The organism is Streptomyces sp. MAI_2237 (assembly GCF_054189285.1).
This window is the reverse complement of sequence record NZ_JAJPGQ010000003.1, coordinates 1-57375: the sequence shown is the minus strand read 5'-3', so window position 1 is coordinate 57375 and position 57375 is coordinate 1. Positions and strand designations below refer to the sequence as shown.

At 72.2% G+C, this 57375-nt stretch carries 51 protein-coding genes and 2 pseudogenes; 29 read left to right on the top strand and 24 right to left on the bottom strand.

Annotated elements, in window-relative coordinates; translation table 11 throughout:
* Positions 1-213: 213 nt before the first annotated feature.
* Positions 214-1257, bottom strand: a complete 1044-nt coding sequence (locus tag LN251_RS10510; RefSeq protein ID WP_458244198.1) for an SGNH/GDSL hydrolase family protein — start codon at positions 1255-1257, stop codon at positions 214-216.
* A 160-nt stretch (positions 1258-1417) separates the two neighbouring features.
* Here LN251_RS10510 and LN251_RS10505 point away from each other — a divergent pair, with 160 nt between their 5' ends.
* Entirely contained in the window at positions 1418-2806 is a 1389-nt protein-coding gene (locus tag LN251_RS10505) for a cystathionine beta-synthase (RefSeq protein ID WP_458244197.1), read from the top strand.
* Positions 2807-3133: 327 nt separating this feature from the next.
* Here the strand turns inward: LN251_RS10505 and LN251_RS10500 are convergent, their stop codons facing one another.
* A complete protein-coding gene (locus LN251_RS10500) occupies positions 3134-3958 on the bottom strand; it encodes a helix-turn-helix transcriptional regulator (protein ID WP_458244196.1) in 825 nt (274 codons plus the stop codon).
* A gap of 146 nt (positions 3959-4104) precedes the next feature.
* Here LN251_RS10500 and LN251_RS10495 point away from each other — a divergent pair, with 146 nt between their 5' ends.
* Entirely contained in the window at positions 4105-4866 is a 762-nt protein-coding gene (locus tag LN251_RS10495) for an SDR family oxidoreductase (protein WP_458244195.1), read from the top strand.
* Positions 4867-4868: 2 nt separating this feature from the next.
* On the opposite strand, the gene LN251_RS10490 is transcribed toward LN251_RS10495, so the two are convergent.
* Positions 4869-5297, bottom strand: a complete 429-nt coding sequence (locus tag LN251_RS10490) for a hypothetical protein (RefSeq protein WP_458246691.1) — start codon at positions 5295-5297, stop codon at positions 4869-4871.
* Positions 5298-5517: 220 nt separating this feature from the next.
* Between LN251_RS10490 and LN251_RS10485 the strand changes: the two genes are divergently transcribed.
* The 3 genes from LN251_RS10485 (at position 5518) to LN251_RS10475 (ending at position 8582) form a co-directional block, all read left to right on the top strand.
* The gene (locus LN251_RS10485; RefSeq protein WP_458244194.1) at positions 5518-7008 is read left to right on the top strand and encodes an aromatic amino acid ammonia-lyase; all 1491 of its coding nucleotides are present in this window, start codon (positions 5518-5520) and stop codon (positions 7006-7008) included.
* A complete protein-coding gene (locus tag LN251_RS10480; RefSeq protein WP_458244193.1) occupies positions 7005-7865 on the top strand; it encodes a MurR/RpiR family transcriptional regulator in 861 nt (286 codons plus the stop codon). Before LN251_RS10485 ends, LN251_RS10480 begins: the two co-directional genes overlap by 4 nt.
* Positions 7866-7988: 123 nt before the next feature.
* Positions 7989-8582, top strand: coding sequence for a hypothetical protein (locus tag LN251_RS10475; protein ID WP_458244192.1), 594 nt, complete (start codon positions 7989-7991; stop codon positions 8580-8582).
* A 12-nt stretch (positions 8583-8594) separates the two neighbouring features.
* On the opposite strand, the gene LN251_RS10470 is transcribed toward LN251_RS10475, so the two are convergent.
* From LN251_RS10470 to LN251_RS10450, 5 genes are all read right to left on the bottom strand, one after another.
* Positions 8595-8969 carry a hypothetical protein gene (locus tag LN251_RS10470; RefSeq protein ID WP_458244191.1) on the bottom strand — a complete coding sequence of 125 codons (375 nt, stop codon included), beginning with the start codon at positions 8967-8969 and terminating at the stop codon, positions 8595-8597.
* A gap of 22 nt (positions 8970-8991) precedes the next feature.
* Positions 8992-9501, bottom strand: a complete 510-nt coding sequence (locus tag LN251_RS10465; RefSeq protein WP_458244190.1) for a roadblock/LC7 domain-containing protein — start codon at positions 9499-9501, stop codon at positions 8992-8994.
* Positions 9502-9523: 22 nt separating this feature from the next.
* Positions 9524-10540, bottom strand: a complete 1017-nt coding sequence (locus tag LN251_RS10460) for a hypothetical protein (protein WP_458244189.1) — start codon at positions 10538-10540, stop codon at positions 9524-9526.
* Entirely contained in the window at positions 10537-10944 is a 408-nt protein-coding gene (locus tag LN251_RS10455; protein ID WP_058924913.1) for a hypothetical protein, read from the bottom strand. Before LN251_RS10455 ends, LN251_RS10460 begins: the two co-directional genes overlap by 4 nt.
* 170 nt (positions 10945-11114) lie before the next feature.
* Positions 11115-12518, bottom strand: coding sequence for a diaminopimelate decarboxylase (locus LN251_RS10450; protein ID WP_458244188.1), 1404 nt, complete (start codon positions 12516-12518; stop codon positions 11115-11117).
* Positions 12519-12648: 130 nt separating this feature from the next.
* Between LN251_RS10450 and hutU the strand changes: the two genes are divergently transcribed.
* From hutU to hutI, 4 genes are all read left to right on the top strand, one after another.
* Positions 12649-14313 (top strand): urocanate hydratase, encoded by a 1665-nt coding sequence (hutU, locus tag LN251_RS10445; RefSeq protein WP_458244187.1) that lies wholly within the window; start codon positions 12649-12651, stop codon positions 14311-14313.
* Positions 14314-14390: 77 nt separating this feature from the next.
* Positions 14391-15593, top strand: a complete 1203-nt coding sequence (locus LN251_RS10440; protein ID WP_458246690.1) for an allantoate amidohydrolase — start codon at positions 14391-14393, stop codon at positions 15591-15593.
* Entirely contained in the window at positions 15584-16927 is a 1344-nt protein-coding gene (locus tag LN251_RS10435; RefSeq protein WP_458246689.1) for a formimidoylglutamate deiminase, read from the top strand. The genes LN251_RS10440 and LN251_RS10435 overlap by 10 nt, the downstream gene beginning before the upstream one ends.
* Before the next feature lie 20 nt (positions 16928-16947).
* Positions 16948-18123, top strand: coding sequence for an imidazolonepropionase (gene hutI / locus LN251_RS10430; protein WP_458244186.1), 1176 nt, complete (start codon positions 16948-16950; stop codon positions 18121-18123).
* A 7-nt stretch (positions 18124-18130) separates the two neighbouring features.
* Here hutI and LN251_RS10425 read toward each other — a convergent pair whose 3' ends face one another.
* Both LN251_RS10425 and LN251_RS10420 read right to left on the bottom strand, forming a co-directional pair.
* Positions 18131-19726, bottom strand: a complete 1596-nt coding sequence (locus tag LN251_RS10425) for a ricin-type beta-trefoil lectin domain protein (protein WP_458246688.1) — start codon at positions 19724-19726, stop codon at positions 18131-18133.
* 199 nt (positions 19727-19925) lie between these two features.
* Entirely contained in the window at positions 19926-20864 is a 939-nt protein-coding gene (locus LN251_RS10420) for an RNA polymerase sigma factor SigF (protein ID WP_458244185.1), read from the bottom strand.
* A gap of 239 nt (positions 20865-21103) precedes the next feature.
* On the opposite strand from LN251_RS10420, the gene LN251_RS10415 reads away from it, so the two are divergent.
* From LN251_RS10415 to LN251_RS10385, 7 genes are all read left to right on the top strand, one after another.
* Positions 21104-21481 (top strand): STAS domain-containing protein, encoded by a 378-nt coding sequence (locus LN251_RS10415; protein ID WP_058924921.1) that lies wholly within the window; start codon positions 21104-21106, stop codon positions 21479-21481.
* Between the two features lie 266 nt (positions 21482-21747).
* Positions 21748-22302 (top strand): ATP-binding protein, encoded by a 555-nt coding sequence (locus LN251_RS10410; RefSeq protein WP_458244184.1) that lies wholly within the window; start codon positions 21748-21750, stop codon positions 22300-22302.
* 176 nt (positions 22303-22478) lie between these two features.
* Entirely contained in the window at positions 22479-23180 is a 702-nt protein-coding gene (locus LN251_RS10405; protein WP_458244183.1) for an LPXTG cell wall anchor domain-containing protein, read from the top strand.
* A 130-nt stretch (positions 23181-23310) separates the two neighbouring features.
* Positions 23311-24150 (top strand): hypothetical protein, encoded by an 840-nt coding sequence (locus LN251_RS10400; RefSeq protein ID WP_458244182.1) that lies wholly within the window; start codon positions 23311-23313, stop codon positions 24148-24150.
* Positions 24147-25235 carry a hypothetical protein gene (locus LN251_RS10395; protein WP_458244181.1) on the top strand — a complete coding sequence of 363 codons (1089 nt, stop codon included), beginning with the start codon at positions 24147-24149 and terminating at the stop codon, positions 25233-25235. The genes LN251_RS10400 and LN251_RS10395 overlap by 4 nt, the downstream gene beginning before the upstream one ends.
* A 62-nt stretch (positions 25236-25297) precedes the next feature.
* Positions 25298-26548 (top strand): hypothetical protein, encoded by a 1251-nt coding sequence (locus LN251_RS10390; protein WP_458246687.1) that lies wholly within the window; start codon positions 25298-25300, stop codon positions 26546-26548.
* Between the two features lie 177 nt (positions 26549-26725).
* Positions 26726-27085, top strand: coding sequence for a hypothetical protein (locus tag LN251_RS10385; RefSeq protein ID WP_458244180.1), 360 nt, complete (start codon positions 26726-26728; stop codon positions 27083-27085).
* A 75-nt stretch (positions 27086-27160) separates the two neighbouring features.
* Here LN251_RS10385 and LN251_RS10380 read toward each other — a convergent pair whose 3' ends face one another.
* Positions 27161-28699, bottom strand: a complete 1539-nt coding sequence (locus LN251_RS10380) for a peptide MFS transporter (RefSeq protein ID WP_458244179.1) — start codon at positions 28697-28699, stop codon at positions 27161-27163.
* Positions 28700-28995: 296 nt separating this feature from the next.
* Here LN251_RS10380 and LN251_RS10375 point away from each other — a divergent pair, with 296 nt between their 5' ends.
* Positions 28996-29673 (top strand): response regulator transcription factor, encoded by a 678-nt coding sequence (locus LN251_RS10375; RefSeq protein WP_058928367.1) that lies wholly within the window; start codon positions 28996-28998, stop codon positions 29671-29673.
* A 136-nt stretch (positions 29674-29809) separates the two neighbouring features.
* Positions 29810-31084, top strand: coding sequence for an ATP-binding protein (locus tag LN251_RS10370; RefSeq protein ID WP_458244178.1), 1275 nt, complete (start codon positions 29810-29812; stop codon positions 31082-31084).
* 40 nt (positions 31085-31124) lie between these two features.
* On the opposite strand, the gene LN251_RS10365 is transcribed toward LN251_RS10370, so the two are convergent.
* On the bottom strand, positions 31125-31640 hold the full coding sequence (locus LN251_RS10365; RefSeq protein ID WP_458244177.1) for a GtrA family protein: 516 nt from the start codon (positions 31638-31640) through the stop codon (positions 31125-31127).
* Between the two features lie 238 nt (positions 31641-31878).
* On the opposite strand from LN251_RS10365, the gene LN251_RS10360 reads away from it, so the two are divergent.
* The 4 genes from LN251_RS10360 (at position 31879) to LN251_RS10345 (ending at position 35979) form a co-directional block, all read left to right on the top strand.
* On the top strand, positions 31879-33018 hold the full coding sequence (locus LN251_RS10360; RefSeq protein ID WP_458244176.1) for a 5-(carboxyamino)imidazole ribonucleotide synthase: 1140 nt from the start codon (positions 31879-31881) through the stop codon (positions 33016-33018).
* Entirely contained in the window at positions 33015-33539 is a 525-nt protein-coding gene (gene purE / locus LN251_RS10355) for a 5-(carboxyamino)imidazole ribonucleotide mutase (RefSeq protein ID WP_249839475.1), read from the top strand. Before LN251_RS10360 ends, purE begins: the two co-directional genes overlap by 4 nt.
* A 5-nt stretch (positions 33540-33544) precedes the next feature.
* Positions 33545-34723, top strand: coding sequence for a dipeptidase (locus LN251_RS10350; RefSeq protein WP_458244175.1), 1179 nt, complete (start codon positions 33545-33547; stop codon positions 34721-34723).
* 137 nt (positions 34724-34860) lie between these two features.
* Positions 34861-35979 (top strand): dipeptidase, encoded by a 1119-nt coding sequence (locus LN251_RS10345; protein ID WP_458244174.1) that lies wholly within the window; start codon positions 34861-34863, stop codon positions 35977-35979.
* A 12-nt stretch (positions 35980-35991) separates the two neighbouring features.
* Here the strand turns inward: LN251_RS10345 and LN251_RS10340 are convergent, their stop codons facing one another.
* Positions 35992-36381 (bottom strand): VOC family protein, encoded by a 390-nt coding sequence (locus LN251_RS10340; RefSeq protein ID WP_458244173.1) that lies wholly within the window; start codon positions 36379-36381, stop codon positions 35992-35994.
* A 13-nt stretch (positions 36382-36394) separates the two neighbouring features.
* Positions 36395-36754 (bottom strand): VOC family protein, encoded by a 360-nt coding sequence (locus LN251_RS10335; protein ID WP_458244172.1) that lies wholly within the window; start codon positions 36752-36754, stop codon positions 36395-36397.
* A 107-nt stretch (positions 36755-36861) separates the two neighbouring features.
* On the opposite strand from LN251_RS10335, the gene LN251_RS10330 reads away from it, so the two are divergent.
* On the top strand, positions 36862-37362 hold the full coding sequence (locus LN251_RS10330; RefSeq protein WP_458244171.1) for a CGNR zinc finger domain-containing protein: 501 nt from the start codon (positions 36862-36864) through the stop codon (positions 37360-37362).
* A 96-nt stretch (positions 37363-37458) separates the two neighbouring features.
* On the opposite strand, the gene LN251_RS10325 is transcribed toward LN251_RS10330, so the two are convergent.
* Entirely contained in the window at positions 37459-38802 is a 1344-nt protein-coding gene (locus LN251_RS10325) for a UDP-glucose dehydrogenase family protein (RefSeq protein WP_458244170.1), read from the bottom strand.
* A gap of 179 nt (positions 38803-38981) precedes the next feature.
* Here LN251_RS10325 and LN251_RS10320 point away from each other — a divergent pair, with 179 nt between their 5' ends.
* Both LN251_RS10320 and LN251_RS10315 read left to right on the top strand, forming a co-directional pair.
* On the top strand, positions 38982-40139 hold the full coding sequence (locus tag LN251_RS10320) for an acyl-CoA dehydrogenase (RefSeq protein ID WP_458244169.1): 1158 nt from the start codon (positions 38982-38984) through the stop codon (positions 40137-40139).
* 195 nt (positions 40140-40334) lie between these two features.
* Positions 40335-40697: a four-helix bundle copper-binding protein gene (locus tag LN251_RS10315; RefSeq protein WP_142152360.1), complete on the top strand. Its 363-nt coding sequence runs from the start codon at positions 40335-40337 to the stop codon at positions 40695-40697.
* A gap of 50 nt (positions 40698-40747) precedes the next feature.
* Here the strand turns inward: LN251_RS10315 and LN251_RS10310 are convergent, their stop codons facing one another.
* Both LN251_RS10310 and LN251_RS10305 read right to left on the bottom strand, forming a co-directional pair.
* Positions 40748-41386 (bottom strand): HAD family hydrolase, encoded by a 639-nt coding sequence (locus LN251_RS10310; RefSeq protein WP_458244168.1) that lies wholly within the window; start codon positions 41384-41386, stop codon positions 40748-40750.
* Positions 41379-42671, bottom strand: coding sequence for an LCP family protein (locus LN251_RS10305; RefSeq protein ID WP_458244167.1), 1293 nt, complete (start codon positions 42669-42671; stop codon positions 41379-41381). Before LN251_RS10305 ends, LN251_RS10310 begins: the two co-directional genes overlap by 8 nt.
* Before the next feature lie 119 nt (positions 42672-42790).
* Here LN251_RS10305 and LN251_RS10300 point away from each other — a divergent pair, with 119 nt between their 5' ends.
* Entirely contained in the window at positions 42791-43348 is a 558-nt protein-coding gene (locus LN251_RS10300; protein WP_458244166.1) for an acyl-CoA thioesterase, read from the top strand.
* A gap of 45 nt (positions 43349-43393) precedes the next feature.
* On the opposite strand, the gene LN251_RS10295 is transcribed toward LN251_RS10300, so the two are convergent.
* Positions 43394-44872 (bottom strand): LCP family protein, encoded by a 1479-nt coding sequence (locus LN251_RS10295; RefSeq protein ID WP_458244165.1) that lies wholly within the window; start codon positions 44870-44872, stop codon positions 43394-43396.
* Between the two features lie 127 nt (positions 44873-44999).
* Between LN251_RS10295 and LN251_RS10290 the strand changes: the two genes are divergently transcribed.
* Positions 45000-46028, top strand: coding sequence for a glycosyltransferase family 2 protein (locus LN251_RS10290; protein ID WP_458244164.1), 1029 nt, complete (start codon positions 45000-45002; stop codon positions 46026-46028).
* A gap of 28 nt (positions 46029-46056) precedes the next feature.
* Here LN251_RS10290 and LN251_RS10285 read toward each other — a convergent pair whose 3' ends face one another.
* The 5 genes from LN251_RS10285 to LN251_RS10265 form a co-directional block, all read right to left on the bottom strand.
* A complete protein-coding gene (locus tag LN251_RS10285) occupies positions 46057-47670 on the bottom strand; it encodes an LCP family protein (RefSeq protein ID WP_458244163.1) in 1614 nt (537 codons plus the stop codon).
* Positions 47671-47886: 216 nt separating this feature from the next.
* Positions 47887-49536 carry an LCP family protein gene (locus LN251_RS10280; protein WP_458244126.1) on the bottom strand — a complete coding sequence of 550 codons (1650 nt, stop codon included), beginning with the start codon at positions 49534-49536 and terminating at the stop codon, positions 47887-47889.
* A 76-nt stretch (positions 49537-49612) separates the two neighbouring features.
* Positions 49613-51337, bottom strand: coding sequence for an LCP family protein (locus LN251_RS10275; RefSeq protein WP_458244125.1), 1725 nt, complete (start codon positions 51335-51337; stop codon positions 49613-49615).
* Between the two features lie 226 nt (positions 51338-51563).
* Positions 51564-52853 carry an LCP family protein gene (locus tag LN251_RS10270; RefSeq protein WP_458244124.1) on the bottom strand — a complete coding sequence of 430 codons (1290 nt, stop codon included), beginning with the start codon at positions 52851-52853 and terminating at the stop codon, positions 51564-51566.
* Positions 52854-53087: 234 nt separating this feature from the next.
* Positions 53088-53855 (bottom strand): TIGR03089 family protein, encoded by a 768-nt coding sequence (locus LN251_RS10265; RefSeq protein WP_458244123.1) that lies wholly within the window; start codon positions 53853-53855, stop codon positions 53088-53090.
* 129 nt (positions 53856-53984) lie between these two features.
* Between LN251_RS10265 and LN251_RS10260 the strand changes: the two genes are divergently transcribed.
* Together LN251_RS10260 and manB are read left to right on the top strand one after the other, a co-directional pair.
* Positions 53985-55448, top strand: coding sequence for a peptidoglycan recognition protein family protein (locus LN251_RS10260; RefSeq protein ID WP_458244122.1), 1464 nt, complete (start codon positions 53985-53987; stop codon positions 55446-55448).
* Positions 55449-55610: 162 nt separating this feature from the next.
* Positions 55611-56694, top strand: a pseudogene (manB, locus tag LN251_RS10255) (mannose-1-phosphate guanylyltransferase).
* A gap of 174 nt (positions 56695-56868) precedes the next feature.
* Here manB and LN251_RS10250 read toward each other — a convergent pair.
* Positions 56869-57375: pseudogene (locus LN251_RS10250) on the bottom strand (DNA-3-methyladenine glycosylase family protein); the annotation flags it as partial.

Below are 57375 nucleotides of genomic sequence, written 5' to 3'. Positions count from 1 at the left end.
TCCATTGGCGTACGTACGTGCGTGGGCAGGGCTGGTTGGGAAGTTACCCGTACGTATGACCAGGGTCACGGGTGTGGCGGTGTGACCCTGGCCGCAATTTTCTAAGCGCTTGCTTGGGCCTCCGGCGGTGGGCCGGGTGACGGTGCGGGTGGGTGGGGGTGCGGGGTCTGGGGGCTGCGCCCCCAGACCCCCCTGTCGGCCCGGGCCTCGTCCTCAAACGCCGGACGGGCTGGAGGGGGCCGGTGCGGGTTCGGAGGGTGTCGGCTCTGCCACCCTGCGCCTGCGCCTGCGCTTGAGCAAGGCCCAGGGGCCGCGCGGGCCCGTCGGCATCGCCGCCGCGACCTCCGTGCCGGGCTCGGAGGCGGCCTCCGCGGCCGCCCGTGCCACCGGCAGGAAGCCCTCGCGTCGTGCCGCGTCCGGGCGCTCCTCGTCGGCCGGCCACAGGGCCAGGGCCGCGCAGACCGTCGGGAGGACGGCCATGGCCGCCGTGGCGTAGCCCTCCGCCGAGGGGTGGTAGTTGTCGGGGCCGAACAGCTCGCGCGGGTTGGCCTCGAACTCCGGGCCCAGCAGGTCGCCCAGCGACACCGTGCGGCCGCCCTGCTCCACCACGCCGATCGTCTGGGCCGCCGCCAGCTGACGGGAGGCCCGGCGGGCCAGCCACCGCAGCGGCTGCTGGACCGGTTCGATCGTGCCGAGGTCGGGGCAGGTGCCGACCACCACCTCCGCGCCCGCCGTGCGCAGCCGGCGGACCGCCGCCGCCAGGTACCGGACGGAGCGGGTCGGCGGCATCCGGTGGGTGACGTCGTTCGCGCCGATCATGATCACGCAGACGTCCGGCAACCGGGCGGGGTTGGCGAGAACCAGGGCCACCTGCCGCTCCAGGTCGTCGGACGTGGCCCCCGGGAGGGCCACGTTGTGCAGTTCCACCGGGCGTTCCGCCACCGCCGACAGACCGGAGGCCAGCAGCGCGCCCGGCGTCTGGCCCGCCCGGTGCACGCCCTGGCCGGCGGCCGTGGAGTCACCGAGGATCGTCAGGCGCAGGGGAGGTTCGTCGGGGACGGTGTACGCCGTGCCGTACAGGCCGTCCGCCACCGGTACCCGGCCGCTGCCGCCGTTGCCCACATGGCGCTTGGCCAGCTGCACCTCCGCCAGCAGCAGACCGACCGTGGCCGCACCGGCCAGCCCGATGCCACCGCCGCCGTATGCGGCGCCGGCCGCGATCCGCCGGGCCACCCGTGCTCTCGACATGCTCGTCATGCGTCGCCGTCACCTCCTCTTAGCCGTACATCCACTCCTTGCCCCGTACAGACGGTGCGCCAATCTCAACGGGGAGTGAACGACCGTCGTGGACGGTCCACAGGTCATAGGCTGGCCGAACCACCAGGACCACTTCTTTTGCAAGCGACCGGAGACAACGGTGCGATTCCACGACTCGATGATCAGCCTCGTCGGCAACACCCCGCTCGTGAGGCTCAACAGCGTGACCAAGGGCATCAGGGCCACCGTCCTGGCCAAGGTCGAGTACTTCAACCCCGGCGGCTCGGTGAAGGACCGCATCGCCCTGCGCATGATCGAGGCGGCGGAGCAGAGCGGCGAGCTCGAGCCGGGCGGCACGATCGTGGAACCCACCAGCGGCAACACCGGCGTGGGACTGGCCATCGTGGCGCAGCAGAAGGGGTACAAGTGCATCTTCGTCTGCCCCGACAAGGTGAGCACTGACAAGATCAACGTGCTGCGTGCGTACGGCGCCGAGGTCGTCGTCTGCCCGACCGCCGTGGACCCCGAGCACCCGGACTCGTACTACAACGTCTCCGACCGCCTGGTGCGCGAGACGCCCGGCGCGTGGAAGCCCGACCAGTACTCCAACCCCAACAACCCCCTCTCCCACTACCACTCCACCGGCCCCGAGCTGTGGGAGCAGACGGAGGGGAAGATCACCCACTTCGTCGCCGGCGTCGGCACCGGCGGCACCATCTCCGGGACCGGCCGCTACCTGAAGGACGTCAGCGACGGCAAGGTGAAGGTCATCGGCGCCGACCCCGAGGGGTCCGTGTACTCCGGCGGCTCCGGGCGGCCGTACCTGGTGGAGGGCGTGGGCGAGGACTTCTGGCCCACGGCCTACGACCGGACCGTGGCCGACGAGATCGTGGCCGTCTCCGACAAGGACTCCTTCCAGATGACCCGCCGCCTGGCCAAGGAGGAGGGCCTGCTGGTCGGGGGCTCCTGCGGCATGGCGGTCGTGGCCGCGCTGCGGGTCGCCGAGCGGCTCACCGAGGACGACGTGGTGGTCGTCCTGCTGCCGGACAGCGGCCGCGGCTACCTCAGCAAGATCTTCAACGACGAGTGGATGGCCGACTACGGCTTCCTGGAAGACGAGGGCCCCAGCGCCCGCGTCGGCGACGTCCTCAACGACAAGGAGCACGGCGCCATCCCGTCCCTCGTCCACATGCACCCCGACGAGACCGTCGGCCAGGCCATCGAGGTGCTGCGCGAGTACGGTGTCTCGCAGATGCCGATCGTGAAGCCGGGCGCCGGCCACCCGGACGTGATGGCCGCCGAGGTCGTCGGCTCGGTCGTCGAGCGGGAGCTGCTGGACGCCCTGTTCACCCAGCGGGCCTCGTTGGAGGACCCGCTGGAGAAGCACATGTCCGCCCCGTTGCCCCAGGTCGGCTCCGGTGAGCCGGTCGCCGACCTGATGTCCGTGCTCGGCGCCGCGGACGCGGCGATCGTCCTCGTCGAGGGCAAGCCGACCGGTGTGGTCAGCCGGCAGGACCTGCTGGCGTTCCTCGCCAAGGGCGGGAAGTGACGGCGAACGTCCGGTGAACGGCCCGTGCCGCCGTGGGTCCTGCGGTGATCGCCCGCGTTCGCGGACTTCGCGGAAGTGGTACGAGCGTGTCACGTCCACGCAGCACACGCTTAACACGGGTCCGGCACATTGGTGGGTGTCGGCAGGGCGGGAGCGGCTCCCCGCCCCGGCCGGCACCGAACGTCCAAGGACCTCCGGAGCGGCTCCCGGACCTCCATGGACGCCGGACGCGAGGCCCGGCCCTGACCCGGTCAGCGTCCTTCGCGGGGACCGCCGTCGTCCCGCCCCCCGGCAACGGGGGTGCGGCGGTCCCCGCGCATCACTTTTCTACGCGCGTGCGCCCGCCCAGCTGCCCAGCAGAGCGAGCCTCTCCGCGGTCTCCGAACCCGGCTCGGGCGTGTAGACGACCAGCGTCTGGTCCGGGTCGGTGGGAATCGTCAGGGTCTCGTACGGCAGGGTCAGCAGGCCGGCCACCGGGTGCCGCATCCGCTTCACGCCGTACGCGCACTCCTTGACCTGGTGGTCGGCCCACAGGCGGCGGAAGTCCTCGCTCTTGACGGAGAGTTCCCCGACCAGCGCGCACAGCTCGGGGTCCTCGGGGTGCCGGCCCGCGCAGATCCGCAGGTTGGCGACGGTCTGGGCGGCCACCGCGGACCACTCCGGGTACAGCTCCCGGCTCGCCGGGTCCAGGAACACCTGCCGGGGCATGCTGCGGCCCGCCGCCGTCATGCCGCCGAAGCCGCTCAGCGCGTCGGCGAGCGCGTTCCAGGCCAGCACGTCCATGGCGGGTCCGAGGACGAACGCCGGGGTGTGCCCCATCCCGTCGAGCAGCGCCCGGATGCCGGGCCGGACCCGGGACGCGGCCCGCCGCTCGCGGTTCTTCCGCGGCCGGGCCACCGCGTACAGGTACGCGTGCTCCTCCTCGTCCAGCCGCAGTACGCGCGCGATGGCGTCCAGCACCGCGTCCGAGACGCTCGGTCCGCGTCCCTGCTCCAGCCGGATGTAGTAGTCCACGCTCACTCCGGCGAGCTGCGCCACCTCCTCGCGGCGCAGGCCCGGAACACGGCGCCGGCCGTACGAGGCCAGCCCCACCTCCTCGGGCCGGATGCGGGCACGGCGCGAGCGCAGGAAGTCTCCGAGGTCCCCGTTCATGGGTTCGAGCCTAGGGGAGGGGCGGGGCTCCAGCCTGGTTCTGCCAGACCCAGGAAAAGCGCATCCCTGGGTAGGAGCGGCCCGGCGGCGCACGGTGGTGGTCGCCGCCGGGCACGCCGGCGGCCCGACGAATCGGGGAGTGCTTCATGTCGTACGAGAACCTGGCCGGCCGTACCGCCGTCGTCACCGGGGCCGCGAGCGGGATCGGCGAGGCAGTCGCCGCGCTGCTGGCCACGCAGGGCGCGAGGGTGGCACTGCTGGCGCGGCGCCGGGAGCGGCTGGACGCCGTCGTGGAGAAGATCCGGGCGGATGGCGGGCAGGCCCTCGCCGTCGCCGCCGACGTGACCGAGGGCGCCTCGGTGGACGCGGCCGTGGAGCGGATCCATGCGGAGTACGGAGCCGTCGACCTGGTCGTGAACTCGGCGGGCGTGATGCTGCCGCACCCCGTGGACGACGGGCGCATCGACGAGTGGCAGCGGATGATCGACACGAACGTCACCGGGGTGCTGCGGATGATCCGCGCCTTCACCGGGGACCTGCTCGCCGCCGCCGGTGCCGGACGCACCGCGGACCTGGTGAACATCTCCTCGGTCGGCGCGCACCTCACCTTCCCCTCCTACGCGGTGTACGGGGCGACGAAGGCCGCGCTGACCCACCTCTCCGCCACCCTGCGCACCGAGTTGGGGCCGCGCGCCGTCCGGGTCACCAACATCGAGCCGGGACTGACGCGCACGGAGCTCGCCTCGCACATCGAGAGCGACACGCTGCGGGAGTTCGTCGACGGGATGGCGGACACGATGGGCAGCCTGTCCTCGGAGGAGGTCGCCGACGTCGTGGCCTACGTCAGCAGCCGTCCCCGGCACGTCAACCTGCGGCAGATCATGGTGCTGCCGACCCGGCAGGCGTGAGGTCAGTCCTCCCAGCGGTCGCCGTCCTTGCCCCGCCGGCGCCGCGCGCCGAACAGGGCCGGGTTGGCGCGCGCCGCCTGGAAGGCGTTGACGCCGACGATGCCCGCCCAGGTGACGAACAGTCCGGGCAGGTGGGCGATGCCGCCGCCGATCGCGGACAGCGGGATCGCCAGGACCATCGAGACCATGCCGAAGCCGAAGCGCTCGCCCCAGGAGTCCGTCGGCCTCGGCGCGCGGGCGCCCCGGGCCACGACCATCTGCTGCTCGGCCATCTGCCGGCGCACCCGCCGCTCGACCGCCCCGTCGATGCGCTGGTCGACCTTCTCCAGGAACGAGTCGACCAGCGCGGACTCGTACTCCTCGCCCAGTTCCCGGCGCGCCTGCAGGGTGGCGTTGAGTTCCTTCTTGAGCTCCGCGTCCCGCGCGTCCATCGCCGTCTCCGTCCCCATGCCTGTCATGGGAACCCACGGTAGGCAGCCACGGCGCCCACCGCACTGGGGTTAGCCCCCCTGTCCGGACGGGGGTCCGCCGGGCGGGAGGGCGCCGCCGATCTTGCGAGGTGCCCGCCTGATCGGGAACGCTGTGCCTGCATAGGGTCATGCAGGGTTCCTAGAATCTGAATATGGCGGTCCGGGTGAGGGGAGTGGGGGCGTGGCGCACACCGGTCTGGTCGTCCTCGACGGGATCGGGCTCGGCGTCGAGGACGTCGTCCGCCTCGCCGACGGCTCGGCGCGTCCCGTCGCGGGGACCGACGCCATGAAGCGGGTCACCGAGTCCTGGGACGCGGCCCGCCGGATCGCGGCGACGGGACGGGTCTACGGCCGCTCCACCGGCGTCGGCGCCAACCGCAACGAGCCCGTTCCCACCGAGGCGGCCGCCGGGCACGGGCTGCGGCTGCTGCGCAGCCACGCGGGCGCCATCGGGGACGAGCTGCCCGCCCGGCAGGTCCGGGCCATGCTCGCGGTACGCGCCAACCAGCTGCTGGCCGGCGGTGCGGGTCTGCGGCCGACGGTGGTGACGGCCCTGTGCGAGGCGCTGACGAACGGCGCGCATCCGGTCGTCAACGAGTTCGGGTCGGTCGGCACGGGGGACATCGCCGCCCTGGCCCAGGTGGGGCTCGCGCTGGCGGGGGAGCATCCGTGGCGGACGGCCGGGGAGGGCTCCGGCGCCCCCGCGGCCCAGCCCCTCGACAACAACGACGCCCTGGCCTTCATCAGCAGCAACGCCCTCACCCTCGGCCAGTCGGCGCTCGCCCTGCACGAACTGCGCGCCCTGGTGGAGGCCACCCAGGTGGTCGCCGCGCTGTCCCTGCTGGCCGTGGACGGCTCGCACGAGGCCTACGCCGCCCCCGTGCACGCCGCCCGCCCGCACCGCGGCAGCGCCGAGGTGGCCCGGCGCATGCGGTGGCTGATCGGCGCCGCCGACCGGCCCACCCCGCCGCTCGGCCGTATCCAGGACCCGTACGGCTTCCGCTGCCTGCCCCAGATCCACGGCCCGGCGCACGACGCCGCCGACGCGCTGGAGAAGGTGCTGGACGTCGAGATCAACGCGGCCGCCGAGAACCCGCTGATCTCGCCCGAGGACATGGCCGCCTACCACCACGGCGGCTTCTACCAGGCCCAGCTCGCCCTCGCCCTGGACCACTTCCGCCTCTCGCTGATGCAGGTGGCGCGGCTGTCGACCTCCCGCCTGTCCACCCTCAACGAGCCCGCTTTCACCCGCCTGCGGCCCTTCCTCGCCGACCACGAGCCGGCCGCCTCCGGCGTGATGATCCTGGAGTACGCCGCCGGCGCCGCCCTCGGCGACCTGCGTGCCTTCTGCGCCCCCGCCTCCCTCGGCCACGCTGTACTCTCCCGGGGCGTCGAGGAACAGGCCAGTTTCGCCTCGCTCGCCGCACGCCAGACACTCCGCGCCTGCCGCGCGTACCGTCTCGTCGTCGGCTGCGAACTCGTCGCCGCCGTACGGGCGTTGCGTCAGCGCGACCTGAGACCCGACCCGGAACTTCCGGTGGGACACGCGCTTCGGCTCGCCGAATCCGTACTGGCACAGGACCAGGCCGACCGGCCGCTCACGGACGACGTGACGGCGGCGGCCGCAACTCTGGACCGGTTCCCCGGTATCCGGAGGTCGAGCAAGTCATGAGCCTGGAAGGGGACATGAGCGTGATGGACAGTCCTGCGGGGCGCCTGCAGGCGCTCTTCGAGGGGCACCGGCTGACGCCGACCCAGCGGCGCATCGCGCACAGCATGGTGCGCCGGGCCGCCGACGTGCCCTTCCTGTCCAGCGTGGAGCTGGCCGAGCTGGCCGGGGTCAGCCAGCCGTCCGTGACCCGCTTCGCCGTGGCCCTCGGCTTCGACGGCTACCCGGCGCTGCGCCGGCACCTGCGCGAGGTCGCGCCCGCCGAGCAGACCCCCGAGGCCGCCGCGCACAACGCCTACCAGCAGGCCGTCGAGGCGGAGATCGAGAACCTGCGCCACCTGGCCGAACTGCTCGCCGACCCGCGCCCGGTGCGCCGGGCCGGACGCCTGCTCGCCGCCTCCCGCCCGCTGCCGGTCCTCGGGCTGCGCGCCGCCGCCTCCCAGGCCTACGGCTTCGCCTACTTCGCCGCCAAGGTCCATCCGGACGTACGGCTGCTGCACGAGGGCGGCACGATGATCCAGGACCGCATCGAGGCCGCCGTGCGCGCCGGGGCGAGCGCCCTGCTGTGTTTCGCGCTGCCCCGACACCCGCGCGAGGTCGTGGACACGCTGGCCTTCGCCCAGGAGGCCGGGCTGAGCGTCGTCACCGTCGCCGACTCGGCCTTCGCGCCCGTCGCCAGGGTGTCGGACCTGCTGCTGCCCGCCGCCGTCGGCACCGGCCTCGCCTTCGACACCGCCTGCGCGCCCATGCTGCTGGGCCGGGTGCTGCTGGAGGCGATGTGCGACGACCTGCCGGACGCGCAGGCCCGGCTGGAGGAGTTCGACGCGCGGGCGGCGGCCCGCGGGTTGTTCGTCGAATAGGTCGGCCGAGGGGCGCGTTTCGGACTCCCGCGGAGGGCGGGCGCGTTTTTCAGATTCGTCTCACCTTCACTCGTTACCCTCCCGGCCCACAGGACTGTGCCAGGACGACGAGGAGGCGGAACAGTGGCACGCGCGGATCGCAGAGCGCAGGGTCTGGCCCGGGTGGCCGTCGTCGTACGCGCCGGGGCCGCCCCGCTGTGGTGGGCCGGGGTGTTCGCGGCGGGTGTCGGGGTGCTGGTGCCCGGGATCACCGGGCGTCGGATCGGGGTGACGGCGGGGGCCGCGCTGTTCCTCGTCGCCGCGGCCGTGGTGTCGTACGGCCGCCGCGGGCGCTACACGGCCCTCGCCCGTTCGGCCGTCCGCGCGGGCCGGCACGACGTACTCCAGGACCGTGCCGTGAGCGTGCGCACCTGGCGGCGAGGGCACCGCTGGTGGGTGCTGCTCGCCTTCGTCGTCGCGCTGTGCGCCTCCCTGGCCGTGCCGGCCGCGGGCGGGATGCTCCTCGCCGGTGCCGGCACGGGCCTCAGGCTCAAGGCCGCCTGGCTGGGGCGGCGCGAACGGGCCGAGGACGCCCTGCTGTGGGTCCGGGTCGACTGGCTCTCCGCGCGCGGCGGCCGCCCGGCCGGCAAGGCGGTCAAGGCCTACCGCAGCACGGGTATCGCGGCGGGCGACGCGGCCCCGGGCGGGGCGCGGCGCCGCACCGCGGCACTCGTGTGAGCCGAGGGGACCCTAGACCTCCAGGTCCTCCTCGATCCTCCTGAGCTGGTGGCGGGCCATCGCCAGGTTGGCCCGCTTGCCGTCCAGCACCAGGTAGAGGAAGAGGCCGTTGCCGCCCCTCCCGCTGATCAGGCGGATCAGGTGGTACTGGTCGGACAGGGTGATCAGGATGTCCTCGATCTGGGCCTTGAGGCCGAGGTGCTCCATCGTGCGCATCTTCGCGCGGACGACGTCGGTGTTGCCGGCGGCGGCGACATTGAGGTCGAAGCCCTTGCTGCCCCCCATCGTGCCGAGCGCCATGCCGCTGGTGTAGTCGACGAGCGCGACGGCGGTCGCGCCCTCGATGGAGGCGAGGGCTTCCTTCAGACAGGTTTCGGTGTTGGCCATGAGTGTGTTCCTCGGTTCCCTTTCAACTTTCCGTGGTGGTACGCGCGTTGGTGGTCGTGGTGCGTGGCGCGCGCGGGGTTCTGGTCCGTACGGCGGCCGTCTTGGCCGGCGGTTTGGCGGGCTTGGTCTGCCTGGCGCGCTGGGCGGCCGGGGTGTGCTCGTCGACGACTTCGGCGATCCGGGCGGCCGACCGGCGTCCCTCCAGCAGGAGCCGGCCGACGTTCACCCGCTCCTGGGCGAGCAGGGTCAGTACGGCCGTGGCGGCGGCGGTGCCGGCCGCGAACGTCGCGACGTAGCCGTACACCCCGTGCACCAGCAGCTCGCGGACCTCGCCCTGGCCCGTCGCGTCCGCGAGCCGCACGGCGGCGGCGTGCGCGGTCGCGCTGAGCGCCGCCATGTCCTGCGGGTCGACTCCGGGGGTGTCCTGGGCGAGCACGTCGCCGTCCACCCCCATGGCGAGCGCACCGGTGAGCTGGGGCACACGGGCCCTCAACCGGCGCAACTCGTCGAGGACATGGGGGTCGGCGGCCATCCGGGGCCTCCTCTCGAACCGGTCAAAGGGCCTCCAGCGCATCTCTGAGCCTCTTCAGCAAGGTGATGTGGGGATCGGGCGGCAGCGGTTCGGTGAGGCCGGGCATCCCGTAGCCGGATGCGGGGCGGCCCGGGTCCGCCGTGCCGTACGCCGGACGGCCGCGGCTGGGCAGCGGCGGCGGCTGTCCGGGGTCCGGCGGCGGGGCCTGCTCCGGCGCCGCTCGCCCGGCATCCGGCGGCTCGGCCGTCTCGGGCGTCACGGCCGTCTCGGGCGGCTCGGGCGGCGCCGGGGCGGCCGGGCGAAGCGGGGCGAGCACCCCCGCCGCCGCCAGCCGGCGTACGTCGACCAGCGTGTGGAACGCCAGGTGGCCCAGGGCACGGGCGATGTCCGGCGCCGTGCGGACGCCGTCCGCCTGGGCCAGCACGGCGCGCTGTCGGGGGGTGAGCGCGGGCGCCGCGGGCAGGTCCGTGCGGGCCAGCGGCGCCTCGTCGGTGACCGCGTCCGGCCAGATGCGGTGCAGCAGGTCGCGGCGGCGCAGTGTCTCGCGTTCCAGGGCGGCCACGGGGACGCGGCGCACGGTGGCCCGGTGCCCGGAGGGGTGGGCGGTGCCGTAGCGGAAGCGGCCCGGGGTGGAGCTGGGGGCGAGGACGAAGTAGGCCGCGTCGTACAGCGCCGTCAGTCGGCACAGTTCGAAGGCCCCGAGGGTGAGCAGCCCGGCGTCGACCAGGCGCAGACCGGCGAGGTGCCCGGCCTGGTGGTCGTCGTCCGTCTCGCCGAGCGCCTGCCGCCAGACCTCCACGGCGAGCGTGCCGTGGGCCGTCAGGAGCGTCTCCAGGCCGGGCGCGCAGGGGCTCTCGGCGTGCACCACGAGGCCGTCGGCGAGGTGCAGCGTGCCGTGCTCGCGGAACAGGATGCCGGTGGCCCGCTCGGCGGCCAGCCGGGTCAGCATCGGAGAGACGCCGCCCCAGCCGCGCTCGGCGGCGGCGACCTTCTGGCGCACCGGCAGCCGCGGCGGCTCGGTGGTGTGGACGGCGGTCATGCCAGCACCAGCCGTTCGGCCATCTCGCCCAGCCGGATGCGGGCCATCGCCAGGTTGCCCTCGGCGCGGGCCAGCCACAGGTGCAGGAACACGCTGCCGTCGAAGGTCGCCCCCACGAACCGCAGCACGTGGTAGCTGTCCCGGTTGCTGACGATGAGGTCCTCGACCGGCGGGTCGGCGTCCGCCGCCGGTCCGGACCCGGCATCGTCGTCCGGCGCGAACGCGCGCTGCTCCGCGGCCAGCCGGGCGATCTCGGCGGCCTCCGCCGCCGCGACCTCCTGGTCGCCGCCCGGAGCCTCCCCGACGCTGCCCAGGGCCAGCCCGCTGGTCCAGTCGATCAGCGCGGCGCCCCGGGCACCGGGCAGTCGCATGGCTTCCAGCAGACACTCGTCGATTCCGGGCACCGTGGCTCCCCTCCCGCCTGGGGTTTCGGCTGAGTGACAGCGAAACTACGCAACGTGTGCGCGACGGGTGAGGGATATGGCATTTTCCGGTGGAACATGCTCCGGACGGCTAAGGTGGGTCGGCTCGCCTCGGTTTCAGGGCAGTTGAACCACGGCCACCCCGGCGCGCGTCAACGGCGGTCGGGGGCGCGCAGGGTGGTGAGGGCGCCCGCGTGCGCTCCTCCGGCCTCGGCCACGATCTCGTCCAGCCGCTGTGCCGCGCGTACGGTCGCGAAGGCCACGTCCCCCGATCCGTCCGGTGCGAAGCCGTAGATCCCGGGCCTGGCCAGGGAGTTGTAGGCGTAGTGGTGCGCGAAGTAGTACGCGCCCGTGTCCAGCGCCGCCGCGTAGTCCCCCTGCTCCAGCAGCGGCAGCGCCCGCCCCTCGGCCAGCAGGTCGCCCGCGAAGCAGGCCGGCCCGGCGACGTCCTGCACCACCGCCGGCCCCTCCTTCGGGCGCCCCTTGGCGTCGTAGGCGGCGATCCTGAGCGGCCAGGAGCCCGGCGCGTACACCGTGCGCGCCGCCACCTGCACGCCCGCGTGCGTGACCGCGACCGGCCGCCCGCCCGCGCTCTTGGCGTACTCCACCCGCGCCACCACGGTTCCGTGCTTGGCGAGCAGCGACCGCCCGAACTCGGTCACCAGGCCGTACCGCCCGTCGAACAGCCCCGGCACCGCCTCGCTCAGCAGTCGTGCGTACTGCGCGTACGTCGGCGTCGACTCGTCCGAGCCGAAGTTCACCGGCAGCCCGCCGCCGATGTCGAGCGTGTCGATCTGCGGACGCCCCAGGCTCCGGTTGATCTCCTCGGCGAGCGCGAACACCTCCGCCACGCCCTGCGCCATCAGCGACAGCGGGATGCCCTGCGATCCGGTGTGCGCGTGCAGCCGGGTCAGCCACGGCCGGTCCCGGTACGCCCGCACGACCCACTCCCGCGCTCCCTCGTCGCGCAGCCCCACGCCGAACTTCGAGGTCGCGGTGGCTGTCGAGGTCGCCCCGATCGACCCCCCGCCGACCTGCGGGTTCACCCGGATCCCAAGGGGGGAGCCGCTGTGCGCCGAGCGCATCAGGCCGTCGATCCGCGCCAGCTCCTGGGCGTTGTCGGCGTTGACGGCGATCCCCAGCGCCAGTGCCTCGCGCAGCTCCGACGGCGTCTTCGCGGGCGAGTCCAGGACGGTCAGCCGCGGCGGCACTCCCGCGGCCCGCGCCAGCGCCAGCTCGCCCGGGCTCGCCACCTCGGCGCCCAGCCCCTCCTCGCGCAGCAGCCGCACCACCGGCACCAGCGGGGTCGCCTTCACCGCGAAGGCGTGCAGCACGGGCGTGCCGGGCGCCGTCACCGCGTCGAACGCCGCGCGCAGCTCGGCCGCCGACTCGCGGATGCCCGTGACGTCCAGAAGGCCGAGGATGGGGGTGTCCGGTCCGAGGAGCCCCTGCTCCACGGCCGCCCGCACCGCGTCGTCGCGCCGCGCGGCGCCGTCCGTCCGCCCGCCGTTGTCGTAGCCCACGCCGTCCCCCGTCCTGTCGTCACCCGCGCCCATACGTCCAGCCAAACATCTGGGACGAGTCCTCGCTGCCCGCCGGTTCTCTTGACTAGTCCTATTCAGCGGGCGAGGATGTGAATAGTCGTAGTAACGGTTCGCTGCGAGCAATCCACTCAGGAGGCAGACCATGTCAGGACCCCGCCCCGTCCGAGCGCCGCGCGGTACGGAACTGAGCGCCCTGGGATGGCAGCAGGAAGCCGCCCTTCGGATGCTGCAGAACAACCTCGACCCCGAGGTCGCCGAGCACCCCGACAAGCTCGTCGTCTACGGCGGCACCGGCAAGGCCGCCCGCGACTGGCGCTCCTTCGACGCGATGGTCCGCACGCTGAGGACCCTCAAGCAGGACGAGACCATGCTGGTCCAGTCCGGCCGCCCGGTCGGCGTCATGCAGACCCACGAGTGGGCTCCGCGCGTCCTCATCGCCAACTCCAACCTCGTCGGCGACTGGGCCAACTGGGAGGAGTTCCGCCGCCTGGAGGCCCTCGGCCTGACCATGTACGGCCAGATGACCGCCGGCTCCTGGATCTACATCGGCACCCAGGGCATCCTCCAGGGCACCTACGAGACCTTCGCCGCCGTCGCCGCGAAGAAGTTCGGCGGCACCCTCGCCGGGACGATCACCCTCACCGCCGGCCTCGGCGGCATGGGCGGCGCCCAGCCGCTCGCCGTCACCATGAACGACGGCGTCGCCCTCTGCATCGACTGCGACCCGCGCGCCATCGAGCGCCGCATCGAGCACCGCTACCTGGACGTGAAGGCCGACTCCCTCGACCACGCCCTCCAGCTGGCCACCGAGGCCCGGGACGCCCGCCGCCCGCTGTCCATCGGTGTCCTCGGCAACGCCGCCGAACTGGTCCCGCAGCTGCTCGCCATGGGCGCCCCCATCGACATCGTCACCGACCAGACCTCGGCCCACGACCCGCTGGCGTACCTGCCGCTCGGCGTCGACTTCGACGACATGGCGGACGCGGCCGCCAAGGACCCGGCCGGGTTCACCACGCGCGCCCGTGAGTCGATGGCGAAGCACGTCGAGGCGATGGTCGGCTTCATGGACGCCGGCGCGGAGGTCTTCGACTACGGCAACTCCATCCGCGGCGAGGCGCAACTGGCCGGGTACGAGCGGGCGTTCGCCTTCCCTGGCTTCGTCCCCGCCTACATCCGCCCGCTGTTCTGCGAGGGCAAGGGCCCCTTCAGGTGGGCCGCGCTGTCGGGTGAGGCGTCCGACATCGCCAAGACCGACAAGGCGCTCCTGGAGCTCTTCCCGGAGAACGAGTCCCTCGCCCGCTGGATCAAGATGGCCGGGGAGCGGGTCCACTTCCAGGGCCTGCCCGCGCGCATCTGCTGGCTCGGCTACGGCGAGCGGGACAAGGCCGGCGAGCGGTTCAACGACATGGTGGCGAGCGGCGAGCTGGCGGCTCCGCTGGCCATCGGCCGCGACCACCTGGACTGCGGGTCCGTGGCCTCGCCCTACCGCGAGACCGAGGCCATGCTCGACGGCTCCGACGCCATCGCCGACTGGCCGCTGCTGAACGCCATGGTGAACGTGGCCTCCGGCGCCTCCTGGGTGTCCATCCACCACGGCGGCGGCGTGGGCATGGGCCGGTCCATCCACGCCGGTCAGGTGACGGTCGCCGACGGCACGAAGCTGGGCGGCGAGAAGATCCGCCGCGTCCTGACGAACGACCCCGGCATGGGCGTCATCCGCCACGTCGACGCCGGCTACGACATCGCCGAGACGGTCGCCGACGAGCGGGGTGTGCGGGTGCCGATGCGCGAGGGTGACGACGCGTGACAAACAGCGGCAACTCCGGGGTGCGGGCCGAGGCGGAGGGCTCGCAGCCCGGGCGGGCCGGTGCCTCCTTCCAGGAGATGTGGCGTGAGCTGCTTCCCGTCGGGCGGCATGCCGGCTCCGGCGGCTACCGCCGGTTCGCCTGGACCGGGGCCGATGCCGAGTGCCGGGAGTGGTTCAGGGAGCAAGCCGAGGCGCGGGGGCTCGCCTACGAGGTGGACCGGAACGGCAACCAGTGGGCCTGGCTCGGCGACCCCGCCGCCGGGGACGCCGTCGTCACCGGGTCCCATCTCGACTCCGTGCCCGACGGCGGCGCCTTCGACGGGCCCCTCGGCGTCGTGTCCTCCTTCGCCGCGCTCGACGAACTGAGCCGCAGGGGAGTGGAGTTCACCAAACCGCTCGCCCTCGTCAACTTCGGTGACGAGGAGGGCGCCCGCTTCGGCCTCGCCTGCGTCGGCTCCCGGCTGACCGCGGGGCAGCTCACCGTCGAGCAGGCCCACCGGCTGACCGACGGGGACGGCGTGAGCCTCCCGCGGGCCATGGAGGCCGCGGGGTACGACCCCGACGCCATCGGCGCCGACCCCGAGCGGCTCGACCGGATCGGGGCCTTCGTCGAACTGCACGTCGAGCAGGGCCGGGCGCTGGACCTGTCCGGCGACCGGGTCGGCATCGCGAGCGCCATCTGGCCGCACGGGCGCTGGCGCTTCGACTTCCGGGGCGAGGCCAACCACGCCGGCACCACCCGCCTGGTGGACCGCCGCGACCCGATGCTGTCGTACGCCGAGACCGTGCTCGCCGCCCGCCGTGAGGCCGAACTGGCCGGGGCCGTCGCCACCTTCGGCAAGATCGCCGTCGAGCCGAACGGCGTCAACGCCATCCCGTCCCGGGTGCGCGGCTGGCTCGACTCCCGCGCCGCCGACCAGCACACCCTCGACCTCGTGGTCACCGGCGTGGAGAAGGCCGCCCGCGAGTACGCCGCCGCCCACGGCGTGGACCTCGACGTCGTCCGGGAGTCCTTCACGCCCGTCGTCGAGTTCGACCACGCCCTGCGCGACGAACTCGCCCGCATCCTCGGCGAGGACACCGACCTCCGCGTCCCGGTGCTGGGCACCGGCGCCGGACACGACGCCGGAATCCTCTCCGGGCGCATCCCGACCGCCATGCTGTTCGTGCGCAACCCCACGGGCGTCTCGCACTCCCCGGCCGAGCACGCCGCCGAGGACGACTGCGTGGCCGGGGTGCTCGCCCTCGCCGACGTACTGGAAGGACTGGCCTGCAGGTGACCACGCGGACGTATTGGCTGGAGCACGCCTGGTTCGGCACCCACGTCGAGCCGGGCGTCGTCCTGAGCATCGACGGCGGCCGCGTCACCGCCGTCCGTACGGGCGCCGACAGCCCGCCGCCCGGCGCGGAGATCCTGCGCGGACTGACCCTTCCGGGCCTCGCCAACGCCCACTCGCACGCCTTCCACCGCGCCCTGCGCGGCACCGTCCAGGTCGGCTCCGGCACCTTCTGGACCTGGCGCGAGGTCATGTACGCCACGGCCGACAGGCTCACCCCGGACAGCTACCACGCGCTCGCCCGCGCCGTGTACGCCGAGATGGCCCTCGCCGGCATCACCGCCGTCGGCGAGTTCCACTACCTGCACCACGCCCCCGGCGGCACCCGCTACGCCGACCCCAACGCGATGGGCGAGGCGCTCGTCGCGGCCGCCGCCGAGGCCGGCATCCGCATCACCCTCCTCGACACCGCCTACCTGTCCTCCGGCTTCGGCGAGGCGCCCGACAGCCACCAGCTGCGCTTCTCCGACGGCACCGCCGAGGCCTGGGCCGAACGCTGTTCCGTTCTCAAGGAACGCGACCACGCGCGGATCGGGGCGGCCGTCCACTCCGTACGGGCCGTGCCCGCCACCCAGTTGGCGACCGTCGCACGCTGGGCCGAGGAGCGGCAGGCCCCGCTCCATGTGCACCTGTCCGAGCAGACCGCCGAGAACGACGCCTGCCAGGCCGCCCACGGCTGCACCCCGACCCGGCTGCTCGCCGACCACGGCGTCCTCGGCCGCCGCACCACCGGCGTCCACAACACACACCTCACCGACGAGGACATCGCCCTGCTCGGCGGCACCGGCACCGGCACCTGCATGTGCCCGACCACCGAGCGGGACCTCGCCGACGGCATCGGCCCCGCCCCCGCCCTGCAGGCCGCAGGCTCCCCGCTCAGCCTCGGCTCCGACAGCCACGCCGTCATCGACCTGCTCGAAGAGGCCCGCGCGATGGAGCTGAACGAGCGGCTGCGCACCCGCAGCCGGGGTCACTGGACCGCGGCGGCACTGCTGCGCGCGGCCTCCGCCGACGGCCACGCGGCCCTCGGCTGGCAGGAGGCGGGCGCCATCGAGGCCGGGGCCCTCGCCGACCTGACGACCATCGCGCTCGACTCGGTCAGGACGGCCGGGCCGCTGCCCAGGCTCGGGGCCGAGACGGCCGTATTCGCGGCGACGGCAGCGGACGTACGGCACACGATCGTGGGCGGGCGGCACGTCGTACGCGACGGGGCGCACACCCTCGTACCGAATGTGCCGCAAGCCCTCGCGCGGGCGATCGAAGCGCTCCGCGCCTGACGACCACCCACGAGGACGCCATGAGCAGCAGCACCGCCATCACCGACATCGCCACGCTGGTCACCAACTCCCCCTCCCTGGGCGACGGTTCTCCCCTCGGGCTGATCCAGGACGCGGCCGTCGTCATCGAGGGCGACCGGGTCGTGTGGATCGGTGCGTCAAGCAAAGCACCCGCCACTGACAACCGGGTCGACGCCGGTGGCCGCGCGGTCCTGCCGGGCTTCGTCGACTCCCACTCCCACCTGGTCTTCGCGGGCGACCGCACCCAGGAGTTCAACGCCCGCATGTCCGGCCGCTCCTACAGTGCCGGCGGCATCCGCACGACCGTCGCCGCCACCCGCGCCGCCTCCGACGAGGAGCTGGAGGCCAACCTCACCCGCTACCTCGCCGAGGCCCTGCGGCAGGGCACCACCACCTTCGAGACCAAGTCCGGCTACGGCCTCACCGTCGCCGACGAGGCCCGCGCCCTGCGGATCGCCGCCGCGCACACCGACGAGGTCACCTACCTCGGCGCCCACATCGTGTCGCCCGACTTCGCCGACGACCCTGCCGCCTACGTCTCCCTCGTCACCGGCGAGATGCTCGACGCCTGCGCGCCGCACGCCCGTTGGATCGACGTCTTCTGCGAGAAGGGCGCCTTCGACGGCGACCAGGCCCGCGCGATCCTCACCGCCGGCAAGGCGAAGGGCCTCCACCCCCGCATCCACGCCAACCAGCTCTCCTACGGCCCCGGCGTCCAGCTGGCCGTCGAACTGGACGCGGCCAGCGCCGACCACTGCACCCACCTCACCGACGCGGACGTCGACGCCCTGGCGAACGGTGACACGGTCGCCACCCTCCTGCCCGGCGCCGAGTTCTCCACCCGCGCCGAGTGGCCCGACGCGCGCCGCCTGCTGGACGCGGGCGCCACCGTCGCCCTCTCCACCGACTGCAACCCGGGCTCGTCCTTCACGTCCTCCGTGCCCTTCTGCATCGCCCTCGCCGTACGGGACATGGGCATGACCCCGGACGAGGCGGTCTGGTCGGCCACGGCGGGCGGCGCGGCGGCGCTCCGCCGCACGGACGTCGGCCGGCTCGCCCCGGGCGCCCGCGCCGACCTGATCGTCCTCGACGCCCCGAGCCACGTCCACCTGGCCTACCGCCCGGGCGTGCCGCTGGTCACCGACGTGTGGCGGCGGGGCGTGCGCCAGGGCTGACCGGAGGTCAGGAAGCCCCCGCCCGCCAGCGCTGCTCCCGGCCTCCGCTCAGCGGCCGCAGCGACACACCGTCGCCGCCGCCCGGCGTGACGGCCGTCCCGACGGCGATGGCGGGGCGGATCAGGCCGTCGGAGTCCACCGTGAACCGCAGGTTCCGTCCGTGGTCGCCGTCCAGCGAACCGCAGTCCCAGATGCCGACGCCCCGGTCCACGGAGCCCCGGCTGTCCAGACAGAAGTCCGAGTCGGCGTACGACTGCACGATGCCGCGCGCCGCGTCCACCCGCCAGCGCTGGGTGTCGGCGCCGGAGCAGGGCGCCGTGACGACGTTGGTGCCGTTGCTCAGGTCGCCGCCGCTGATGTCCAGGCAGCGGCCCGTCGAGGCGTTCACGATCTGGGCGTAGGTGCCGTTCGGGGCGTGGGCGGAGGAGGGGCGGGGCTTCGCCGACTGCGACGGGGCCGAACTCCGCGCCCCCGAGGGCGACGACGCGGTGGGCGAGGCGGCCGTCGCCTGCGGGGGAGCCGTCGGCGTGTCCACGGTGCCCGCCGGCCCACCCGGTGCCGGAGCCGGCGCGTCCCCGCTGCGCGACAGCGTGAACACCAGCAACGGGGTCAGCGCCACGCCGAGGGCGACGGCGGTCAGCAGCAGCCGCCGGGAGGCGGGCCACGCGGCCGGGCCCACGAGGAACGGGATACGGGCGAGCGGCGGTACGGCTCTGGACCGTCCGCCGGACTTCGACCGCCGCCGCCCGGCGCCGGCGCGCCCCGTGGCCCCTCCCCTCGACTCGGCGGCCGTCATGGCGCGGGTGGCGTAGGCCGTTCCCGACCAGGGCAGCAGCCCCTCCGCCAGGGCGGTGCGCGGGGAGTCGCGCAGGGCGGCGAGGTCCGTGTACGCCGCCGTGCAGTGGGCGCAGTGGATCATGTGGGCCCGCAGGTCGGCGCTCTCACGCGGCTGGTGCGGGCGTACCGACTCCTCGATCAGCCGGCCGAAGTTCCCGCACCGCGGGTCGCCGGAGGCGGCGAGGCGGGAGCGGAGACAGGCCTGGGCCATGGCCTGGAGGGCCGAGGGCGTCTCGTGGGCGACGTCCTCGCGGGTCAGACCGAGCAGCAGGGCCGTCCGCGGCTCCGGCTCGCGCTCCACCACGCCGTACCAGACCAGTCCCTGCGCGCGGGAGGGCAGGGACCGGAAGGCGGCGAGCATCGGCGGTTCGGGAACCGTCTGCGGGCCCCAGGTGCTCAGGGTGAACAGCAGGCCGGGGTCCAGGCCCGCGGCCCGTTCGTCACCGGCCCAGGAGGCTGCCAGCCGGCCGGTCAGCAGCAGCAGTTCGTGCCGCAGCGGGACCGACGGCTCGGTGCCGCGGGCCGTCTGACGGGCCGCCAGGGTGAAGGCCTGCGAGGCCAGCTGGCGGGCCGCGGACTCGCTCGCCGTGCACAGGCGCGCGTAGGCGAGGACCGCGGGCTGGTGGCGGGCGCGAAGCTCGCGCAGAGCCGGGTAGACGATGGCGGTGCGGGCCCGCAGCAGTTCGGTCAGCCGCGCGTCGGGCACGTCGGCGTACGCACCGCCCTCGGTCGCGACGTCGTTGTCGGTCCCGTAGGCCCCGGCCATCTCCAGGCCCCCTTCCGGCATCCCGCCGCGTTCCGCCGAATCCGGTTTACCGGCAGGTAGGGGGCCCATAGTGGTGGAAACGAAGCTCTGGGGAAAGGGTTTCTTTGGGTAACCCATGAGTGGCCTGGGGCGGCGCCTGCGACATCGGGTGCCGGGCGTCGCCGCCCCCGGGCTGGCCGGCCCCGGAGCCGCCACGGTGCTACTCCTCCAGCGTCAGCCCCTTGCGCAGCCGTACCAGTGTCCGCGACAGCAGCCGGGAGACGTGCATCTGGGAGATGCCGAGTTCGTCGCCGATCTCCGACTGGGTCATGCCCGCGACGAAGCGCAGCGAGAGGATCTTCCGGTCCCTGGCGGGGAGTTCGGCGATCAGCGGCTTGAGGGACTCGACGTACTCGATGCCCTCGATGCCGTGGTCCTCGTAGCCGATCCGGTCCGCGAGGGCGCCCTCCGCGTCGTCCTCCTCCGGCTGGGCGTCCAGCGAGGAGGCGGTGTAGGCGTTCGACGCCGCCATGCCCTCGACGACCTCGTCCTTGGTCAGGCCCAGGCGCTCCGCGAGCTCGGCGACCGTGGGCGCCCGGTCCAGCTGCTGGGCCAGCTCGTCCCCGGCCTTGGCCAGGTCGAGCCGCAGCTCCTGCAGCCGGCGCGGGACCCGCACGGACCACGAGGTGTCGCGGAAGAAGCGCTTGATCTCACCCACGATGGTTGGCATCGCGAAAGTCGGGAACTCCACGCCCCGAGAGAGTTCGAAGCGGTCGATCGCCTTGATCAGGCCGATGGTGCCGACCTGGATGATGTCCTCCATCGGCTCACTGCGTGAACGGAATCGGGAGGCGGCGAACTTGACGAGCGCGAGGTTGAGTTCCACGAGGGTGTTGCGGACGTACGCGTACTCGTACGTGCCCTCCTCGAGGGACTCCAGTCGCGCGAAGAGGGTCTTCGACAGCGCTCGCGCGTCGACCGGACCGACCTCGTCGTAGGGCGGGATCTCCGGGAGTCCGGCGAGTGCGTCCGTGCCGACGGGGCCGTCGTTCTCGGCGCTCTCGATGCTCTCGATGGGAGCAAGATGTTCCGGAGTGGGTGTCGACGTCGCCTGCCGGGTATGCGGTGCGTCGAGCCGGGGTGACATGATGTCCTCCATCGTTCTCGGCATATGGCTGCCGAAGCCAGTGCGTGCACTGCGGTGTGCGGCGCCTCCAAAGCCGGCCGTGTCGGTTACGTATCCCTACTAGCCCTACCCGCTTTTCCACACCCGCCGCAAGTGCGTTACGTGCGGCTATGTCCGTTTGTGGGGGGTTGTTCGGGTGTCGGGAAGTGTGAGGAAGGCGTAGTGTTCGAGGGCGTACGTCAGCAGCCACGACGTCGGGAGAGAGAGACGGCATGGACCGCGGGACGGTCGGCAGCGCACAGTCTGGCCGGCTTCTGGTGGAGGTCAGGGAAGAGGGCTCCAGTGCAGTCGTGACGCCGGCAGGTGAGTTGGATCACCATACGGCCGATCTGTTGCGCGAGCCCCTCGAGGACTGCCTCGCCAAGGGATTCAAGCGGCTGGTCGTGGACTGCTCACGGCTGGAGTTCTGCGACTCCACGGGCCTCAACGTGCTTCTGGGTGCCCGGCTGAAGGCGGAGGCCGCCGGCGGCGGTGTCCACCTCGCCGGGATGCTCCCGGTGGTGGCCCGGGTCTTCGAGATCACCGGAGCGGAGGCGGTCTTCACCGTCCACGACACGCTCGAGGCGGCCCTGGCCGACCAATCCGGCTGACCCCGGCAGGGCGGGCCCGGCAGGACGCCGGGCCCGTTCCGCCCGCCCCCGTGTGACCGGCACTTTTCGGATGTCACGCTTTCCGTGCCGAAACAGGGGGTGTTCTGCCGGTTCGGTCGGGCAGGAGACATCCTGAGCCTGTCGGCGGACGCGGTGAGCGAACGAGGGAAAACGAAAGAAGAAGACGGCATACCGACAGGAAAAGCCGTCGAGCCACGTACAGACTTTTGAAACGTGAACTGGTGAATCGGTGAGGTGAAGCGCTGATGAGCACCACCCGGCCTTACCCGCCGGGCGACCGCGGCCCGGAGCCCAGCGGCGCTTCCGGGACGTCCGAGGGGGGCGCGCCCATGACCGGGGCGTCCGCCGAGGGGGCTGCCGCGTCGTCCGCGGCGTCCGTGTCGTCAGGGGGACGCCAGGTCCGCCGGCTGAGCTTCGACGGGGCCAGCGGCGTCGTCCCGCTCGCTCGCGACTTCACCCGCCAGGCGTTGTACGCGTGGGGCTGGCTGCCGGCCGACGGCGCCGACCAGCGGGCCGCCGCCGAGGACGTGCTGCTCGTGGTGTCCGAGCTGGTCACCAACGCCTGCCTGCACGCCGAGGGCCCCAGCGAGCTGTGGATCGCCCTCGACAACAAGGTGATCCGACTGGAGGTCTCCGACCGCGGCGCCGGCCAGCCGGCACCGCGCACGCCGCACCGCGCGGGCCGCCCCGGCGGTCACGGCATGTTCATCGTGCAGCGCCTGTGCCTGGACTGGGGCGTCGTACGGACCCCGGGGGTGGCGGGCAAGACGGTCTGGGCGGAACTGGGCGCTCCCGCGTAGCCCCTCGGGTCTCCCGGCTGGAGTTACCGACGGTCACTTCCTCCACCGAACCCCCCTTCGCACGCGCCGGATCCGCACAACTCCGGCGCGCATCTTCTCTTCCCTCCTCAAGGGCCCGGGCGTACCTTGACGGCCCATCTGATGTGCCGTCAGGAAACCGAGAGGGAGCGGACATCGTGTCGTACCGGAATCGGACCGCCGCGCTCGCGTCCGTCGCGGCCCTGGCGGGCTCGGCGGTGCTGATGGCCGCCCCCGCGGCCCAGGCCAAGGTCGTCGACGTCAACTACCAGTGCAAGACGCCCATCGGCGACAAGAGCGCCGTCTCGCCCATCGACATCACCGGCGTCAAGAGCGGCGGCGGATACAAGATCACCATGTCCTGGCAGAAGGGCGTCTCCTCCAGCCCGGTGGAGCTGGGCAAGGGGGCGATGAACCCGAGCGCCACCATCAAGCTGGGCGGCGCCGACAGCGGCACGCTGAGCGTCAGCGGCCCCGCCAACCAGGCGGCGATCCCCGCCAACACGCCCATCAAGATCAGCGACCTGACGGGGACGTACACGCCCAAGAAAACGGGCAGCGTGACCTTCACACCGGGCGTGCTCACCATCAAGGCGCTCGGTACGACGACCACGTGCACGCCCTCCAACAACCCGGGCCCGGCGCTGACCCTCGACGTCACGGCGGCGGGCGGCGGCACCTCCGGCGGGACCGGCACGACGGGCACGACCGGCTCGGACTCCGGCGGCGCCCTGCCGCAGACCGGACCCGACGACTCCGCGATCGCCCTGGGCACCCTCGGCGGCACGGTGCTCCTCGCCGGAGCGGCGGGCGCGCTGTGGATCACCCGCAGGAACCAGACGGCCCGCGCGCGCCGCTGAGCGGGGCCGCGGCCGGCGGTACGGCGCTCGCCGACGGCCACGGCACCAGAGCCGTCCCGATTCCCCCGAGCCCCCGCCGACCCGCCGACCGCCTCGCCCGTCGCCTCCGGACCGTCGTTGGAGCCGCCCGATGCCCTCACCCGTCCGTGTTCCGGCCGTCCTGGGTCTGCCGTTGCTGGTCCTGCTGACGGCCGCTCCCGCCGCGAGCGCGGCGGACGGGTGGTCGCTCGCGCCCGCCGGGGGGTCGCGGCCCTCCTTCTACGCCGAGGGGGCGCCCGGGGCGGTCCTGCAGGACACGGTGTCGGTGACCAACCGCGGGGGGCGGACGGTCGTCGTGCGGCTCGGCGTCCGGGGGGTCCGGGCCGTCTTTGCGCAAAGCCGCGTCCGCGTGCCCGCCCGGACCCGCGCCGACATCCCCTTCACGGTGAGCGCCCGCGCCGACCGCAGCGGCGAGATCGTCGCCCGCGACCAGGACGGCCGCACGGCCACGGTCGCGCTCCGGCTGCGGGCGGGCGGACCGAAGCTGTCCGCGCTGACCGTCGAGCGGGTGTCCGTGCACGCCGACCGCATCACGTACGACCTGGTCAACCGCGGTACGACCACGCTCGTCCCGACCCTCGCCGTGCACGCGGACGGCCTGCTCGGCCCGGTCCTCGACCGTGCGCCGCGCACCCTGCCGGTCCGCCTCGCGCCCGGCCGCCGGCTGCGGCTCACCGAGCCCTGGCGCGACCACCCCGCCCTGGACGCGGTCGACGTCCGCCTGACGGTGACGGCACCCGGCGGCGCGCGGGGCTCGGCCGCCGCGTCGGCGCGGTTCGTGCCGTGGGGCGGGGTGGCGGGAGGGGCGGGCGCGGTCACGGCGGGGGGCGCGCTGTTCCTCGTACGACTACGACGGCGCGGGCGCCGCCCGCCCGAGGAAGCCCCCGAACGCCCGGACAGGGAAGTCGAGTCGACGGGAGCGGTGACGTGAACGGCAAGGTGAGGACGGCCGCGCTGCTGGCGGTGTTCGCCCTGCTCCTGCTGCCGCTGACGGCGGGGACGGCGGCGGCCGACGGGCCGAGCGTGAGGCTCTCCACCGCCCAGGCGGGGACCGGGGGTTCGCTCACCGTCAGCGGCAGCGGCTGGCGGCCGCACGCCCTGCTGATGATGCTCGTCTGCGGACGGTCCACGCCGTCGCGCGGGGTGCTCGGCGGCACCAACTCCTGTGCCAACGGCGACGGCCGCGCCGTCACCACCGACGCCAAGGGCTCCTTCACCAGGAAACTGCCCGTCGCCGAGCCGCCGGTGCCCTGCCCGTGCGTCGTGCACGTGGCGACCGTGGAGGGCGCGAAGGCGCAGGCGGACGCGGTGCTGAAGGTGGCCGGGCACGCAGTGGAGCCCCTGCCGGCCCAGCCCTCAGGCGGGCGCCTGTCGATCCTGACCGACACCCGGCTCGACGGTGCCGGCGGCCTGCTCACCTGGTTCGGCGCGCCGCCCTCGCGCACCCTCGTCTTCACCGTCGGCAACGTCGGCACCTCGCCGATCAGGAACCCGGTGTTCCAAGTGGGCACCTCCCACGGGGTGTTCGCTCCGCAGTGGGAGGACCAGGAGTGGCGCGGCACTCTCGGCTCCGGCAAGAAGGCGCGGATCAGGCTGCCGGTCGAGCTCTCCGCGGGCGCGCACGGCGACTACACCGTCTCCCTGAAGTACGGCGGGAAGGTCCTCGCCGAGCAGCCCTGGGGGGTGGGCCGCCCCTGGGGCGTGACCCTGTTCTGGGTCCTGGTCTGCCTGGTCGTCCCGGCGGCGCTGTTCCGCGCCGGGATGGCGATCGTGGACCGGGTGCGGCCCCGCCGCGCCGGCGGCCTGCGCCACCGCGGGCTGCGCCTGCCCGAAATCGCCCTGCGCCTGCCGGGCCTGGGCAACCAGAAGCCGGGTGCCCACGCGGCGCCCCCGACCGCCTCGACCCTGCCGTGGTTCACCCCGGACTCCGATCCGAACACGGCCGGTCGGCTCTCCGCACCGCACGACGACAGTCCGACGAGTCCCACGACTCCCACCAGGAAGGGAACGACGTGAGAAAGCGAAGGAGAGTCACACCGGGCGGACGGGCGAGGCCGCTCGCGGCGGGCGCCGCGCTGGTGCTCGGCGGCGCGGGGGCCCTGCTGGGGCTGGCCGCCGGGTCCGCGCAGGCGGCGGAAGTGTCGTTCGCGACGCACTGCGTGCCGCCGGCCGGCATCGATCCCGTCGACGGCACCACCAAGGTCGAGATCACCGCGCCCGCCACCGCGAAGGTCGGCGACACCGTGACCGTCGTGTGGAAGTTCGTCCAGGCGGCCTCCAAGAACCCGGACATCATCGACCTGCCCGCCAACTCCGTCCAGCCGTCGGGCACCCTGAAGGCGGCCGGCGCGCAGACCGCGGACATAGCGATGCAGGGGCCGCGGGAGAACCCGGCGATCCCCAAGGGCGGCGCCATGGTCCTCTCCGACATGAAGGGCACCCTGAAGCTGACGACGGCCGGTGAGGTGACGCTGACGCCGGACGCGTACACGGTCAACGCCATGTCCACGGACACCAAGTGCACGCCGAAGGAGACGGTCCAGAAGGCGGCCACGATCGAGGTGGCGCCGGGTGGCGGGGGGACGACGTCGGCGACACCGACGGACACCGCCACCTCCTCGGCGACCCCCACGGACACGCCGACCGCGACCGGTTCGGCCTCCGCCTCCGCGTCCGCGAGCGACGGCACCGGGGACGGCCAGACCGACTTCACCGGCAAGGAGGTCGACATCCCCTACACCTGCCAGTCCCCGATCGGCGAGAAGAAGGCGACCTCGCCCATCCAGATCAACGCCAAGAAGGACGGCGGCAGTTTCGGTCTGACGGTGCAGTTCAAGAAGTCGGTGATGGACAGCCCCGCCGACATCCCGGCGGGTTCGGTCAAGCCCTCCATGGAGGTCGTCCTCGGCGGTTCCGACAAGGGCACGGTGCATGTGGAGGGGCCGGCCAACTCCCAGCCCATCAAGTCGGGCGACCCGATCGAGATCCCCGACCTGACGGGCACCTACAAGCCCGGTGCGAGCGGCAGTTCGACCCTCTCCCCGGGTGTCCTGACCATCAACGCCCTGGGCACGACCACCACCTGCAAGCCGGACCGGACGGCGGTGTCGCTGACCCTGGACACGACCCAGCAGGCGAGCGGCGCCTCCGGCGGCACCTCGACGTCCGGCGGCACGTCGTCGTCCTCGTCCTCGGCGTCGGGCGGCGGCCTGGCGGAGACGGGTTCGAGCGACCACGGCGCCCTGAAGGCCCTGGGCCTGGTGGCCGGCACGGCGGTGCTGCTGGGCGCGGCGGTCTTCACCTTCATGCCGGGCCGACGGACCCGGTGAGGCGCGGCTGCCTCAGACCTTGCTCAGAAGATCACGTGTCGTTTGCTTCCTTGATCATCGCCGGCATAACGTCCCCTTGTTCGCACAAGCAAGCGAACAGTGCACAGCATGGCGGGGAAAAGAGCAGTTGAACGATTGACCATCGTGCCCTGCGCCCCGCGAAGGAAAGAGGAGCAAATGATCTGGGGGAAGAAGGCGGCGGGCGGCATGCTCGCCGCCGTCCTCATGGCGACCGGGACCGGACTGGCGGCGGCGGTGCCGGCCCAGGCCGCGGCGGCCAAGTACACGTGCAAGGCCGAGGTGCATCTGGACCTGGGCCGGCCCAAGGCGACGTCCTCGTGCCGGAAGTCCGGCTCGGGCAAGAAGATCTCCAAGCACCGCGTCAAGCTCGTCTGCGACGTGGTGCGCGGACGCGGCGCCCCGCACGAGATCCCGTGGATCCTGTTCGGGCCGTGGGTGAAGCCGGGGCAGAAGTCGACCGTGATGTGCGGCTTCAGCAGCTTCACCCGCTCCTGGTCGGTCGAGACCAAGGCCTGACGGGCACGTCACGACACGCGTGAGGGCCGCCGTACCGGATCGGTACGGCGGCCCTCACGCCGTCAGGGGCGGGCGTCAGCGCACGTCGCCCATCAGGGTCTTCACCTTGCGGCGGTACATCCACACCGCGAAGCCCGCGAGCGCCGCGAGGGCCGCCTCGCCGAAGACCGCTCCCGTGCCGCCGAGGTCGACACCGGCGACGGCCGGGTTGGACAGCAGGCCGGTGATCGAGTCGCCCGCGGTGACCGCGAGGAACCACACGCCCATCATCTGGCTGGCGTACTTGGCCGGCGCCATCTTCGTCGTCACCGACAGGCCCACCGGCGACAGGCACAGCTCACCCACGGTCTGGATGAAGTAGATGCCCACCAGCCACATCGGGCTGACCGCGGTCCCGTTCGCCGCCATGGCGAGCGGGATCAGGAAGAAGAAGAACGAGACGCCGATCAGCACCAGGCCCATCGAGAACTTCACGATGGTGCTGGGCTCCTTGCCCCGGCGGTTCAGCCACACCCACACCCAGGCGAAGACCGGGGCCAGCGCCATGATGAACAGCGGGTTCAGCGACTGGTACCAGGAGGTCGGGAAGCCGAAGCCGAGCAGCGACGTCGAGGCCTTGCCCTCACCGAAGGCCTGGACCGTCGAGGCGCCCTGGTCGTAGATCATCCAGAAGACCGCGGCCGCGACGAAGAACCAGATGTACCCGGTCATCTTCGACTGCTCGGTGGTCGTCAGCTCCTTGTCCCGCTTGATGCGCAGCAGCACGCCCGCCGGGATGACCAGGCCGATCACGGTGAGCGGGATCATCGCCCAGTTCAGGGTGAAGTGGCCGGTGAGGGCGACGACGCCGTAGAAGACCGTCGCCGCGAGCAGCCAGAACAGCCCCTTGCGCAGCCAGGTCCTGCGCTCCTCGGCCGCCAGCGGCTTCGGGACGACGTTGCTGACCGGGCTCAGGTGGCGGGTGCCGAGCAGGAACGCGGCCAGGCCGATGGCCATGCCCACCGCGGCCATGCCGAAGCCGAGGTGCCAGTTGACCTTCTGGCCGACGGTGCCGATGGCCAGCGGGGCGAAGAACGCGCCCGCGTTGATGCCCATGTAGAAGATCGTGAACCCGCCGTCGCGCCGCGGGTCGTCCGGACCGTCGTAGAGGTGGCCCACCATCGTGGAGATGTTGGCCTTGAGTAGACCGGAACCGGCCGCGACCAGCGCCAGACCCGCGAAGAAGGGACCCTCGCCGCCGGGGATCGCCAGGACGACGTGACCGGACATGATCGTGACGGCCGCGATGGCCACCGTCTTGCGGGGGCCCCAGACGCGGTCACCGAGCCAGCCGCCGGGCATGGCGAGCAGGTACACCATCGCCGAGTAGACGGAGACGATCACCGTGGTGGTGGCCACGTCCATCGCGAGACCGCCACCCATGCTGTGCTTGCCGGCGTCGGGGCCGCCGGAGAGCAGGTAGACGGTGAGCAGGGCCTTCATGCCGTAGTAGGAGAAGCGCTCCCACATCTCGGTCATGAACAAAGTGGCCAGTCCGCGGGGGTGGCCGAAGAAGGTCTTCCCGGTGCCGGGGGTCTCCGGGCGGACCGAGTCCTTCGTCAGGCTGGACGCCATGGTCGTTCCTTGCTGGTGGGGGTTACCGCACACAAAAGAGACCTTCGGCGTCTTTGCCGCCAAAGGTCCCCGCAGTGCTACAGGCGTTGTTTTTTCACCATACGGCAGAACAGTGCCGGAAAAGGAAGGACTTGAGACGTGAATCACAGGTGACCTCGGAACCGTACACCGCGTTTCCAAGGTCCTTTACAAGATCGCCCCACTGATGCACAGGTTCGTTTCGATGCGTACGAAGGTAAGAATCACGCGTGCCGATCACACCCCAGTACCTGTCGGGAGCGGACTACCATCACCTCATGACCCGTGTACTGCTCGCCGAGGACGACGCGTCCATCTCGGAACCGCTGGCCCGCGCACTGCGCCGGGAGGGGTACGAGGTGGAGGTGCGCGAGGACGGACCCACCGCGCTCGACGCCGGAATGCAGGGCGGCGTCGACCTGGTCGTGCTGGACCTCGGTCTGCCCGGCATGGACGGCCTCGAGGTCGCCCGCCGACTGCGTGCCGAAGGCCACACCGTGCCGATCCTCATCCTGACCGCGCGGGCCGACGAGGTGGACACCGTCGTCGGCCTCGACGCGGGCGCCGACGACTACGTCACCAAGCCCTTCCGGCTCGCCGAACTGCTCGCCCGGGTCCGGGCCCTGCTGCGGCGCGGCGCCGCCGAGCCGGCGCAGCCCCCGGCGACGCACGGCGTGCGGATCGACGTCGAGTCGCACCGGGCCTGGATGGGGGACGAGGAACTGCAGCTGACCGCCAAGGAGTTCGACCTGCTGCGGGTGCTGGTGCGGGACGCGGGACGGGTCGTCACCCGCGACCAGTTGATGCGCGAGGTGTGGGACACCACCTGGTGGTCGTCCACGAAGACGCTCGACATGCACATCTCCTGGCTGCGCAAGAAGCTGGGCGACGACGCGGCGAACCCGCGGTACATCGCGACGGTGCGGGGTGTCGGGTTCCGGTTCGAGAAGAGCTAGCCGGCTACGCGCGTTGCGCCGTCGTGGCTCGGGCGTATGGCGCGGACGCCGGTGCGTGGGGGCTGGTCGCGCAGTTCCCCGCGCCCCTTCACGGCGTTGCCCAGAGGGTGTTTGAAGCCACTGTCCGGAGGAGTTCGTGCGTCGTCGTCTCATCCAGTCCACCCTCGCCGTGGTGCTGGTGGTCATCGCCGTCTTCGGCGTCTCCCTCGTCATCGTCGAGACGCGGACCATCAGCAACAGCGCCCAGGAGCGCGTGAGTTCCGAGGCCCAGCGGCTGGCCAGCATCGTGGACAGCCGGCTGATCGGGGCGGGGGCGGTCAACCCGCAGGTGCTGCACAACCAGGTCACCGGCGACCGCTACGCCGTGGTCACGATCCCCGGGCAGTCCTCCTTCACCCTCGGCACCAAGCCCGAGGGCGAGGTCATCCGGGGCCACGCCACCGGTGAGGAGGGCGAGACGGTCGTCGTCGAGGAGCCCCGCTCGACCGTCAGCCGCGAGGTCGGACGGACCCTGCTGATCATCGGCCTGGTCGCGCTGCTCGCGGTCGTGGCCGCCGTACTCCTCGCGATCCGCCAGGCCAACCGCCTCGCCTCCCCGCTCACCGACCTCGCCGAGACCGCGGAACGGCTGGGCTCGGGCGATCCGCGCCCCCGCCACAAGCGCTACGGCGTCCCCGAGCTGGACCGGGTCGCGGACGTCCTGGACTCCTCCGCCGAGCGCATCGCCCGGATGCTCACCGCCGAACGGCGCCTGGCCGCCGACGCCTCCCACCAGCTCCGTACGCCGCTCACCGCGCTGTCGATGCGGCTGGAGGAGATCACCCTCACCGACGACCCGGACACGGTGAAGGACGAGGCCAACGTCGCTCTGACCCAGGTCGAGAGGCTGACGGACGTGGTGGAACGTCTCCTCACCAACTCCCGCGACCCCCGCGCCGGCAACGCCGTCTCCTTCGACCTCGACGAGGTCATCCAGCAGCAGCTGGCGGAGTGGCGGCCCGCCTACCGCAGCGCGGGGCGGGCGATCGTCAGCTCCGGCAAGCGGCACCTGCAGGCCGTGGGCACCCCCGGGGCCGTGGCGCAGGTCCTGGCGGCCCTGATCGAGAACTCGCTGATGCACGGCGGGGGCACGGTGGCGCTGCGGACCCGGGTCACCGGCAACCAGGCGGTGGTGGAGGTGACCGACGAGGGCCCGGGCGTCCCGGCCGACCTCGGCGCGCGCATCTTCGAGCGGACCATCAGCGGCCGCAACTCCACGGGCATCGGCCTGGCCGTGGCCCGCGATCTCGCGGAGGCGGACGGCGGCCGCCTGGAGATGCTCCAGACGAAGCCGCCGGTCTTCGGCCTGTTCCTGTCCCGCACACCGCCCCTGAAGCGGCACCAGACGGACGAGGAGCCGACGGTCCGCTGAGGACGGGGGCGCCGAGCGGACCGGCGTGCGTCAGTCCGGGTCAGCCGACCCGCTGCCGGGCCTTTCGCCGCCCCAGCTGGGCCGAGGCCCCGGCCTCCAGAAAGGCATCCGCGTCCGTCACGGCCTCCGGGGCGGGCAGCGCCTTGAACACCCACGTGCGGTACGACCAGAACCGGAACAGCGTGCCGAGCCCGATACCGACGACCTTGAAGATGTTCCGCTGCAGCGAGCTGTCCCAGCCGAAGCCGTAGATCGCGGCGTACAGCACGCCGTTCTCGATCACCAGGCCGACCAGGCTGAACGCGAGGAAGAGCGTCAGTTCCCTGGTCCGGGCGCTCTTGTCGCGGTCGCGGTAGGTGAAGTAGCGGAAGCCCAGGTAGTTGACGCCGATGGCGACGACGGTCGCGATCACGTTGGCGCGGACCGCCTGCAGGCTGGTCACATGCCACAGCAGGTTGGAGACGCCGAAGTTCACGACGGTGCCGAGCGCACCCACCGCCCCGAACTTGGCGATCTCCTGAGTGAGCCTTCGCAGCCCGGAGGAACCCTGTTCCATGGTCCTTGAGGCTCCCATCCGGTCGCTATCACCGTCGTTTTTCGTCGTTTCCGCCAACCCAGCCATGCTAACCACCGCCCGTGGCGATCGCCCGTGCATGAGCTCACAGGTCGGAAACAGGTCGGAAAGAGGTCGCCTAGAGCGGGGGAGGCGAGGGAAAAGTCCGGGAAGAGCCCGGTAAGAGCCCCCGGGAAAGGCCGGAAATCGGTCCCCGCGGCGCGGCCGATACCCTAGGGGCGTGACGTTCCCGGTAGTCGGCATGGTCGGCGGAGGCCAGCTCGCTCGTATGACACACGAGTCAGGCATCCCGCTCGGCATCAGGTTCAAGCTCCTCAGTGACACTCCCCAGGACTCCGCGGCCCAGGTCGTCGGCGATGTCGTCGTCGGCGACTACCGCGACCTGGACACGCTGCGTGCTTTCGCGCAGGGCTGTGACGTGATCACCTTCGATCACGAGCACGTGCCCACCGAGCACCTGCGGGCCCTGGAGGCGGACGGCATCCCCGTGCGCCCCGGCCCCGAGGCGCTCGTGCACGCCCAGGACAAGGGCGTGATGCGCGCGAGACTCGACGCGCTCGGCATCCCGTGCCCGCGGCACAGGATCGTCAGCGATCCGGCCGACGTGGCCGCGTTCGCCGCGGAGGGCGACGGCTTCCCCGTCGTCCTCAAGACGGTCCGCGGCGGCTACGACGGCAAGGGCGTGTGGGTCGTGGACAGCGCGGAGGAGGCCGAGGACCCGTTCCGCGCCGGCGTCCCCGTGCTGGCCGAGGAGAAGGTCGACTACGTCCGCGAGCTCGCCGCCAACGTCGTCCGCTCCCCGCACGGCCAGGCCGTCGCCTACCCGGTGGTGGAGTCCCAGCAGGTGAACGGCGTCTGCGACACGGTCATCGCGCCCGCCCCCGACCTCGACGAGGCCCTCGCGCTCCAGGCCGAGGAGATGGCCCTGACCATCGCCAAGGAGCTCGGCGTCGTCGGCCACCTCGCCGTCGAGCTGTTCCAGACCCGCGACGGCCGCGTCCTGGTCAACGAACTGGCGATGCGCCCGCACAACTCGGGCCACTGGAGCCAGGACGGCGCGATCACCTCGCAGTTCGCCAACCACGTCCGCGCCGTCCTCGACCTGCCGCTCGGCGACCCGCGCCCGCGCGCCAAGTGGACGGTGATGGTCAACGTCCTCGGCGGCGACTACCCGGACATGTACTCCGCGTACCTGCACTGCATGGCCCGCGATCCCCAGCTGAAGATCCACATGTACGGCAAGGACGTGAAGCCGGGCCGCAAGGTCGGCCACGTCAACACCTACGGCGACGACCTGGACGACGTTCTCGAGCGCGCGCGTCACGCAGCCGGCTACCTGAGAGGCACGATCACCGAATGAGCCCCGTTGTAGGCATCGTCATGGGTTCGGACAGCGACTGGCCGGTCATGGAGGCCGCCGCCAAGGCCCTGGACGAGTTCGAGATCGAGTACGAGGTCGACGTCGTCTCCGCGCACCGCATGCCGCGCGAGATGATCACGTACGGCGAGCAGGCGGCCGAGCGGGGCCTGAAGGTGATCATCGCGGGCGCCGGCGGCGCGGCCCACCTGCCCGGCATGCTCGCCTCCGTCACCCCGCTGCCGGTCGTCGGCGTGCCCGTGCCGCTGAAGTACCTCGACGGCATGGACTCCCTGCTGTCGATCGTGCAGATGCCGGCCGGCGTCCCCGTGGCGACCGTCTCCGTCGCCGGCGCCCGCAACGCCGGGCTGCTCGCGGCCCGTATCCTCGCCGCCCACGACGAGGAGCTGCTGCAGAAGATGCGCGACTTCCAGCAGGACCTGAACGACCAGGCCACCGAGAAGGGCAAGCGCCTGCGCGCCAAGGCCGAGGGCAACGGCGGCGGCTTCGGCTTCGGGAAGTGACGCCCGTGAGCTCACTGGAGCAGGCCCGGGAACTCCTGCGCGAGTTCCCGGTCGTCGACGGCCACAACGACCTGCCCTGGGCGCTGCGCGAGCAGGTCCGCTACGACCTCGCCGCCCGCGACATCGCCGGACACCAGAACGCGCATCTGCACACCGACATCCCGCGCCTGCGCGAGGGCGGGGTCGGCGCGCAGTACTGGTCCGTGTACGTGCGCTCGGACCTGCCGGACGCGGTGCCGGCGACGCTGGAGCAGATCGACTGCGTACGGCAGTTGCTGGCCCGCCACCCGGCGGACCTGGCCCCCGCGCTGACCGCCGCGGACATGGAGGCGGCCCGGCGGGAGGGCCGTATCGCCTCCCTGATGGGCGCGGAGGGCGGCCACTCGATCGCCAACTCCCTCGGCACGCTGCGAGGGCTGTACGCGCTCGGCGTGCGCTACATGACGCTCACCCACAACGACAACAACGACTGGGCGGACTCGGCGACCGACGAGCCGGACGTCGGCGGGCTGTCGGCCTTCGGCCGTGAGGTCGTGCGGGAGATGAACCGGCTCGGCATGCTCGTCGACCTCTCGCACGTCGCGGTGACGACGATGCGGGACGCACTGGACGCCACGAGCGCGCCGGTGATCTTCTCCCACTCCTCCTCGCGGGCCGTGTGCGACCACCCCCGCAACATCCCGGACGACGTCCTGGAACGCCTCCCCGGCAACGGCGGCATGGCGATGGTGACCTTCGTGCCGAAGTTCGTGCTCCAGGCCGCCGTCGACTGGACGGCCGCGGCCGACGAGAACATGCGCGCCCACGGCCTGCACCACCTCGACACCAGCCCGGAGGCGATGAAGATCCACCGGGCCTTCGAGGAGCGCAACCCGCGCCCGGTCGCCACGGTCTCGACGGTCGCCGACCACCTGGACCACATGCGCGAGGTCGCGGGCGTCGACCACCTCGGCATCGGCGGCGACTACGACGGCACGGCCTTCACCCCGGACGGGCTGAACGACGTCTCCGGCTACCCGAACCTGATCGCCGAGCTCCTCGACCGCGGCTGGTCCAGGTCCGACCTGGCCAAGCTGACCTGGCAGAACGCGGTCCGCGTGCTGGGTGCCGCGGAGGACGTGGCGCGGGAGCTCCAGGAGACGCGGGGACCGTCGAACGCCACGATCGGGGCACTGGACGGCTGACGCGGTGCGGCGGCGGGGGTCGCTGGACCGGCCGACCCCCGAACGCCCCACCCACCAGGAAGCCCCACCGGCTCCGTGCGACGGTGACCGTACATCTTCGGGATCCTTCGGGACGATCACGACGTACGGAGCCCGCCATGGCAGATCTCCAGCACGACCTGGACACGACGACCGAGGTCGGCGGGCTCGACGGCCTGCCGGACCCCTTCGAGACCGCGGAGCCGTACATCCCCGTCTCCGACCCGGACGACGCTCCGCTGGAGCGCGCCCACGCCATCCTCGCCGCGCATCCCGTCGCCGACGGTTACAGCGGGCTGCCGTGGGCCCTCAGACACCTGCCCTGGTACGACCTGGAGCTCGGCGAGAGCTCCGTGGACACCGACGTGCCGCGGCTGCGCGAAGGGCACGTCGGCGCGCTGTTCTGGTCGCTGCACCTGCCGGAGGGGCTGGCCGGCGATCGGGCCGTGGGGGCCACCATGGAGCAGCTCGACCTGGTCAAGACGGTCGTCCACGCCCACCCCGAGGGCCTGCGGCTGGCCGGTGCCGCCGGGCAGGTCACCGACGCCCGCAACTGCGGCCGGATCGCCGTCCTGCTCGGCCCCGCCGGTGCCGCCGCCCTCGGCGACTCCCTCGGTATCCTGCGCTCCCTGCGCTCCCTCGGGCTGCGTGTCCTCACGCTGACCGGCGCGTCCTGGGCGAGCGAGGCCGGGCTGACCCGGTTCGGCGAGGAGGTCGTGCGGGAGATGAACCGGCTCGGCGTGCTCGCCGACCTCTCCGGCGCCTCCGCCGACACCGTCCGCCGTGCCCTCGCGGTCTCCAAGGCGCCGGTGCTGTTCACCCGGTCGGCCGCCCGTGCCCTGCGCCCGCACCCGGCCAACCTCCCCGACGACCTGCTCGCCGAGCTCCGCGCCGCCAGGGGCCTGTGCATGGTGCCGCTGACGGCGGAGCAGGCCGGGCCGTCGGTCCGGGACGTCGCCGACCACCTCGACCACGTCCGGGAGATCGCCGGTCCCGAGTGCGTCGGCCTGTCCGGCACCTACGACGCCGGCAGCGCCCATCCGCAGGACCTGGCCGACGCCTCCTGCTACCCGCTGCTGATCGCCGAGCTCCTGCACCGCGGCTGGTCCGAACCCGACCTGGCCCTGCTGACCTGGGGCAACGTCCAGCGCGTGCTGCGCAACGCCGACTTCACGGCCCGCGCCGCCCAGCAGCGCCGCGAGCCGTCGACGGCGAAGATCGCCGACCTGGACGGGTGAGGGGCGAAGGTCCTACGGCTCGTCGATCCGGCAGAGGCAGAACGGATGCCCCGCCGGATCGGCGTACACCTGGAAGTCCTTCTCCTTGCGGTCCTCCAGGTCCAGCGGCGTCGCCCCCAGGGCCAGCACCCGCTCGTGCGCCGCGTCCATCTCCTCCCACGTCGCACCGGCGTCGAAGTCGAGGTGGAACTGCTGCGAGTTGCGGTCCGCGCGCGGCCACTCGGGTGCGGTGAGGCCCTCCGCCCGCTGGAAGGCGAGCCGCGGGCCGTCCGGGACCCGCAGGACGACCCAGTCGTCGTCATCGGCCCGCGGGGTGCCGCCGACGATCTGCGCGTAGAAGTCGGCCAGCGCGTGCGGGTCGGGGCAGTCGATCACGACGGAACGGAAACGGGCCACGGCCATGGTGTCCTCCTGATCAGCAGGCACAGAGGCAGAACGGGTGCCCTGCCGGGTCGGCGTACACACGGAAGGTGCGCGAGCGGTCGTCCGCGTCCAGCGGCTTGGCGCCGAGCGCCAGGACGCCGCCCTCGGCCGTGTCCAGGTCCTCGACGGTCAGGTCGAGGTGGAACTGCTGCGAGCGGTCCGGCGAGGGCCACTCCGGGGCGACGAAGCCGGGGGAGGCCTGGAAGGCCAGTGCCCGGCCGTCGGGGGTCGTGAGGTCCACCCAGTCGCCCTCCCCCTCGATCGTGCCGCCCAGGATCTCGGCGTAGAAACCGGCGAGCGCGCGCGGGTCGGGACAGTCCAGGACGACGGCGCCCAGCTTGGCGAGAGCCATGACTTCCTCCAGCGTTACCTGTAGATGCGGTCAAGGAGTAACCGTTACCGCATACTTCCCCATTGGGGGTAACGTCGCAAGGGGAATCGCGGAGGTAGCGTGCAGCCATGACGGAGAGATCGGCCGCGCCGGGGGGTCTCGCACTGGTCGAGTCCCTGGTCAACACGCTGGACATCGAGTCGGGCGCCGACGCCCTCGACACCGACGACGGCCGGGCGCGCTTCGGACTCACCCCGGACGAGGTGCCGGCCGCGCGCGCACTGCGGGAGTCCCTGCGAGCGGCACTGCTCGCCCACGCCGGGCACCCGCCGCACACCCGCGTCACGGCCCTGGACGACCTGCTGGCGACCGCCCCGCTGCGGGTCACGGTGGACGCCGCCGACGGCGCCGCCGCCCTCGTCCCCGCCGACGCGGGGCCGCTGCTCTCCCGGGTCGCCGCCGCCGTCGCCGAGGCGCTCGTCGCGGGCACCTGGCTGCGGCTGAAGGCCTGCGAGGCCGACACCTGCCACTGGGCGTACTACGACCGCAGCCCCGCCGGACGCGGCCGCTGGTGCTCGATGCAGGTCTGCGGGGCCCGCGCCAAGATGCGCCGCTACCGGGCCAGGTAGTTCCCCGGTCACCGCCCGCACCGGTGGTGCAGAATGCAACAAGACGCCGGTTCGGCCGACTGAGCCTCGGCCGAACCGGCGTCGTCCGCCCGTCGGCTACGCGGTGGGCCGGCCCATCGCCCGGTACGTCCACCCGGCCTTGCGCCACAGCGTCGGATCGAGCGCGTTGCGCCCGTCCAGGATCACCCGGGCCGCGGCCACCTCGCCGAGCGCCGCCGGGTCCAGCTCGCGGAACTCCCGCCACTCCGTCAGATGCAGCACCACGTCCGCGCCGCGCACCGCCTCGGTGGCCGACTCCGCGTACCCGAGGGTGGGGAAGACCTTGCGGGCGTTGTCCATGCCCTTGGGGTCGTAGACGGTCACCTGGCCGCCCTGGAGGTGGATCTGCCCCGCGACGTTCAGCGCGGGGGAGTCGCGTACGTCGTCCGAGTCCGGCTTGAACGTCGCGCCGAGCACCGCGACCCGCTTGCCCAGGAAGGGGCCGCCGCCCAGCGCCTGCCGGGCCAGCTCCACCATCTGCCCGCGCTGGCGCATGTTGATCGAGTCGATCTCCCGCAGGAACGTCAGCGCCTGGTCGGCGCCCAGCTCACCGGCGCGCGCCATGAACGCCCGGATGTCCTTGGGCAGGCAGCCGCCGCCGAACCCGATGCCGGCCCGCAGGAACTTCTTCCCGATGCGGTCGTCGTAGCCGATGGCCTCGGCCAGCTTGGCCACGTCGCCGCCGGAGGCCTCGCACATCTCCGCCATCGCGTTGATGAAGGAGATCTTGGTGGCCAGGAAGGAGTTCGCGGAGGTCTTCACCAGCTCGGCCGTCGCGAAGTCCGTCACGACGAACGGCGTGCCCTCGGCGATCGGGGTGGCGTACACCTCGCGCAGCAGCTTCTCGGCCCGCTCGCTGCGCACGCCGGCCACGATCCGGTCGGGCCGCAGGGTGTCCTCGACGGCGAAGCCCTCGCGCAGGAACTCCGGGTTCCAGGCCAGCTCGGCGTTCTCCCCGGCGGGGGCGTGCTCGGCGAGGTAGCGGGCCAGCCGGTCGGCCGACCCCACCGGCACGGTCGACTTGCCGACGACGAGCGCGCGCTCGGTCAGGTGCGGGGCGAGGGAGGCGAAGGCGGACTCGACGTACGACATGTCGCAGGCGTACTCGCCGTGCTTCTGCGGGGTGTTGATGCACAGGAAGTGCACGTCGCCGAAGGCGCCGACCTCGGCCCAGTCCATGGTGAAGCGCAGCCGACCGGTGGAGCCCTCGATCCCGGCGACGTGCTTGCGCAGCAGCTCCTCCAGGCCGGGCTCGAACATGGGGGCCTCGCCCCGCTCCAGCTTCGCGATCTTCTCCGGCACCACGTCGAGCCCCAGCACCTCGAAGCCCAGCTCCGCCATGGCGGCGGCATGCGTCGCGCCGAGATAGCCGGTGCCGATCACGGTGATCCTGAGGGCCATGGGGTGCTCCAGAGTGGGGACGTGGGCGATGCGGAGCCGAGCATAGTCGGGCTGATCGCCGGGCAGTTTTCCCGCTGTCGCCAAGCTCACGTATCAGTCCGGTGAGCCGCCCTCTAAAATTTGAGTTACTTAACGGTAATTAGCGTCGGTAATCGCAGCGTTTTGGAGCGTGAGAGACCTTGGCCGGATCGGCTGACTTCGACCTGTACCGCCCGTCCGAGGAGCACGACATGCTCCGCGACGCCGTCCGCTCCCTCGCCGAGGCGAAGATCGCACCGTACGCCGCGGCCGTGGACGAGGAGGCCCGCTTCCCGCAGGAGGCCCTGGAGGCGCTCGTCGCCAACGAGCTGGCCGCCGTGCACGTCCCCGAGGAGTACGGCGGCTCGGGCGCCGACGCCCTCGCGACGGTCATCGTGATCGAGGAGGTGGCCCGCGTCTGCGTCTCCTCCTCCCTCATCCCGGCCGTCAACAAGCTCGGCTCCCTGCCGGTGATCCTCTCCGGCTCCGAGGAGCTGAAGAAGAAGTACCTGGGCCCGCTCGCCAAGGGCGACGCGATGTTCTCGTACTGCCTCTCCGAGCCGGAGGCCGGCTCGGACGCGGCCGGCATGACGACCAAGGCCGTCCGTGACGGCGACCACTGGGTCCTCAACGGCGTGAAGCGCTGGATCACCAACGCGGGCGTCTCCGAGTACTACACGGTCATGGCGGTCACCGACCCCGCCAAGCGCTCCAAGGGCATCTCCGCCTTCGTCGTCGAGCGCTCGGACGAGGGCGTCTCCTTCGGTGCCCCGGAGAAGAAGCTCGGCATCAAGGGCTCCCCGACCCGCGAGGTCTACTTCGACAACGTCCGCATCCCCGCCGACCGCATGATCGGCGAGGAGGGCACCGGCTTCGCCACGGCGATGAAGACGCTCGACCACACCCGCATCACCATCGCCGCCCAGGCCCTCGGCGTCGCCCAGGGCGCCCTCGACTACGCCAAGGGCTACGTCCAGGAGCGCAAGCAGTTCGGCAAGCCGATCGCCGACTTCCAGGGCATCCAGTTCATGCTCGCCGACATGGCCATGAAGATCGCCGCCGCCCGCGCCCTGACCTACCAGGCCGCGGCGGCCTCCGAGCGCGGCGACGCCGACCTCACCTTCCAGGGCGCTGCCGCCAAGTGCTTCGCCTCGGACGTGGCCATGGAGGTCACCACCGACGCCGTCCAGCTCCTCGGCGGCTACGGCTACACCCGCGACTACCCGGTCGAGCGCATGATGCGCGACGCCAAGATCACCCAGATCTACGAGGGCACCAACCAGGTCCAGCGCATCGTCATGGCGCGCAACCTGCCGTAACGGCCGGCGGCTCGCACTGATCGGCGTAGCGACACCGAAGCCCCCGGAGCGAATCCGGGGGCTTTCGTCATCCCTGTGGTGGGGCAATTCGTGGCGGATTGTTCGCGTCCGCCCGATGGCGCGTCGCGCCCGGCGGGCGTAGGACGGACACCACACGGGGCCCGCCCCGGGCCCCTCTCCCTCCCAGGAGGAGCCATGACCCAGACCGGACCCGCCGCCGCCATGTCCAAGGAGATGCAGGACTGCGTCGAGGCGTGCATGTCGTGCCACAGCATGTGCGAGGAGACCATGAGTTCCTGCATGCAGATGGGCGGTCAGGCCCAGATGCAGATCATGCGCGCCCTCATCGACTGCTCCGAGATGACCCGCATGTGCGCGGACATGATGATGCGCCGCTCGCCCATGTCGGCCGAGATGTGCGCGATGTGCGCCAAGGCCTGCGACATGTGCGCCGAGGCGTGTATGTCCATGCCGGACGACCCGCAGATGATGCGCTGTGCCGAGGCGTGTCGCCGCTGCGCGCAGATGTGCCGCACCATGGCGGGCGCCACGATGTGACGCTCACCGCGGCGTGAGAGGGGGCACCCGCCACGGGTGCCCCCGCCGCGTCAGGCGAACAGCGGCTCCAGCGCCCGCTCCAGGTCCGCCGGGTCGCGGTAGTGCACCGCGTTCATGCCCAGGGCGGCGGCCGCGCCGACGTTCTCCTCGCTGTCGTCGACGAACAGGCAGCGCTCGGGGTGCACGCCCGCGAGGTCCGCCGCCAGGCGGAAGATGCGCGGGTCCGGCTTCGCCAGGCCCACCCGGGCGCTGTTGACGACGTGGTCGGCGAGGTCGCCCAGGCCCAGGGAGTCGAGGTCGGCCTCCAGCTCCAGGGCCGCGTTGGAGACGAGGACGACCGGCACCCGGATACGGGCCCGGCGCAGCAGCGCCACCACCTCGTCGTCGGCGTGGAAGGGCGACTCCAGCAGGGCCAGGGCCAGTTCGTACGCCGTCTGCGGATCGGAGTCGGGCACCAGCCCGGCCAGGCCCGCCGCGATCGACTCCGCCCACTCCTGCGAGGTGATCTCGCCCAGCAGCAGCGGCGCGACCGTCTCCGGCGCGAACGCCACCTTCTTGGTCGAGCCCTCGGCGATGGCCGCGGCCCGCTCCAGCGCCTCGAGGCGCGAGGAGTCGAAGGAGCGGACCACATTGTCCACATCGCACAGAACCGCCCCGAAGGGCGGTCTGTCGTTGTTGCCGTCAGTCACCCGACACCGTGACCTTCTCGTCGTTGTTCAGCTCGTTCACCAGCGTCTTCACCTTGGCCTTGTCCCAGACCAGGTTGCCGCCGGTGGACCCGGAGATCGGCATGTTCATCGACGTGCCGTCACCGCCGCTGACGCCCTTCATCGCCCAGAACATGGACGCCAGGTCCCACAGGCTCATGTCCTTGTCGACGGTGAGGGAGTCCAGGCCCGCGCCCATCGTCGGGTAGAACTTGAACGGGTTGAGGACCGTCGACGGGGTCGCCACCTGGTGGGCCAGGGCCGACAAGAACTTCTGCTGGTTCTTGGTGCGCTGCAGGTCGGAGGCGGCGAAGGCGTGCCGGGTGCGGACGAAGGCGAGGGCCTGCTCGCCGTTCAGCGTCTGCTTGCCCGCCTGGAAGTCGGCGCCCGAGTACTTGTCCTTGAAGCCCTTGTCGATGTCGATCGTCACGCCGCCCACCGCGTCCACGATCTTCGCGAAGCCGGCGAACCCGATCTCCACGTAGTGGTCGATGTGCAGGCCCATGTTGTACTCGACCGTGCGGACCAGCAGCGTCGGTCCGTCCTCCGCGTAGGCCGCGTTCAGCTTCGTCTGCCGGCCGGTGTTCGGGTAGCTCTTGCCGGAGGTCGACCCCTTGTACGAGGGGATCGTCACGTTCGAGTCGCGCGGCAGGGAGATCAGCGTGTCTCCGCTGGAGCCGACGTGCAGGATCATCATCGAGTCGGTGCGCTTGCCCTCGGCCGAGCCGGTGTGGAGCTTCTTCTTCTCCTCGGAGGACATCCCGGCGCGGCTGTCGGAGCCGACGATCAGGTAGTTCGTGCCGTCGCCCGTGGCCGGTCTGTCGATGACCTTGGACAGGTCGACGTCCCGGTGCAGCTTGGAGTCGGCCCAGAAGTAGGTGGCCACGGACGTCACGACCAGCACGGTCACGACGGTGATCGCCGTCCACTTGATGCGGCGCCGCCAGTTCGGCCGCGGCCGGCCCCCACCCGGGCCGCCGGCACCGCCGTGGCCGCCGCCGTACACCTGCCCGGTGTTGTAGCCGTCGTAGTCGCCGGCGGGGCCCCCGGCGTAGCCGCCGTGGCCCTGGCCGTCGACGTACGACGGCTGCTGGGGCACCCCGCCGCCGTACGGCGGCGCGGACGGGCCGGAGCCCCCGTATGCGCCCGGGGAGGGCCGGCGGACCTGCCGCATCACGCGCGCGCTCTCAGGCTGTGCGCTGGCGCTGCCGCGTCCGTACCGGTTGTCGCGGTTGTCGTCGGACCATGCCTCGGGCCACTCGTTCATGGGCCCCAGTGTGCAGGCAGCGGGCATGCCCTTTACAAGGGTCGTCGAAAAATCAGGGCACTGCTGTTGCGAACCCAACACAAAGTCCGCGAATGACACGTCGGCATAAGGTGGACGCCATGACAGACCAGGCCACCGCCACGGAATCGGACACCCCGGGCATCCCCGGCAAGCCCACCTCGGCGTCCCGGACCACGCTCAGCCACATCATGACCCACAACGACACCAACCTGCTGGGCACGGTGCACGGCGGTGTGATCATGAAGCTCGTCGACGACGCGGCGGGCGCCGTGGCCGGCCGGCACAGCGGCGGGCCCGCGGTCACCGCGTCCATGGACGAGATGGCGTTCCTGGAGCCGGTCCGCGTCGGCGACCTGGTGCACGTCAAGGCGCAGGTCAACTGGACCGGCCGGACCTCCATGGAGGTCGGTGTGCGCGTCCTGGCCGAGCGTTGGAACGAGTCCACCCCGCCCACCCAGGTCGGCTCCGCCTACCTCGTCTTCGCCGCCGTCGACTCCGACGGCAAGCCCCGCCGGGTCCCGCAGGTCCTCCCGGAGACCGAGAAGGACAGGCGCCGCTACCAGGAGGCCCAGATCCGGCGCACGCACCGGCTGGCCCGCCGCCGGGCGATCATGGAGCTGCGGGAGAAGCGGGCGGCGGAGGGCCTGGACGACTGAGCCCGCGGGCCGGCCCCGGCTGCGGGCACACCGCCTGGTCCGCGGCTACGAGCACACCACCTGGTCCCCGGTCACGGCCTCGAAGCGGCCCTGGGTCGCGTCCTCGGCCCGCACCTTCTGCACACCCTTGAAGTCGGCCCCGGCGATCACCTTCAGCGTCGGCCCGAGGCCCTTGACGGCCCGCAGTTCGCTGCCGGGCAGCGCGGCCGCCAGTGACCTGGCCGAACGGTCCCAGCGGGGGTCGTAGGCGACGACGGTCCGTGCGGTCCTGCGGTCGGCCGCGTTCGCGGGCGCGTGGGTCGTGCCGAACCCGGCGGCGGCCAGCGCGGCGTCCACGCGCCGGCCGAGCCCCACTGTGGCGGTGCCGTTCTCGACCTGGACGCGGATCTGCTGCGGGGAGACCTCGACGCGGGCGGCCTTCGGGGCGCCGGCGCGGCGCACGGTCAGGGGCTTGTCGTCACGGAGGTCGGCGAACAGGGCGTCGGCCTTGGCGGTGTCCCACTTCAGGGTCGAGCCGACACCCTTGACGGCGTATCCCATCTGCCCGATGGGGACCGTGGTGAACTCCGAGGAGGAAGGGGAGAAGTCGCGCATCGCGCGGCCGAGGTCGAGGAGTTCGTCCGTGCCGAAGCCCTTGTCCGCCCGTACCGAGCCCAGCACGGCCCGGGTCACGTCCCGGAACTTCATCGGGTTCAGCAGGATCCCGGAGGACGTGGCCCGTTCCACCAGGGCGGCCAGGAAGCGCTGCTGGCGCTTCATCCGGCCCAGGTCGGAGGCGCCGTCGACGTGCCGGGCGCGGACGTACTGCAGGGCCTGACCGCCCATCAGGGTGTGGGTGCCGGCGGACAGATCGAGGCCGGTGTAGGAGTCCTTCAAGGGAGCGGAGGTGCAGACCTTCACCCCGCCCAGCACGTCCACCGTCTTCATGAAGCTGGTGAAGTCGACCTCCAGGTAGTGGTCGATCTTCACGTGGGTCATGTCCTCGACGGTCCGCACGGTGAGGCGGGGGCCGCCCTCCGCGTACGCCGCGTTCAGCTTGATCGGGTGGGCGCCCTTGCCGTCGGAGTTCGGGACCTGCGCGTAGGAATCGCGCGGCAGGCTCACCACGCTCGCCCGCTCCCGGTCCTCCGAGATGTGCACGATCATCATCGTGTCGGTGCAGTGGCAGGGCGCTCCGCCCAGGTGGTACTGCTGCCGCTCCTGCGCGGTGATCCGGTCGCGGCCGTCCGTGCCGACCAGCAGGACGTTCATGCCGTGGCCGGCCCGGGGGCGGTTCTTCATGTCCTTGAACGGGTCCACGCGGGCGATGTCCGCGTCGAGGCTGGTGACCACCGCGTGCCCGATCCCGGCCGAGGCGAGGACGACGACGGACAGGGTCGTCACCGCCCGCATGGCCCAGCGCGGCTTCTTGCGGCGCACGGGGGGCCGCGGCGCGCCGCCGCCACCGCGCTGCTGCGGAGTGCGGGGCGGCCGGGTGCGGCGCTGCGGGCGGGCGGGGGCGGCGGACCGGGGCTGCGTGGGCATGGGGGACACCTCCGGGCTACGGCCGTACGTGGGATCATGAGCACCGTAGGCCGATACGATCTGCGGCCCGGTCCGCCGCCCCGGCGGGGCGCGGAGCTGTCCCCCGTTCGCGGTAACGTGAGCACCGATGAACGCCAATTCCGACGTGCAGCTCCCCGCCGTGTCTGTGATCATGCCCGTCCTCGACGAGGAACGGCATCTGCGCGGAGCCGTCCAAGCGATCCTCGCGCAGGAGTACGCCGGCGAGATGGAGGTCGTGATCGCCCTCGGTCCGTCCAAGGACCGCACGGACGAGATCGCCGCCGAGCTCGTACGGGAGGACCCGCGCGTCCACACCGTCCCCAATCCCACCGGCCGCACCCCCGCCGCCCTCAACGCGGCGATCAAGGCCTCCCGGCACCCGATCGTGGTCCGCGTCGACGGCCACGGCATGCTCTCGCCGGACTACATCGCCACCGCCGTACGGCTGTTGCAGGAGACCGGCGCGCAGAACGTCGGCGGCATCATGCACGCCGAGGGCGAGAACGACTGGGAGCACGCCGTCGCCGCCGCGATGACCTCGAAGATCGGCGTCGGCAACGCGGCCTTCCACACCGGCGGCGAGGCCCAGCAGGCCGAGACGGTCTACCTCGGCGTCTTCCGGCGCGAGGCGCTGGAGCGGCAGGGCGGCTACAACGAGGAGTTCATCCGCGCCCAGGACTGGGAGCTGAACTTCCGCATCCGCGAGGCCGGCGGCCTGATCTGGTTCTCGCCGGAACTGCGGGTGTCGTACCGGCCGCGGCCGAGCGTGAAGGCGCTCGCCAAGCAGTACAAGGACTACGGCCGTTGGCGGCACGTCGTCGCCCGCTACCACGAGGGCTCCATCAACCTGCGCTACCTGGCCCCGCCGACGGCGGTCCTCGCGATCGCGGCGGGCGTCCTGGTGGGCGCCCTGGTGACGCCGTGGGGCTTCGTCGTGCCCGGCGGCTATCTCGCGGCGATCGTCCTCGGGTCGATCCCGGCGGGCAAGGGGCTGCCGCCGAAGGCCCGGCTGCAGATCCCGGTCGCCCTCGCCACCATGCACATGTCCTGGGGCTGGGGCTTCCTGACCAGCCCGAAGTCGCTGGCCAGGAAGGTCATCGCGTCCCGGCGGCCCGCGGTGGTCACCGTCGACTGAGCATCCTCGAGCCCCGTCCCGGCCCGGACTACCAGGTGTAGTCCGGGTCGACGTGCATGCACGCCTTGGTGTCCGCGCCGTTGAGGGCGCTCGCCGACTTCGGCGTCGTGTCGTCGGCGTCCGCCGAGGTGTACTTCGTTCCGGAGCGCCAGTCGGCGCCGACGACGAGGGTGACGCCGTCGACGTCCGTGGACCTCTTCACCTGGCCGGCCGGGATGCCGAGCACCTTGGCGACCCGCCGGGCGTCGCCCTCCAGGTCGGCACCGGGGTAGCGGATCACCGTCTCGTCGCGGACGGGCAGCGTCGAGGAGTCGGCCGTGGCCTTCTCGAAGCCCTTGCCGACGAGGAGCGCGGCGATCGCGCTCGCCCGCCCGCCGACCGGGGCGAGGGTGCTGGTGCGCGTGCCGTTCTGCACCTGTACGGCGATCCTGTCGTCGGTGTCGGCCGGCTCGGGGGTGGCCGTGGGCGTGACGGCCTTCTTCTTGTCCTTGCCGTCCAGCGCGATGTCCTCGCGCACCAGCCGGAACAGCTTCGCCGCGTCCGTGGCCTTGGGCAGGACCCGGTTGCCGTCGGAGGAGTACACCCAGGGCATCGTCGTCATGGTGATGCGCTCGGTGGGGACCTTCTTCAGCTCCTTGCTCAGGTCGTAGAGCTTGGCCACGCTCCCGAGGCCGTCGTCCACCGTCAGTGCCTCGGTGGCCGTCTCGGCGAGCGCGCGCAGCCTGCCCGGGTTGCTGAGCGTGGCGTTGGCGCGCAGCTGGCGGACCATCGAGTTCATGTACATGTGCTGGGCCTTGGTGCGGGCGATGTCGCTGCCGTCCTCGAAGCCGTAGCGGGTGCGCAGCCACTGCAGGGCCTGCTTGCCCTGGACGGACGTCGTGCCCTCCCTCAGCTTCAGGCCCGAGCCGTGGCCGGAGGAGGTGTGCGAGTAGATGGCGGCGTCCACGCAGACCGGGACGCCGCCGATGGCGTCCGCCATGGAGACCACGCCCGCGAAGTCGACCATGACGAAGTGGTCGATGTGGATGTCGGTGAGCTTCTCCCAGGTGGCCACCGTGCAGCCGGGGCCGCCGCGTTCCAGGGAGGCGTTGGTCATCGTCGAGGTGGACGCGGCGTACGTCCTGCCGGTGTCCGGGTCCGTGCACTCGGGAAGGGCGAGCAGGGTGTCGCGGGGCATGCTCACGACCGACATGTTGGTGCGGTCCGCGGAGACGTGCAGCAGCATCTGGACGTCCGCGCGCGGGGCGGTGCCGTACGTGTCCTTCGCTCCGCCGAGCTTCTGGTTCTCCTTGGAGTCGCGGGCGTCGGAGCCGATCAGCAGGATGTTCAGCGGGGTCTGTCCGGCGGCGTTGGCGCGGGGCACGGCCGCCCGGTCCGCCTTGTCCCCGATGTTGAGGTCGTCCTTGCGGAGGTTGTCGTTCAGGTGCCGGTAGTAGAGGTATCCGGCGCCCGCCGTGCCGACGATCACCACCGCCAGGACCGCGGCCGACCAGCGCAGTATCCGGTGTCGGCGGCGGCCGCCGGCACGGCGCGGGCCGTCGCCGCGCCGGCCGCCGCCTCGCCGCTGCCGGGGGATTCTCTCGCCACCGCGTGCGGTGCGGGACGTCGTGTCCTCGGCCGCGGGAACGCTGCTGTGCGCCAACTCCCTGTCCTTTCCCACCCCTGCGCCCCGGGCCCTCGGACGTGAGCGCGCCTCATCATCGTGCAGACAGCTTGGTCTCAGCTGTGGATCACTCTGTGAATCCCGGTCGACGCACCCGCCCACGGCACGGGCCCGCCGTACGTCCTCAAGACATACGACGGGCCCGAGAGGTTGCCCTCACGGCCTCGACCGGTGTGCCGAAGCCGCTCGGCCGCCCTACCAGCGGTAGGGCGCGTACACGTCCATGCACTGGCTCTTGTCCGAGCCGTTGATGGCGTCGGTGCCGCCGGGCAGTTGACCCGCCTTGGGCGCGGACTGCTTCGGATACGCCGTGCCGGTACGCCAGTCGGCGCCGACGACGACCGTGACGCCGGAGACGTCCGTGGACCGCTTCACCGAACTCAGCGGAATCCCGAGGGACTTGGCGACCCGCTGGGCGTCGCCCTCCAGGTCGGCGCTCGGGTAGCGCACGACGGTGCTGTCCTGGGACAGGCCCGACGTGGCGTCCTTGGACGCCCTGCTGAACCCTTTCGCCACCAGTTCCTGGGCGATGACGCCCGCGCGGCCACTGACCGGGCCCAGCGTGGAACTGCGGGTCGCGTTCTGCACCAGGACGCCGATCTGCGCGTCCGGCGCCGAAGGGGCCTTGGTGGCCTCGGACTTGGCGGACGGCTTCTTCGAGCCCGACGCCTTGCCCTTGTCGTCGAGCGGCACGTCGTCGCGGAGCATCCGCCACAGCTGGTCGGCGCTCGCGCCGTTCGGCACGACGTGGTCGGCGTTCCGCGGGTCGGGGACGTTCGGCATCGTCACCGAGGTGATGCGGTCGGTGGGCACCGACTTCAGCTGCGTGCCCAGGTCGTACAGCTTCTTCACGGTGCCGATCTCCTCGGACACCGACAGCGACTTGGTGGCCGCCTCCGCCAGGTCCATCAGCCGGCCGGTGTCGGTGAAGACGTTCTGGCCCTTCAGCTTGCGGATCATCGAGTTCAGGTACATGTGCTGGGCGCGGGCCCGCATCAGGTCGCTGCCCCAGGCGTGCCGGGTGCGCAGCCACTGCAGGGCCTGCTTGCCCTTGACCTTGTGGGTGCCCTCCGTCAGCTTCAGTCCGGAGCCGCCGGGCACCGCGGCCGTCGGGTGGTCCCACACGTTCTGCCGGACGCACACGTCGACGCCGCCGATGGCGTCGGCCATGCGCACCACGCCCGAGAAGTCGATCGTCATCCAGTGGTCGATGTAGACCCCGGTGAGGTTCTCCCAGGTGGCGAGCGTGCAACCGGCGCCGCCACGGGCGAGGGACTCGTTGATGATGCCGTTGGTCGGCTGGTAGACCTTGCCGGTCTTGGGGTCGGTGCACTTGGGGATGTCGACGCGGGTGTCGCGCGGGATGCTCACCATCGCGGCGCTTTTGCGGTCCGCGGAGAGGTGGATGAGCATCTGCACATCGCCCAGCGGCGGGCTGCCGCGGTCGTACTTGGCGCCGCCCAGCTTGACGTTCTCGTCGGAGTTACGGCTGTCGGAGCCGATCAGCAGGATGTTCAGCGGGGTCTGCCCCGCCGCGTTCGCCTTGGACTTCAGCGCCTTCGCGTCGCCGCTGCTGCGCTCGCCCTTGTGGATGTTGCCGTTGAGGTGCTCGTAGTACAGGTAACCGGCGCCGGCCGTGCCGAGTATCAGCACCGACAGCGTGACCGCCGACCAGCGCAACACCCTTCGCCCCCGCCGCGGGCCGCCCCTGCGGTGTCCGCCCGCCTCGAACGCCCCCGTCCCCGATCTGCCCGAGCCGTCCGCGCCCTCGGTGGTCTCCTGGCCGCCGAAAGCCGGCCGGACCCCCGGTCGCGTTCCCTCCCCACGCACACTGCTCTGCGTCATTCCCCGTCCTCCCCACCCTTGCGCCGTCAAACGGGCCTGCCATGCGTCCTGTTAGACGCACGACAGGCCCGTCAGGTCACTTGGCGCACTCAACCTTGTCGGCCGTCGTCTTGTCGACGTCCGGCGCCTTGGACGACGCGGTGAACTTCTCCCCCGCCCCCGGGAAGTCCTTGCCCAAGGTCAGCGTTATCGTCGGCAGCCCCTGGTCGTTGGTCACGCTCTTGCCCGGCTTCATCGCCGAGCCGGACAGACCGAGGATGGCGGCCAGCCGGCGGGCCTGGTCGGCCTGGTCGGGGGAGTACTCGAGGGTGGTCTTCGCCTGGGAGGCCCCCGCGTTGCCCGCGTTCTCGCTCTTCAGCACGCCCGCGGTGTTCTGCAGGTAGCTGAGCTCGGCCTGCGCGCTGCCCGCGTCCGCCCCGCCGTTGAGGATGCGCACCCGCACCTCGGAGGCGGCGGACTTGCTGCCCTTGAGGCGGGCGGCGACCGCGGCCGCCTCCTTCTTCTTCTGCGCCTTGACGGCGGTGAAGGAGACGTCGTTCTTGATGGCGTCGAAGACCTGCTGGGCCGCGCCCGGCTTCAGCACGACGGTCGCCTTCACCTTCTCGGCCGGGTTGTCGATCACGGGCACCGTGGTGAACGCCAGGTTCTTCGGGTTGAGCTTGCCCAGCTCCAGACCGAGGTCCTTCAGCTTGCCGATGCTGTCGAGGTTCGAGTCGACCGTCAGCGCCTTGGTGCCCGCCTCGGCGATCTTGATCATCTTCGACGGGTCGGTGAGGGTGTCGTTCGACTTCAGCTTGCGCATCAGGGCGCTGAGGAACTGCTGCTGCAGGGTGATCCGGCTCAGGTCGCCGCCGAAGCCGACCGCGTGCCGGGTGCGCACGAAGGCCAGCGCGGTCTCGCCCTGGATGTGCCGCGTGCCCTTCTTCAGGTTCAGGTGCGAGTCGGGGTCGTTGATGTCCTTGCCGAGGCACACGTCGACGCCGCCGACCGCGGTGGTCAGCGTCTTGACCGCGTTGAAGTCGGCGACCATGAAGTTGTCCGGCGTGATCCCGGTCAGCTCGGTGACCGTGCGGGCGGTGCAGCTCGGCGTGCGGTCGTCCTGGCCGAGGCTGGTGTTGAAGCGGACGTTGTCCGTGCCGGCGATGACCTTCTCGGTGCCGTCGGCCAGCTTGGTCGGGCAGTCCGGGATGTTGGTGATCAGGTCGCGCGGGATGCTCAGCGCCGTCGCGTTCGAGCGGTCCTTGGAGACGTGCAGCAGGATCGTGGTGTCGGCGTGGCCGACGCTGTCCTTGTCGCCGTACTTCGTGTTGCCCTTGCCGGTGCGCTTGTCGGTGCCGATCAGCAGGATGTTGATCGCCTTGCCCTTGCTGAACCCACCGGTGCTCGCGCCGTCGTCGGAGACGGACGTGATGTTGTCGTTGAGGTGCTTGATGTAGAGGTAGGCACCCCCGGCGGCGGCGACCAGCACGAACGCCATCGTGCCGCCCGTCCACAGCAGGACCTTCTTCGCCTTGCCCTTCTTCACCGGGCGGCGGCCGCGCCGGCCCGGCAACGGCTCCTCGGGCACACCGCGACGACGGCGCGGCGGCGGAACGTCCCGGTCCGGCGCGCGCTCGGGAGTCGCCGTACGACTGCGCACGGCACCACCCGCGGAACGCGGGGCCGCCCGGCGCGGACCGGGCACTCCCGACTGCGGAGCGGAAGGACTCAGTCGCAGTTCGTATTCACCGGTGTTCGGATTGAGCACCCACTGGTCTGCGGGATCGATGTCGTCCGCCCGCCCACGGCCTGTCGCGTCCACGATTGTCCGAATCCTCCGTCGGGGCGCGGCGCCTTCCCCCCTCAAGGCGCTCGGTCTCGGTCTCACAGTGCTCGACGCCAGGACGGACCTCGCGGCGGGATGCACCGGACCGCTCACACTATCCGCCCAGTTCAGCACCCAGTGACGACGGTGAGAAATTCCATGCCCAAGGGCGGGGCAATTCGCCCTTTTTCTCGGACATAAGTGCGGTGATTTGGTGATCGCTTTACCTGCAGGCGTCCGTGGCGGCCGAGTTGCCGCGGAACGTGGGGGCGGGTGAAACTCCGTTCGACGGGTACCCGGGCTGATTTTCGGCGGACTTTCCGTCGCGGAATCCGTGCGCACCGTAGTCGTGCGGGCCTTCGGGCGCCCCGTCCCCGGCGGTCGAATGGCCGCTCTTCGGGGGAGATTCCCGCGGAAGTGCCTTCGGGGCCCCGGCCGGGCCTTCCCCGGCCACCCGGACCGGCAGGTCCGCACGCAGTCGTTCGAACAGCTTCTGCGCCTCCGGCTCCACCAGTTGGTCGCGGTTGGCGTCGTAGGCGTACGGCTCTCGCGGGACCGTGAGGAACCGCACATCCTGCGAGGGGACGTCGCGCAGCCCGCGCACGAGGTCGTACAGCCCGCGCAGGCTCGCCAGGGCCGGATCGGTCGTCAGGGAGGACGTGGCGGCGTCCAGCACGGGGTAGAGCTTGACGGGGTTCAGCAGGACGTCGTTGCCGCGCACCTTCTCGACCAGGGCGCCGAGGAACTGCTGCTGGCGGTCCATCCGTTCGGTGTCGCTGCCGTCACCGAGCGACTCGCGGGCCCGGACGTAGCCCAGGGCCTGCTCCCCGTCGAGCGTCACGCGCCCGGCTGGCAGCCGCAGCTTGGCGGCCTTGTCGTCGATCGGCTCCGCCAGGCACACCCGCACCCCGTCGACGGCGTCGACCATGTCCTTGAAGCCCTGGAAGTCGACCACCACGTGATGGTCGACGCGGATGTCCGTGAGCTGCTCCACGGTCCGGACGGTGCAGGCCGAACCGCCGATCTCGAAGGCGGAGTTGAACATCGTGAACGCGGGCTCGGAACGGGTGCCGTCGGGCCGCAGGCAGGCGGGCACGTCCACCATCAGGTCACGCGGGAGCGACATGGCGGTGACGGACCGCCGCCCCGCCGCCAGATGCAGCAGGATCGTCGTGTCCGACCGCTCGGTCCCGGAGTCCCGTCCGTAGCGCGAGTTGCCCTTCCCCGACCGTGAGTCCGACCCGATCAGCAGGATGTTCTGCGCGTCCTTGACGAGCGCGGTGGGCCGCTCCTTCTCGTACCGCGCCAGCTCGGCGGCGGCCGCGTCGTCGGCCGTGATGTTCCCGTCCAGCTTCTCGTACACCGCCCATCCGGCCCCGGCGGCGCCCAGCACGACGAGCGCGAGGCCGAGCCCGCCGCCCCGCAGCCACCGCCGACGGCGCCGCCGCGCGAGCCCCCGGCCGGTCGCGGACGCGCCGGCGCCGGGCCCGAGGGTGCCTGCGGAGTCGCTCACGAGCCGGCCCACCCCTCATGGCGTCAGGACGTAGTGCTGTTACGACCATGCCCCGGAAGGGGCGGGGGAGGCGGGCCCGGCTGCTCCGAACGGGTGATGGCGCAACCCGGGGGCGCGGGGGAAACGCCCGAGCGGCGAGGAGCGGCCGACGCCCGACGGTGAGGCGGACACCCGGGCGGCGGCGAAGGGCCGGCGCCCGGCGGTCGGGGGAAAGGCGCGGCCGGCGCCCGGCGGTCAGCCGGCGTCCGCGCGCCGCACCGTGCTCACCCGCTCGCTCTCGACCCGCTTGGCCAGAGCCTCCTCGCCCAGCTGCTCCAGGTTCCGGCACAGCACCACGGAGCCCCCGGTGGCGAGCGGCCCGTAGAGCCCGGCGTTCAGGCCGCCCCAGGTGTCGTACGGCAGCCCCGACAGGATCCTGCTGCCGGGCCCGGTGAGCCCCAGCCCCGGCGCCTCCGCCCGGGCCCGCTCCACGACCTCGGCCGCGCTGAACTCCCGCCCGGCCACGACCAGCGCGGGCTCCTCCGGGTCCACGGGCGCGAACGGCGCGAACCGGTCGCCCTGGCTCGGCACCTCGACGGCGTAGTCGACGAAGCCCTCCGGGGTCTGCGGGAACCGCCCGCCCAGCGGCCGCAGTGCGAGAGCGACCCGCTCACCGCGACAAGCCCGCGCGGCCTCCAGCGTGTCGGGCCCGCTCACCACCACGTCGGCCGCGCCCGGATTCCCGTCCACGTCCGCGACGACCCCCACCGAGGAGCACGCCAGCAGCCACACCGCCGTCTGCCAGTGCGCCGGCAGCAGCAGGGCGACCCGGTCGCCCGGCGCCGCCGCGAGGTCGCCCTGGAGCAGATTCGCGGTCTTGGCCACCCAATTGGCGAAGGTGGCCACGGACAGTTCGACACGCTCGCCCGTGGCGTCGTCGTAGAAGGTCACCAGAGGGCGTCCGGGGTCCGTGGCGAGCGCGGAAGACAGCAGGTCGGCGGGGGTGCGATCGGTGGCGTTCACCCGCGCAAGCGTACGCGGGCGGCACCCGGCGCGGCGCGCGGCCGCACCACCGGTTCGGCGGAACGGGAGTCGACGGCCCGTCAGCTCCCGAATGGACAGACAAATATGACCATGTCCAACATCAGCGACATGCGTGGACTCCTTGTCTCCTCCCTCGCCTCCTCGATCGGCGTCACCTGTGCGGCCGCCCTCGTCCTCCCGCTCGCCCCGCCCGCGGCCGCGGCGTCGCCGAGCGGGGCGAACAGCGGAGCCAGACCCGCGCCGACGGCGGTCCGCCAGGCCGTCCAGAACCCTGCCGCCCTCCCCGGCAGCACCCGGTCCCTGCCCCTGGCCCCCCTCACCCGCGACCGCGCCATCGGTCCGGCCGTCCCCGAACAGGGCCTGTCCCGCGGGCATGTACGGCCCTTCTCCCTCGTCGGCGTCGTCTGGAACGACCCGGACGCCGTGCTGCACGGCCGCGTCCAGGTCCGCACCCGCGCGTCCGGCACCGGCACCTGGTCCGGCTGGCAGGACCTTCAGACGCACAACGACGACGGCGCCGACCCGGACGCCGCCGAGCGCACCTCGGGCCACGTCCGCGGCTCCACGGCACCGCTGTGGGTGGGCGACTCCGACGGGGTCGACGTCCGCGTACGCGCCGAGGGTGAACGCCGTACCGACGACACCGCCCGCGGCACCCGCACCGCGACCGCCTTCGCCCCGCTCCCCGCCGGGCTCCGCCTCGAACTCGTGGACCCCGGCTCGCAGACGGCTTCGCGCGCCGTGCCCCCGCCCGCCCAAAGAGGCATCGAAGCCGACGCCGCCAACACTGCCGACGCCCCCGGCACCCGCGGCCTCGGCGCCGAGTCGCTGACCGCCTCGGCCGCCAACGCCGAACTCGCCCCGCTCGGCGCCACGGAGATCCCGAAGCTGGGCAGGGCCGCGACGGAAGACGAACAACGCACCCTGCGCGGCGGCGAGTTGACGGAAATCCAGCGGACCAACCCCTTCATCGGCCCGCGCCCGCGTATCATCACGCGCCGCGGCTGGGGCGCCGACGAGAGCCTGCGCGACCGGGGATTCGTCTACACGAAGAAGGTCAAGGCGGCCTTCGTGCACCACACCGCCTCCGGCAACGGGTACCGCTGCTCCCAGGCGGCCTCCGTCATCCGCGGTATCTACCGCTACCACGTCAAGAGCATGGGCTGGCGCGACATCGGCTACAACTTCCTCGTCGACAAGTGCGGAAACATCTACGAGGGCCGGGCCGGAGGCGTCGCCAAGCCCGTACTGGGCGCGCACACCCTCGGCTTCAACACCAACAGCATGGGGATCGCGGTCCTCGGAAGCTTCGGCTCCGCGAAGCCCCCGGCGGCGGCCCTCAAGGCCATCGCCCGGCTCACGGCCTGGAAACTCGGTCTGTACGGAGCCAACCCGCGCGGCAAGACATATCTGAAGTCGGGTGGTGGCAATCTCTACCGAAAGGGAAAGAGCGTACGACTGAATGTGATCTCCGGACATCGTGACGGTTTCGCCACGGACTGCCCGGGCCGGCAGCTCTACCGCAAACTCGGCACCGCCCGCACGACCGCTGCCCGTTACCAGGGCAGGTAGGGCGGGAGAGCGGGAGAAAAGGGTCGCATTCACCGCCGTCGGGGGACGAGGGGCGGAACCACGAAACGCCGCCGAGTCGTCGAAGGCGTCGCACGACGATCTGCATACACTGGCCGGCCGAAGGACATTTCGGCCGGTCCCGGCAGGAAGCAGAGACGACAGGTGACAGAAGCGATCCTCCTGGTCGGCGGCAAGGGAACGCGGCTGCGTCCGCTCACGGTGCACACGCCGAAGCCCATGGTCCGGGCGGCGGGCGTCCCCTTCCTCACACACCAACTGGCGAGAGCCAGAGCGGCGGGCGTGGACCACATCGTCCTCGCCACCTCCTACCTGGCCGAGGTCTTCGAGCCGTACTTCGGCGACGGCTCCTCGATGGGCCTGCACATCGAGTACGTCACCGAGAAGGAGCCCCTGGGCACGGGCGGCGCGATCCGCAACGTCGCCGCCCGCCTGCACTCCGGCCCGGACGAGCCGGTGCTGGTCTTCAACGGCGACATCCTGACCGGGCTGGACATCCGCCGCCTGGTGCGGACCCACGAGACCTCCGGCGCGGACGTCTCCCTGCACCTGACGAAGGTCACCGACCCGCGCGCCTACGGCCTGGTCCCCACCGACGACACGGGCCGCGTCCTCGCCTTCCTGGAGAAGCCGCAGACCCCCGAGGAGATCGTCACCGACCAGATCAACGCGGGGGCGTACGTCTTCCGCCGCTCGGTCATCGACACGATCCCGGCGGGCCGCCCGGTCTCGGTGGAACGGGAGACGTTCCCCGGCCTGCTGTCCGCCGGAGCCCACCTCCAGGGCATGGTCGACTCCACCTACTGGTTGGACCTCGGCACCCCGGCCGCCTTCGTACGGGGCTCCGCGGACCTGGTCCTCGGCCGCGCCCCGTCGCCCGCCGTCCCCGGCCGCTGCGGGGACCGACTCGTCCTTCCCACGGCCAGGGTCGCCCCCGACGCCAAACTGACCGGCGGCACGGTGGTGGGCGAGGGCGCCTTCGTCGCCGAGGGCGCCCGCGGTCTTCGGCTCGACCATCCTGCCCGGTGCCGTCATCGAACCCGGCGCGGTCATCACCGACTCCCTCATCGGCACCCGCGCCCGCGTCGGCGAACGCTCCGTCCTCACCGGCACGGTCATCGGCGACGGCGCGATCATCGGCCCCGACAACGAACTCCGCCACGGCGTACGGGTCTGGTGCGACGCCCAAATCCCAGCAGGAGCACTCCGCTTCTCATCGGACCAGTAACGGCAGCACGGCTGGGCGCCGGCGGATTCCCTTCGGCCTGTCGGGCGGTTCGGCTGGGCGCAGGCCCGCCAATCCAGCCCGTCCGGCGTTTGAGGACGAGGCCCGTTCAGGCCGACGGGGGGTCCTGGGGGGCGGAGCCCCCTGGTACCTGGGCGGCGCAAACGGAACCGCCCCTCACAACTTCCCGATGTCGCCGCGAGGCATCTTCGGCGCCCGCCGAGCCGGCGTACGCCCACTCAGCAGAATCAACCGAGCGGCCCGATGCCGCTGCCCGGCATAAGGCTCCAACAGCTTCAGCATGACGCCGTCATCCGCATCCCGGTCCCCCGCCAGCGCCCACCCCACGATCCCCGGCAGATGCAGATCCCCCACGGTCACCGCATCCGTCGCCCCATGACTGCGCTGCACGACCTCCGCCGAGGTCCACGGCCCGATCCCCGGCACGACCTCCAACCGCGCCTGCGCCTTCTCGGGCGACATCCCGACGGCCTCCTCCAGTCGCCCCGCCACCCGCACGGCCCGCAGGATCGTCGACGCCCGCTTGTTGTCGACCCCGGCCCGGTGCCACTCCCACGACGGGATCAACGCCCACGTCCGCGGCGCCGGCATCACCCACAGCCGCCCCCGCCGCGGGCCCGGGCGCCGGCTCCCCGAACTTCCGTACCAGCAACCGCCACGCCC

Coding starts and splice junctions, on each gene's coding strand:
- LN251_RS10470 (WP_458244191.1), bottom strand. CDS start 8,969: ATGGCCAACACCGAAACCTGTCTGAAGGAAGCCCTCGCCTCCATCGAG.
- purE (WP_249839475.1), top strand. CDS start 33,015: ATGAGCCCCGTTGTAGGCATCGTCATGGGTTCGGACAGCGACTGGCCG.
- LN251_RS10460 (WP_458244189.1), bottom strand. CDS start 10,540: ATGACCGCCGTCCACACCACCGAGCCGCCGCGGCTGCCGGTGCGCCAG.
- LN251_RS10330 (WP_458244171.1), top strand. CDS start 36,862: ATGACGGAGAGATCGGCCGCGCCGGGGGGTCTCGCACTGGTCGAGTCC.
- LN251_RS10375 (WP_058928367.1), top strand. CDS start 28,996: ATGACCCGTGTACTGCTCGCCGAGGACGACGCGTCCATCTCGGAACCG.
- LN251_RS10260 (WP_458244122.1), top strand. CDS start 53,985: ATGCGTGGACTCCTTGTCTCCTCCCTCGCCTCCTCGATCGGCGTCACC.
- LN251_RS10295 (WP_458244165.1), bottom strand. CDS start 44,872: ATGCCCACGCAGCCCCGGTCCGCCGCCCCCGCCCGCCCGCAGCGCCGC.
- LN251_RS10500 (WP_458244196.1), bottom strand. CDS start 3,958: ATGAACGGGGACCTCGGAGACTTCCTGCGCTCGCGCCGTGCCCGCATC.
- LN251_RS10410 (WP_458244184.1), top strand. CDS start 21,748: ATGAGCACCACCCGGCCTTACCCGCCGGGCGACCGCGGCCCGGAGCCC.
- LN251_RS10440 (WP_458246690.1), top strand. CDS start 14,391: ATGTGGCGTGAGCTGCTTCCCGTCGGGCGGCATGCCGGCTCCGGCGGC.
- LN251_RS10510 (WP_458244198.1), bottom strand. CDS start 1,257: ATGACGAGCATGTCGAGAGCACGGGTGGCCCGGCGGATCGCGGCCGGC.
- hutI (WP_458244186.1), top strand. CDS start 16,948: ATGAGCAGCAGCACCGCCATCACCGACATCGCCACGCTGGTCACCAAC.
- LN251_RS10290 (WP_458244164.1), top strand. CDS start 45,000: ATGAACGCCAATTCCGACGTGCAGCTCCCCGCCGTGTCTGTGATCATG.
- LN251_RS10315 (WP_142152360.1), top strand. CDS start 40,335: ATGACCCAGACCGGACCCGCCGCCGCCATGTCCAAGGAGATGCAGGAC.
- LN251_RS10465 (WP_458244190.1), bottom strand. CDS start 9,501: ATGGCCGCCGACCCCCATGTCCTCGACGAGTTGCGCCGGTTGAGGGCC.
- LN251_RS10335 (WP_458244172.1), bottom strand. CDS start 36,754: ATGGCTCTCGCCAAGCTGGGCGCCGTCGTCCTGGACTGTCCCGACCCG.
- LN251_RS10400 (WP_458244182.1), top strand. CDS start 23,311: ATGCCCTCACCCGTCCGTGTTCCGGCCGTCCTGGGTCTGCCGTTGCTG.
- LN251_RS10300 (WP_458244166.1), top strand. CDS start 42,791: ATGACAGACCAGGCCACCGCCACGGAATCGGACACCCCGGGCATCCCC.
- LN251_RS10420 (WP_458244185.1), bottom strand. CDS start 20,864: ATGGAGGACATCATGTCACCCCGGCTCGACGCACCGCATACCCGGCAG.
- LN251_RS10305 (WP_458244167.1), bottom strand. CDS start 42,671: ATGAACGAGTGGCCCGAGGCATGGTCCGACGACAACCGCGACAACCGG.
- LN251_RS10345 (WP_458244174.1), top strand. CDS start 34,861: ATGGCAGATCTCCAGCACGACCTGGACACGACGACCGAGGTCGGCGGG.
- LN251_RS10480 (WP_458244193.1), top strand. CDS start 7,005: ATGAGCCTGGAAGGGGACATGAGCGTGATGGACAGTCCTGCGGGGCGC.
- LN251_RS10495 (WP_458244195.1), top strand. CDS start 4,105: ATGTCGTACGAGAACCTGGCCGGCCGTACCGCCGTCGTCACCGGGGCC.
- LN251_RS10450 (WP_458244188.1), bottom strand. CDS start 12,518: ATGGGCGCGGGTGACGACAGGACGGGGGACGGCGTGGGCTACGACAAC.
- LN251_RS10425 (WP_458246688.1), bottom strand. CDS start 19,726: ATGGCCGGGGCCTACGGGACCGACAACGACGTCGCGACCGAGGGCGGT.
- LN251_RS10385 (WP_458244180.1), top strand. CDS start 26,726: ATGATCTGGGGGAAGAAGGCGGCGGGCGGCATGCTCGCCGCCGTCCTC.
- LN251_RS10325 (WP_458244170.1), bottom strand. CDS start 38,802: ATGGCCCTCAGGATCACCGTGATCGGCACCGGCTATCTCGGCGCGACG.
- LN251_RS10280 (WP_458244126.1), bottom strand. CDS start 49,536: ATGACGCAGAGCAGTGTGCGTGGGGAGGGAACGCGACCGGGGGTCCGG.
- LN251_RS10365 (WP_458244177.1), bottom strand. CDS start 31,640: ATGGAACAGGGTTCCTCCGGGCTGCGAAGGCTCACTCAGGAGATCGCC.
- LN251_RS10340 (WP_458244173.1), bottom strand. CDS start 36,381: ATGGCCGTGGCCCGTTTCCGTTCCGTCGTGATCGACTGCCCCGACCCG.
- LN251_RS10490 (WP_458246691.1), bottom strand. CDS start 5,297: ATGGACGCGCGGGACGCGGAGCTCAAGAAGGAACTCAACGCCACCCTG.
- hutU (WP_458244187.1), top strand. CDS start 12,649: ATGTCAGGACCCCGCCCCGTCCGAGCGCCGCGCGGTACGGAACTGAGC.
- LN251_RS10380 (WP_458244179.1), bottom strand. CDS start 28,699: ATGGCGTCCAGCCTGACGAAGGACTCGGTCCGCCCGGAGACCCCCGGC.
- LN251_RS10415 (WP_058924921.1), top strand. CDS start 21,104: ATGGACCGCGGGACGGTCGGCAGCGCACAGTCTGGCCGGCTTCTGGTG.